The following is a 48,869-nucleotide window of genomic DNA, read 5'->3' as shown; positions in this document are numbered from 1 at the left end:
GCTCGCGAAGGCGGCGGCACAGTCAACATTGGCGTCGCCTGACACACCGCTTTCGCAAGCAAGTCGGATCGCCGCACCGCCGCTCCCACATGGATTTCGCTTAATTGACTGGCATTGGGGTCTCCCAACAGATCGATTACTTCGGTTGCGCCACCGTGCGCAGATAAGGTTTCAGCGTTTTGAAGCCATCCGGATATTTCTTCCTGGCGTCCTCATCGGAGACCGAAGTGGGAATGATCACGTCCTCGCCCGGACGCCAGTTCACCGGGGTGGCGACGGTGTGCTTGGCGTTCAATTGCAGAGAATCGAGCAGACGCAGCACCTCATCGAAGTTGCGCCCGGCACTCATCGGGTAGATCAGCATCGCCTTGACCTTTTTGTCCGGGCCGATGATGAACACTGACCGCACCGTAGCGTTGTCCACGGCAGTCCGTGCGCCGCCACTGGCATTCGGATGAATCATGTCGTAGAGCTTCGCCACCACCAGATTCTCGTCCCCGATCATCGGATAGTTGACCGCATGCCCCTGGGTCTCTTCGATGTCTTTGGCCCAGGTCTGGTGATTACTGACAGGGTCGACGCTGAGCCCGACGATCTTGGTGTTGCGTTTATCGAACTCCGGCTTGAGCCCCGCCATGTAGCCAAGCTCAGTGGTGCACACCGGGGTGAAGTCCTTGGGGTGCGAAAACAGGATCGCCCACTTGTCGCCGATCCACTCGTGGAAATGCAGCGGGCCTTCGGTGCTTTCGACGGTAAAGTCCGGTGCTTCGTCGCCAATACGGATTGCCATGTTCGTTCTCCTTACTGTTGAGTCGTAGGGAAGCCGCTGGCTGCTCCAACGGCATTCAGGATCTGCGTTGAACCTGTCAACGCGGATCAGTATAGGAGACGCCTGAACACAAGGGAGTTATCGCCGCGCCAACTCTACGGCCCTTGAACGACGGGGCCTTCAAGCCTTCGAGTTGCCTTCGACCGACATGGCAAGCCCGGTTGTCCTGGCCACCCAGTAGTAAAGAATGCCCGGCACCACCAGCCCGACGATCCAGGAAATATCGACGCCGCCGAGCTGCGCGACCATCGGTCCGGAATAGAAGTGCGTGTCGACAAAAGGCAGCTGAACCAGCACGCCGAAGACGTACACGCTGATCCCCAACACATTCCAGCGGCCATAACGCCCCGCCGGGTCGGACAACGCGGGAATGTCATAGCGCTCTTTGTTGATGAAGTAATAATCCACCAGGTTGATCGCGCTCCACGGCGTGAAGAAGGTCAACAAAAACAGGATGAAGTATTTGAACGTGGTGAGAAACGAGTGCTGCCCCAGCAATGCAAGCGCGGTGGACGCGCCGACAATCGCCAGCACAAACAGCATGCGTTTACCGGCGGATATCTCGAAGCCACGACGAAAGCCACTGATGATGGTCGCCACGCACATGAAGCTGCCATAAGCGTTGAGGGTCGACACCGTGACCTTGCCGAATACCACGCTCAAATACAGCAAGGAAGCGATCACGCCGGTACTGCCCAAACCAACGATGGTGGCGACTTCATGCCCGCGAAAACCCGTGCCCGCCAACGCCGCAGCGAACACCCCCAGCACCATGGACGCCTGGGCGCCCAGCACCGTCCCCAGGCCTACGGCGGTGAACGTCTTCCAGGACGAAGTCTTGCTCGGCAGGTAGCGTGAGTAGTCGGCCACATAAGGGCCAAACGCGATCTGCCAGGAGGCGGAAAGGGACACCGCCAGCAGGAAAGTACTCCAGCCGAAATGGCGATTTTCCAGCAACAGGCCGATGTCGTTGAGCGTCATCAACCGGGTAAACAGGTAGACGAAGGCAATGATGCCCAGCACGCTGGCCACCCGTCCGACCAAGTGGATGACCCGATAACCGAAGATCGTCAGAAACGCGATGCAGGAGGCGAAAATCAGGATGCCGGCGCTGTCGCTGACATCGATCAACTGGGCAATAGCCTGCCCCGACAGCACCGCGCCGGTGGCGCTGAAACCGAGGTACATCAGGCACACCAGCACAATCGGGATCGCCGCCCCATAGACGCCGAACTGCACACGACTGGAGATCATCTGCGGCAACCCAAGCTTCGGTCCTTGTGCCGCATGCAAGGCAACCACCGCACCGCCGAGCAACTGGCCGATCAGCAAACCAATCAGTGACCAGAACACATCGCCACCCAGCACCACGGCCAGAGCGCCGGTGACGATCGCGGTGATCTGCAGGTTGGCGCCGAGCCACAGGGTGAACTGGCTGTAGAGGCTGCCATGACGCTCGGCCTCGGGAATGTAATCGATCGAACGTGTCTCGATCAGGGGACTTCGCTGCTGACTATCACTGAGCTTGGTCATTACGGTGTTCTCTTCTGAGGGACAGACGGGTACGGATGTTCTGTGGCGAGCGAGCTTGCTCGCGCCGGGCTGCGAAGCGGCCCCAAAATCCTGACAACAATGCCGATTTTGCGACTGCTGCGCAGTCGAGCGGGAGCAAGCTCCCTCGCCACAATTGATCGCTTGACTGTTAACTGACTGACAGGGGTTTGAACGCTTAGAAGGCCTTGCTGGCACTGGCGACCACGGTGGCAGTGCACAGGTCGCCATAGCCGTACCAGCTCGCGCATTCGCTTTTCGACAGGTCGGTATCGATGTAGCTGAGGCCCCAGGTCACACCCACGAAATCACGGGTCAGTTTGGCTTCCCACTCGGTGTAGGCATCACGGCTTTCGCCGTTGGCGGACCAGAAAGCCGGGTCTTTGACATCGTTGCGACCCACGCGCAGGTCCAGGCCGATCTCGGCCGGCAATTCGATTTTGTAGCTGAGGTAGGTGTAGAGGGTGTCCTGATCCTCGCCAAAGAAGTTCGGCGTATCGTTTGAGTAGTTGGCGCCGAGCTTCACGCCATAAACGTCAAGGATGGCGTAGACCTCACTCATGTTGAATTGGCCTTCCTTTGGATAGTCGTACTTGATGTACCCCAGATCCAGACTGACTGCCTCGGTCGCCTGCCAGTAGTAGCCCGCGTAGTACTCGAGTTCCTGCCGGGTTTTGTATGGGCCGCCGAAATCGACATTCGAGGTCCAGGCGCCGATGTACAAGCCGCTGCTGTGCATCAGCGTGGCGCCAGCCTGAACCGCCGGATCCCTCAGGGTCTGCGAAATGCCACGGGAGCGATAGTCACTGAAAACGCCCAGGGTCATGTCCAGGCTGAAGTCATCGTTAAGCGTCAGTGCCTGGCTGGTCAGGGGAGCCAATACAAGGCTGGCAACGGTCAATGCTGAGCGTACGTTCATACAAGTCTCTTATTTTTATGGATCAGCGGGTGATGTCGGGCACGGCGTTGCCCTGCCCCTCGCCATGCGAGGAGCAGGAGCATTTTTTTCGGTGCTACCGGCGGGTAGTCGTCAGGACGCGGGCGCGTAAACCTGCTTGCCAGCGAAGAAAGTCTTCAGGACCTTGGTGTTGAACAGCTCGTCGTCGCTGACCTTGAACACATCGCGGTCGAGGATGATCAAGTCGGCCTGTTTGCCGGGCGCCAGCGAACCAATCTGTTGCTCCAGCCGCAGGGCTTTGGCGGCATTGAGGGTGTAGGCGTAGAACATGGTCTGGCGATCAATGCTTTCTTTGGCATTCAATACACCCAGCGGCCCTTTGCGAGTGCTGGCCTGAGCGATGGCATTCCACGGGTTGGGGCTGGACACCGGCCAGTCACTGCCACCGGCGATGACCGCACCGGCGTTATGCAGGGACCCGGCGGGATACTGATAACCGTAAGCGAACGCGCTGATATACGGTTTGACCAACTCCACCGTGTAAGACTCGCCGGTAGCCCACAGCAGCTGCATGGAAGCGATCACGCCGAGTTGCTTGAAGCGCGGAAACTCCTTCGGATTAACCAGTTGCAGGTGCGTGATGCTGTGGGCCATCGGTGTCGGGTTGAGTTTGCGCGCGTATTCAACACCATTGAGTGACTCACGTACGGCACGGTCGCCGACCGCATGCGTGTGCACAATCCAGTCACGCTTCTCCGCCGCAACGACCAATTCACCAAAGTGTGCCGGGTCGATCAGCAACTGACCGTTTTTTTGACTGTTGGTGAACGGAACGATCACTGCGGCCGTCTGCCCTGGAAACTCCAGGACGCCGTCAGCGAAGACCTTGATGCCAGGGAAGCTCAGGTTGGGCACGCCCTCGAATTTCTTCATCACCTTGGCCAGCACTTCCAGATCAGCCGGCCGACTTTTGGGGTTAGCCAGCAGCAGCGCCGCGACGTGGGCATTGAGCTCGCCCTTCTCTGCCAATTCGCGGTAAAGCGGTAGAACACCGTAACTCTGCTCGGTGGCCTGGAAATCGAGCAGCGAATCGCCACTTCCGGCATTCGCTGCCGCGTCCATCCAGGCGGTAACGCCATATTGGTTATTGACCTTCACCGCCTCGCGGGCAGCCTTGAGCATGACCTCGTTGCCGGGCGCGGGGATTTGACTGCGTATCTTGTCCCAGCGCGACTCGGCAAAATACCCATTGGGGGTGAAGTCTGCTTCGTGCCCTACGAAACTGCGATCCTGTTCCGACAGACCTTTTACCAGTGCCGCGTCGATCTTCAGGCGCTTGAGCATTGCGTTGTTGGCCCAGCCGGTATGCCCGTCAATCCCGCTGAGGACCACCGGTTGGTCCGCCCAGCGTCCCTGATTGAAGCGCTGACCGAGCTCGCGGCTTTTCTCCCAATAGGCCGAACTCACCCCGCTAATGCTGATCACGTCACCGGCCCGTGCCCGCCCCGCTTCATCCTGCTCGATCACCCATTGCTCAAGTTCCGGCAACGGCTTTACTTCATCCAGCAGGTTGGCCCCCTGGCTGTTGAAGGCCGCAACGACCGGGTGACTATGGGTATCAATCATTCCAGGCATCAGCACTTTGCCCGCCAGATCGATTCGTTGCGTCTGGGCATCGGCCAGGGCGTTGATCTCGGCATTGCTGCCCACTTTAAGAATCTTGCCGTCTTGCACCGCCACGGCCTGAACCAGTGCTTGACCGGGTTCGGCGGTAAAGACCTTGCCGTTGAACAGCACAAGATCAGCGGCGGCCATGGCCTGCGCCGAGGAAAGGGCCAGGGCTGCGGCCAACAGGTTGGGAATGAATAGTTGCATCGGAACACTCTCTTGTTTTTATTGGGCGATTCTGGATGGGGAAGCTTGTGACAATGCCTTCGGATCAAGTCCAACGAACGGCGTCTTTGCCCACACGACCTTGCCGCCGACCACCGTTAGCAGTACTTCGTTTCGGCCCAGCTCATCCTCCGGTACCTGCATGAAGTTCTTGTCCAGCACGATCAAGTCGGCGAACTTTCCAACCTCGACCGAACCGACGACAGCCTCCAGTTTCAGTTGCTCGGCGGCGTTCATGGTGATGGTGCGCAGCACGTCGGTTCGTGTCAGTGCCGGGTCGGCATTCAACCTGCCGGCATACTTGGGGCCATAGCTGTGCGGGTTCAGCGGATCGCCTGAACGGGTGACACCGATCTTCAGCGCCAAGAACTCATCGAGCGGGTCGACGGGCCAGTCGCTGCCATAAGCAACCCGGCCACCCGCGCGGCGGATGCTGCCCGATGGCTCCATGCGGGCAAAACGCGCCGGACCGAGATGTTCATTGGTGCCGTCAACCGTGGACGGCGCCTGCTGGGCCCACTGGAACGACATGTTGGCGGTCACATCCAGCGCCTTGAAGCGGGCATAGTCAGCGGGGTCCACCGACTCGGCGTGAGTAATGGCCGGACGAAAACCGTTGCCCGGCAGGTGCTGGCGCACGTATTCGATACCGTTCAACGAGTCACGCACCGCTCGGTCCCCGGTGGCGTGAAGGTGCGGGTCGAGGCCGGCCTGCACCGCTTGCAACAGCAGCGGATTGAGCACTTGCGGCGGGAAATACAACTCACCGATATTCTTGCCAGGCGTCCACTTGGGCGCGGCATCGGTGCCGGCATTGCGCAGGTACGGGGTCAACATTGCCCCGGTATCCGCTGGAGCGTTGATGATGCCGTCCATGAACAATTTGACGTGACGCATGCTTACGCCCGGCGCGACTTTGGCTTCGCCCTGGTCGTAGGTGTTGGCTAATGCCTTGGCCTCGGCAATGGTTTCCGCCGGGTCTGCAGCGGCCGCGGCAGGGTCGAGTTTGATCGCCAACAAGGCCCGAGCGGTCAGCTCGCCCGACTGTTGCAGGGTGGTAAACGCTTTGCCATTTTCAGGCCCCGACAAGGCATCGAAGAAACTGGTGATGCCTTGCTGGCGCATGGCATCGAGCGCCGCGCGGGTCTGGTTGAGTTTTTCGGCGTCGCTGGCTGGCGGCACCACGGCGGCCATGGCATCGGCGGCACCGTCTTCGCAGATACCGGTCGGGTTGCCGGCGCTGTCGCGCACGTACTTGCCATCACCCGGATTGGCCGTGTGCTTGTTGATGCCAGCCACCGCCAGGCCACGGGAGTTGGTCAGCACGGTATGGAAGTCGGTGGAACGGACCTGAATCGGGCGATTGGTCTTGAGTGCATCCAGCGTCGATTTGTCGGGATCGCCATCGAGCCCGGTCATGCCCATGCGGTCCCAACTGCCCACTTCAAGCCAGACATCGGGGCCCTTGCCCTTGTCGGCATCCAGACACGCCTGAATGGTTTCCTGGAAAACCTTGCGAGTCATCGTCTGGTATTTCAGATCGCACAACGTCATGGCGCGACCGCCGTCCCCCGGATGCATGTGCGCATCGACGAAGCCGGGCATCAACATGCGTCCCGCCAGATCGATCAGCTGGGTCTGCGTGCCGATGTACGAGGCAACGCCTTCATCGCTGCCGACATAGACGATCTTCCCGCCCGTGACGGCGATCGCCTGTTGCACCGAGTTCTTGCCATCGACGGTGTAGACATAGCCGTTGCGCATCACCATGTCAGCCGGCGTCGAACCCTGTGTCTGACACCCCACCAGCGCCATGCAGGAAAATGCCGTTGTCGATGCAACGGCGATAAACAGCCTGGAAAATTTCAACTGCCTCACCTCTATTTTTATAGTTTTGGAAGTGGCCCGAACAGACGGCCGCAAGCCTCTGATATGCAGGGCATACCCTATAGGGCGCAGGCGTCGGATGGACCTCTACAAATGAGGAGGGGTGAGGCAATTAGATGGCAGGCATCCGATCTGGTGTAGCAGCGGAACCTGTGGGAGCGGGCTTGCTCGCGAAGACGGCGGCACAGTCAACATTGATATCGACGGACACGCCGCTGAACTCGATGACGGCTTGCTCGCCATCGCGGTCTGCGTGGCGCAGGTCGTAGACACCGAGCATGGGGTTGTTGGCGGCATCTGGGAGGTAGAACGAGGCGGAGTTTTTGTAGCTGCCCTTGGCGACTTGCTCGGCGATGAGGCCTTGGGAGGCCGTGAGGGATTTGATCCAGCCGACAGCCGGGGCGTCGTGTTGCGGGCCCTTCTCGTCTGTACGAATCCCCAGAAACGAAAAAGCCCAGCGGATCGCTGGGCTTTTTGGTCAATGACACATTCGCCTTAGGCAGAAGCCTTCTCGGTTTTTCGCGCCATCTTGATAGCTTCCGCCTTATCCAGCACGTCACGCTGGGAGGCGATCGCTTTAGACATCGCCACTATAAATACGTCCCGCTTGGTCTCGGGGGAAGCCTTGCAGAAAAATTCAGCCAAAGGACTGGATTTTCCGGTCTTAGCTGCACTCATTTTTCTCTGCCTCGGTTAGGAGCTCGATAAGCTCAAGATGATCATAGGTCTCAGGCAGCCTCTTCTGTCGCTTTTTCTTCGGGGAGCATTTGAAGCTCGCAATTCGTTTGGCTCAACCTAACACTTAGATCGCCCTTAGGCCATCCGCCTGCCTGTACAACCCCCAGTGACGCCCCGCCGCCGATTCCGACGACGGCTTTGGACAAATTCTGCGAAGATCCCCCATCAGTTGCTTGCTCGTTTCAATATGTTGCTTGACCTCCACTACACCCATTTCCTCTCGGATGTCGTAATCGGCTAACGCACGCAACTTTTTCTACTTTCTCAGCAATCTACCAATGACTGCAAGACGCTTACCGATCCCGCGGGGCTTCGTGGAGTGACGGGGTGTAGGCGGCAACGGTGGCGGCCAGTTCTACGCTAGCCACCACACTTGCGATGACCCACTTCAAACATACGTCAGATGCGTCCTCGGTTTTCAAGGCTCCACCTCGTGTAGGACGCGCGCGCAAGATCATTCAACGTCGCCCGAGATCGTTTGTTTAAGCATCCTCATGGTTACGTCCTGAAAGCTACAAAACCTTGCGCCGTTGCCTACGGCTGCACCAGAATCCGCCGGCTTGTGCGGCTATGGGGTGGGCTATATCGTTTCCCTGTCACTGAAAAACAGTGATCGGGTTTGGTAGCCCGTCTGTAACAGCCGTATGGCAACACCTTATGCCGTCTCTTTTTTGGGGCTCGGCTTTATATGGTGGTCATGCGTGGGGCTCCATTGTGAGCGCCGGGTTTCCTGTTGCAGCCGGTCTACCAACCCGCGTATGGCCGCCACTCTTCGTTTGGTAGCGAGGGTGATGGCTCCTTAAAATCTGCAACAAGGAGTTTTCATCTATGTTCAAAGTCACACCCAATCCGCCAGACACCGATCCGATCTCCCCATACGAACCCGATTCAAAAAAACTCAACGAGGCCGCCGAACGCGCCCTCGACTTCCACTTCCCGTCGAATGCCGACATCAAAGCCACCGCGCGTACACCCAGCACTATGTTTTCCGTGGACCCACAGGCCACAGCCGAAACCCTGGCGGTTTTTTTGGTCGAGACGCTGGCCTCGGTCGATGTGATGGTCCATCAGTTGGTGGATCATCTGGAGGGTGAGTCGCGCTACGCCCTGCTGGGCATTTCAAACAGCATCATGGTGGCGGAGATCACCGCGAACCGGGTGCTGGATAAAATCAATACACCTTAGAAATGTGAGCTGCATTCCTTTTTTTGTAGGAGCGAGGCTTGCCCGCGAAGAACGATAACACGGTGTGCCAGACCTGACGCCTTCGCGGGCAAGCCTCGCTCCTACAGGGCGCGTGTTGTAGGCGGATTTAATCGCGGCGCGTCGCATCCGCAAGCGAGGTCGCTGAACGCAGCACCGACCCCAGTTCCACCTTGCTCTTCACGCCCAGTTGCAGGTAGCAGTTGCGCAGGTAGGTGCGCACTGTCGCAGGGCTCAACTCGAGGATTTTGGCAATTTCCTTGTAGGAATGCCCGGCGGCGAACAGCATGGCTGCCGTTCGCTCGCGTGGCGCAAGCATCGCCCCGCGCGACTGGGTTTCGAGCGACAGGATAACGTGTTCGGCGTTAGGGCTCAGTGTCAGGGCGCAGCGACCCAGGCGCATGACGCAGGGTGCCTTTTGCAGTTGCGCGATCACCTGCGCGGGAAGCATTGAACCGTTCCAGCCGGGTATCTCACGTTCAATGGCTGCACACAGCGTTGCCCCCACGTACAGCAAGCTGCCATCCATACGCGCGACACCAAAGTCAGACGCCCTGTTGCCCGTGTCGAAGCGAATCATGTCCTGCACCTGGAATCGCCACAGCTGCAACAGATGGTCGCAGAAGGCCGAAAACAGATCGGCCTCGCTGTCGTTGAAAGCCGAAGCATCAATGCCTCGATAGAGACAGACGAAGAACATCAAACCGCTTTCGGGTAACTCGAAGCTGATGCACATCAGGTAGTAGAGATCGTGGCGCCGAGCGAATGCATTCACGTCTTCGTTGGGGTCGGTGAAGCCGCTGTCGCGCACAACCTCACCGGGTCGACTCATGGTGTCATCGGAGAATTTATCGTTGCGCGCACAGGTGTGCCACTCGGCGGTAAACGACTCGGGCAGATTGATTCGTCCGTGCATCCAGTTTCTGGTCGAAACATCGACACCCGGCGCAGACATCTCGCCCCACCAGGCCGAAGCGAAGGGCACCAGTTGGCTGAACGCCTGCAGGCCGTCGGTGATGAAGCGGGATGCACCGCGATCTCGGGCAAGACGCCCCAGGTGCAATACGCAAAGATTGAACGCTTGCAGCGTTGCCATCGACGCCTTGGCGCCGACCTCATCACCCTCCTCCATCGCTCTGATCCTGTTCGCTGCATGGCGTATTTTTTTTTGACCATGCCACAGGCACAGCGAATGCGTCCAGCCCCTGGCACGCAAGCTCCCCGCCGTGGGGTTGGCGCTGTTCAGAGTTTGATTTCGCCGGCCGGCATCACGTCGATCCGCGCCACGGAGCCGGTCAGGTGCGCCAGATCCTTGTTGTGTTCGGCGATGATGTCTTCGGCGCTCATCGCGCCGTTGTCGATGGTGGAATGGGCGTCGGCCACCAGCACGACGTCGTAGCCCAATTGATGCGCCTGGCGCACGGTGGCGTTGATGCAGTAGTCGGTTTGCAGGCCGCAGATGATCAGGCGGTCGGCGTCCAGCTCTTGCAGCTGTTCATGCAAGTGGGTCTGGTAGAACGAATCCGGGGTGGTTTTGCGCACGCGCAAGTCTTGGGGTGAAGTCTTCAGACGGTCGGCCAGTTGCCAGCCTTCGCCGCCGAATTGCAGCAGGTCGCCCTCTTCTTCGTGCTGAATAAGGATGACTGGGATGTTGGCGGCCCGGGCTTTGGTGCTGAGGTCGTTGATGGTGTCGATGACGCGCTGGATGTCGAAGCATTCATACTCGCCGGTGCACAGCGCGCGTTGGACATCGATGATCAGGAGTGCGGTGCTCATGGCTTCCTTCCTTGATAAGTCGGTGGCTCGGAGACAGATTTCAACTCCCTTCTTCATGTAGCAATTGTCTAGCTGTAGCAGCTGTCGAGCTTGCGAGGCTGCGTTTGAGCGCGAAGCGGTCGCCAACCAGCAAATGCTGGCTTACCTGAATAAACGCGGTTGCCGATTTTACGACTGCTTCGCAGCCGAACGCAGCCTCGCGGGCTCGGCAGCTGCTACGGGGATCGGGGCCACCCGGGAGTTCAGGTGGCCGGTGATCGCCTGTTTCAGTAACCGAGTGACAACCCGGTATTACGCCGTGGATCGTTCGCGCCATAGAAGCGGTTCTTGCCCACTGGCTTGCCTTCCAGCGAAGGCGCACCTACCAGAATAGCTGCGATATGGTTGGGGTCCTGCGGCCCGGCAAATTTGTGCCCCCAGCTTTCAAGCATCTTCTTGGTGTCCGGGCTGGTGGCGAAGTTCTCCAGGTTGGTTTCTTCCGGCAGCCATTGCTGGTGGAAGCGCGGCGCATCCACCGCTTCCTGGATGTTCATGCCGTAGTCGATCACGTTGAGGATGGTCAGCAGGGTTGCAGTGATGATGCGGCTGCCACCGGGGGTGCCAACGACCATGACGACTTTGCCGTCCTTGGTGACGATGGTCGGGCTCATGGACGACAGCGGCGCCTTGCCGGGGGCGATCGCGTTGGCTTCGCCCTGCACCAGACCGTACATGTTCGGCACGCCGATTTTCGAGGTGAAGTCGTCCATTTCATCGTTGAGGATGACCCCGGTTTTGCTCGCCATGACGCCGGCGCCGAACCAGTCGTTGAGGGTGTAGGTCACAGACACCGCATTGCCCCATTTGTCGACGATCGAGTAATGGGTGGTATTGCTGCCTTCGTGGGGCGCTACGCCGGGTTTGATCTCGCGGGACACGCCGGCCTTCTGCGGATCGATGACTTCGCGGATTTTGGTCGCGTAGTTTTTATCCAGCAAATGGGCGATCGGATTTTTCACGAAGTCCGGGTCGCCGAGGTAGCTGTTGCGGTCCACATACGCGTGACGCATCGCTTCGATCTGGTAGTGCATCGCCTGAGCCGAGCGGAAGCCCAGGTCTTTCATCGGGTAGCCGTCGAGGATGTTCATGATCTCGCAGATCACCACACCACCGGAGCTTGGTGGTGGCGCCGAGACCACGTGATAGCCACGGTAATCGCACTCGATCGGCGCCAGTTCGCGGGTCTGGTATTTGTCGAGGTCAGCCTGGGTGATGATGCCCTTGTTGGCCTGGCTGGAAGTGACGATGGCATCGGCCACCCAGCCTTTATAGAAACCGTCGGCGCCCTTCTCGGAAATTTCCCGCAGGGTTTTGCTCAAGTCTTTTTGTACGAGTTTCTGGCCGACCTGCATCGGTTCGCCATTGCTCAGGAAGATCGAGCCCGAGTCGCGCATGTCTTTTTTGAAGACGTCGGTGGCGTACTCCAGCAAGTCGACATCGCCCTGCTCCAGCACAAAACCGTCTTCGGCAAGCTTGATGGCTGGGGCGATCACTTCCTTGCGGGGTTTGGTACCGTATTTCTTCAGGGCCAGTTCCATGCCCGAGACGGTGCCCGGCACGCCAACGGCAAGATGGCCGCGTGTGCTCAGGTCCGGGATGACGTTGCCCGCTTTGTCGAGGTACATGTCGGGGGTCGCGGCCAGCGGGGCTTTTTCACGGAAGTCGAGGAAGGTCTTGCGCCCGTCCGCCAATTGAATCGTCATGAAACCGCCGCCGCCCAGGTTGCCCGCCGCGGGGTACACCACCGCCAGCGCATAACCCACCGCAACGGCGGCATCGACGGCGTTGCCGCCATTCTTGAGCACATCGACGCCGACGTGGCTGGCCAGATGCTGGGCGGTGACGACCATGCCGTTTTCGGCCGCGACCGGGGCGACGGAGGCCGCGTGGGCGGTCAGGCAGCTCAGCGCCAATGCGGTTGCCACGAGCGATTTGGTAAAAGGTTCGAACTTCATGAGTCGGTCTCTTTTTGTTTTTAGGTTCTGTTGAAAAACAGCGGGAACGGTTCAAGAGCAGTAGGCAAGTATGGCTGGGATTGCGTATTGCGCCTCCCCGACGAGGCAGTATGCTGGGCCCCTTGTTCAGCACTTTTGCGGAGTCCGCCGGCATGTCCTACACCTTCACCACCCTGGCGTCTCCGGTCGGCGAATTGAAACTGGTGGCGAAAGGCGCACGACTGGCGGCCATCCTCTGGGAAAACGACAAACCGGGTCGGGTAAGGCTGGGGCCGATGACTGAAGCAGCGGACAATCCGATCCTGGTGCGCACCGCACAGCAGTTGCAGGAATACTTCGCCGGCACGCGTAACCGTTTCGAACTGGAACTGGATTTTGCCGGGACGGAATTTCAGCAGAAGGTATGGCAGGCGCTGCTGACCATTCCGTTTGGCGAAACGCGCAGCTACAGCGAGATTGCCCGGCAGATCGGCAATCCCAGCGCGGTTCGCGCGGTGGGTGCAGCGAATGGCAAGAATCCGATTTCGATTATCGCGCCGTGTCATCGAGTGATCGGTGCGTCGGGGAAACTGACGGGGTTTGCCGGTGGGCTTGAGGCGAAAGAGCGGTTGCTGACGCTGGAAGGTTGCGAATGGTCGGGTGCCAACAGGATGGATGATTTGTTTTGAGCTAATGAGCCCTTGTGGCGAGGGAGCTTGCTCCCGTTCCAGTGCGTAGCGCTGGCAAAATCTTCGACAAGGGGCGTTTCACGCCCAGCGCGAGCAAGCTCGCTCGCCACAAAACGCACAGTTTCAAAAAGACAGGGAACATCTCACAGCAATTGCCTAAATCGCCGCCCGCAATTCCCGTGGCGACAAGCCATAGTGTGAGCGAAAGCGCACTGCAAAACGTGAGGCCGAGGCATAACCGCTGGCACCGGCAATTTCACCGATGGGGCGTGAAGTGGTTTGCAACCATTGCAGCGCCGTCGCCAGCCGAACGTTTTCCAGAATATTCCTGAAACTGTCTCCTTCATTGGCCAGTTGGCGACGCAACGTCGACTCCCCCAGGTTCAGGTGTTGTGCCACGTGCGCAACCGTCCAGTCTCTCTCCGGGCTGCTCATTACCAACTGCTGAACCCGTTCGCACAGTGGATCGTTACGATCCATCAGCAGCGGCCCGGCCTGGCCGCCGAGGCATAGGCTCAGAAGCACCGCTTCCCCATAGTGGGTGCGTAAGGCATCCGGAGCATCCGCATTGATGGCCGCCAATAACTGATCCCATGCCTGTGTCGTATGCCTGTCCAAAGGGACACACAGGTCTGTCTTCTGGGCATGGCGATGGCTGATGATCTGCTGGCCATATCGGCTGCTGAAGTTACGCAGTGTCGAACCGGGAAAGGTCACCACATCGGCAATGTAGTGACCGTGAAGGCCAGGGAAGTTCGAGATGCCAAGCTCGCGCCCGGCCGGCATCAGAATCAGATGTTGCGGCCCTGCACGCATCTGCCGGTCATCCCATTGCAGCAGTTTTTCCCCCTGCCGCACTCGACACAAGGCGGTAGCGAATATCGGCACCCGTTGCAATGTATGGGGTTGTCGAGCCCGTATGACACACGCATCGATAATATTTTCCCGGTGCTGTATGCCGAAACAAGGGCGCATCGATCTTAACGTCCGTAAGTTGAAGTAATGGTCGCTTTGGCCAAGGCGTTGGCATTGAGCATATAGCCCACCAAGGCGCCGCTGGCCTGGTTGTCGAGGGGTAGCTTATCGACTTTCAGCGCCCATACGGTGAATTGATAGCGATGCGGCTTATCCCCTACAGGAGGGCAAGCCCCACCAAATCCCGGTTGGCCATAATCGGTTCGCCCTTGTACTGCACCGGCAGGCAGGTTCGAGCCGACCCCTCTTGGCAAACTGCTGGTTGAAGCGGGTAAGTTGACCACCGTCCAATGCCACCAGCCGCTGCCGGTCGGTGCATCGGGATCGTAGACCGTGATCGCGTAACTTTTGGTACCCGCCGGGGCGTTGCTCCAGGAAAGCTCGGGCGAAGTATTGCCCCCTTCGCAACCGAAACCCTGGAACACCTCGCGGCTGGTCAACGGGCGGTTTTCAGCAATATCCTGGCTCTTCAGCGAGAAGTCGGCAGCGTGTCCCGTGAGCACGACGCCCATGGACAATGCGGATAGGATTATTCTGATGTTCATCGTGACCTCATCTGAGTGTTGGCGTGAGGCACGAGTTTAGAGAGAGCAAAGGCTGGTTACTGTGCCGAAATGCTCGACCATTGTGCTTGAACGCTCTCTCGACTCAGAGGCCAATCCAATCCTGCTCAAACCGCTCCGAAGATGTTTTTCATCGCCGCATACTGCAGCAGCATGATGGTCTTGGCATCGCAGATCTCCCCGCGATAGAACGCCGCCAGCGCCTCGTCGAACTTCCACTCCAACACTTCCAGTTCTTCGGTTTCTTCCTCCAGCCCGCCGCCATCACTGACTTTGGAAGAGGCGTCGTACTCGGCGATGAAGAAATGCAGCTTTTCAGTCACCGAGCCGGGGCTCATGTAGGCTTCGAAAACCTTCTGCACATGGTGGACGCGATAGCCGGTTTCCTCCTCGGCCTCAGCGCGAATGCGCTCTTCAGGCGCAACGCCTTCCAGCAACCCCGCCGCCACTTCGATCAGCAAACCATCGTGGCCGTTGACGAACACCGGCAGCCTGAACTGGCGGGTCAGTACGACGGTTTTCTTCTCGCGATTGAACAGCAGAATCGCCGCGCCATTGCCCCGGTCATAGACCTCGCGAGTCTGACGCTGCCAGTCGCCGTTGTTGCGCAAGTAATCGAAAGTGATTTTCTTCAGCAGATACCAGTCGTGGGACAGCACCTGGGACTCGATGATGTTGACCCGCTCGGCTGTGTTCGACATGACAATCCCATCCTTATGTTCGTCAGAAAGCGTCCATGTTAGGCGAAAACAGAAAAGCCTGGCGACTGTGATTCAAAGTGAACAGCTTCGCGCTTCACCCTCAGGAAAGTTGCGCCTTGTATTCTTTCTGATACTGCCCGGCGAGGGTTTCTTTCTGTTGCTCGTCGAGTAACTTGCCGGCCATCTGGAAGAACTTCTGCTCCTCCTCTTTCAAGTGGTGATGGACCTTCTCCGAGAGCTTTTTCGCCGTTGCCAGCCAGGACGGACTGGACATTTCGGTCGCATCCAGCGCTTCCATCATCTCGTCCATTTCGTGATGTTCGGAGATGGCGTGGCGGCTAAGATCCACGCCGTTGTCGAACGCCATCAGCGGCACGTAGAAATGGCGTTCTTCAGCGGTTTCGTGGGCCTGAAGCTCGGATTTGAGCCGTTTGTAAGCCTCTACCCGTTCCGGGGTGTCGCCCTGGGTTTGAATCAGCGCATCGGCATAGCGGCGCTGACGGTCGTGGCTTTCGCGCAAGGCTTCGAAAATATTCACGGGCTGTCCTCAATGGCTGCGTTCAGCAATGACGTTGTTCAGGCTAGACATTCCCGGGAGTCCGGCGGTTCCTTCGGTTACAGGGGATAGAACAATCGCCACAACCGGGATAGGCTCCGTGTTCATGCCATAAGGATGTGTAGCCTATGACCCTGCGAATCGAATTGTCGAAAAATGCCACCCAGGAAGAACGCGAGGCGATCCTCACACCGCTGCGCGCCTACAACGCCTCAAAGGCCGGGACCACGGTGTCGGAGCAGATTGCTTTGCTGGTCCGCAATGACAGCGACGAGATTCTCGGCGGGCTTTATGGCCGAGTGTTTTACCAGTGGTTTTTCATTGAGTTGTTGTCAGTGCCGGAGCAGGCCCGGGGACAAGGGATGGGCTCGAAGCTGATGCAGATGGCCGAAGACCTGGCGCGGGAGAAGGAATGCGTGGGGATCTGGCTGGACACCTTCGACTTCCAGGCGCCGGAGTTTTACAAGAAGCATGGTTACAGCGAGTTGGGGCACATTGCCGATTACCCGCCGGGCCACAAGCGCTTTTTTTTCCAGAAGCGTTTGGTGGATTTGTAACCTAACCTTCGATTTTCGGGGGTGCCCCAAAAGATCGCAGCCTTCGGCAGCTCCTACATGGGATTGCGTTCACCCTGTAGGAGCTGCCGAAGGCTGCGATCTTTTGATCTTGCCTACAAGCAGGTCGCCAACGCCGCCAATCGGCGCTTGGCGACAAAATCATCATGCTGCGCGTAGTAGCTCAACGCTGTACCCGAGGCGTCGGTATTCACGTCTACGAAAGATTCAGCCGAACGGGTATACACCGTCGAGCCGCCCTTCTTGCCCGGCTGCAAATAAGCGCCCGCATCGACGCCAAACACCGCTTCGTCCTGCCAGGCAAATTGCACGCACTGGGCGACGATTTTTTCCGGTTTGTCCGAGGTTAGGGTTTTGTACGGGGTTTTGGTGCGGGCGTCATTCATCGCCGATCCGGCGCAGCCCGCCAGCAAGGTTGCGGCCAGCGCCACCATCAGAATTCGCATTGCGTTCGCTCATCAAGAAAAAGCGGACTGTATCACCGCGGCGCGGCGTATCGTTCTGCTTTACTTCATTTATACCGCGACACCGCGCAACGATTCGCGCACCCTGTCGCGCCATTAACGCCGCATCGCCCATTTTCCGGGCGCATTTTTCTGGAAAGGTCATGACCCCCAACGCCGAATACTACAAACCGACCACTGAATACGCCGACAAGCTGATCAGCCAGATCGGTCAGACGCCTTCCTGGATCGCCAAGCGAATTGGCGTCACCGACAAACGGATTCGTTACATTCTCGATGGCGAAAGAACCGTTAAAGGCGAAACCACGCCGATCCAGATGACCTACCCCGAGCAATTTGCTCTGGAGTGTCTGGCCGCGGCGGCCAAGGCGAGCAAAAAGCTGTCTTCTAAGGAGTGACCATGGCGGCAACCGAACAGCAACACGAGCAGGCGCTGAAAAAGTTTCTCGATGAGCGTCCTGAGCTGCGCATCGAACTGGACAACCTGAATCCACTGTTGGCCCAGGCCAAGGGCGAGACAGTGGCGCAGTACCGCGACGAGCGCTTGCATGAAGCGTTCGAAGCCGAGGCTGAGCGCCTGGGTTTGTTTGCCTGGGAGCTGACACTGCAACTGACTGCCACCACGCCTGAGGACTACCAGGCCCAACGTCTGGAGGTGCACAAGGAAGTCGCGGAGATGGCCGGCATGGACTGGCTGGAGTATTGCGAGTTATATGGGTTAACCAAATAATCTCGCTGCTCAAGGAAGCCTTCATCGATGCTGCCTTCGCCCTCAAGTACCCGGGCCACACCGGGCCATTTGCATACCCATAAATGGCGCGGGCGCATCGGCCTGTCGATGGTCGCCAGTTTGTCGGTGCTCGCCGGCATGACCGATGCCATCGGCTTCATGGCCAGCGGCGACTTCGTGTCCTTCATGAGCGGTAACACCACCCGTCTGGCCGTGGCGATCAGCGACGGCGACCTCGGGCTGACCCTGCGCCTGATAATTCTCGTGACCACATTTGTCGCCGGCAACGCCTTGGGCATTGTCGTCAGCCGGCTCGGTGGCCGACGGGCGCTGCCGTTGCTGCTGTGCATCGCCACCCTGCTCTGCGGCGCTGCGGCATGGCCCTATGAGACGCAATTGCCGGCGTTGCTGGCGGCGATCATCGCCATGGGCATGCTCAACGCCGCCGTGGAAGAAGTGAACGGCCTGCCGGTCGGGCTGACTTACGTCACCGGGGCGTTGTCGCGGTTTGGTCGTGGGCTGGGGCGGTGGATGCTTGGCGAGCGGCGCAATGGCTGGCGGGTGCAGTTGATCCCGTGGGCCGGGATGTTTGCCGGCGCGGTGCTGGGTGCTTTGCTGGAACATCATCTTGGGCTCAAGGCGCTGTTTGTCAGCGGGCTGCTGGCCGGGGCGCTGGGGTTGCTGTCGTTGAAGATACCGCGGCGTTGGCAGTTGGGTTATATGCCGCGCTGAGCAGATGATCAGATCCTGAATTTATGTTGCCGGGAAGTCCGTCTTCGCGAGCAAGCCCGCTCCCACACTGGATCTGCGGCGGACCACTGTTTTGTGTTCAACATAAATCCAGTGTGGGAGCGGGCTTGCTCGCGAAGGCAGCGACTCGGTCTACGAGTAAACGCCCTTCGCCGCCCCGCCGATAAAGCTTTATCATGGCCGCAGTTTCGCTGATCGAGCCCATCATGAAATTCGCCATTGCGCTGTTTTCCGCCGCCCATGCGCCCTCCTCGCGCCGTGCCCTGCTGTTCGCCCAGGCCGCGCTGGCCGGCGGGCATGAGATTGTCCGGCTGTTTTTCTATCAGGATGGCGTCTACAACGCGTCCGCCAGCGTGGTCACGCCTCAGGACGAGCAGGACTTGCCCAAGCAATGGCGCAACTTTGTCACTGAGCATCAACTCGATGGCGTGGTCTGCATCGCCGCCGCCCTGCGCCGTGGGGTGTTGAACGAGGAAGAAGCCCAGCGCTATCAGCGTGAAGCGGTAGCGGTGGGTGCGCCGTGGGAATTGTCCGGCCTCGGCCAGTTGCATGACGCAGTGCAGGACGCTGACCGTTTGATCTGTTTCGGAGGCACGTGAGATGGCTAAATCCCTGCTGATTATCAGCCGTCAGGCGCCGTGGTCCGGGCCGAATGCGCGCGAAGCGCTGGACATCGTGCTGGCCGGCGGTGCCTTCGATCTGCCGATCGGCCTGCTGTTTCTCGATGACGGCGTGTTCCAGCTCGCCAATGAACAGAACGCCAAAGCCCTGCAACAGAAAGACCTGAGTGCCAACCTGCAAGCCTTGCCGATGTTCGGCGTCGAAGAGCTGTTCGTCTGTGGTGAAAGCGCTGCGACCCGTGGTCTGGACCCCGAAAACCTGTCACTTGAAGAAGCCCAGGTGCTGACCACCCAGGACATCACCGCCCTTATTGACCGTTACGACCAGGTGATCACCCTCTGATGTCGACTTTGCATGTGTTGTCTCATTCCCCTTTCGGCGACGAGCGTCTGAGCAGTTGCCTGCGCGTGATCGGCGCCGACGATGCGCTGCTGCTCAGTGGCGACGCGGCCTATGCCTTGCAGCCAGGCACTGCGCCGTTCGGCGCGCTGCACGCCCGCCAATTGAAACTGTTCGTACTGGCCGAAGATGCTCAAGCACGGGCTCTGCAAGTCCCGGACTGGGCCAAGGCCATCGATTACCCGGCTTTCGTCGAACTGTCGATTCACTACGACAAGGTCAACAGTTGGCTATGAAATCCATGACGGTCGGCGCCCGCGCCATTGAACTGGACAAGGACGGTTTCCTGGTCGAGCTGAGCGACTGGTCTGCCGAGGTAGCCGCCGCCCTAGCCGCCGCCGAAGACATCGAGTTGAGCCCGGAACACTGGGAGATCCTCGAACTGCTGCGCAGTTTCTACGACGAATTCCAGTTGTCCCCGGCGACCCGCCCGCTGATCAAGTACACCGCATTGAAACTCGGCCCCGACAAGGGCAACAGCCTGCACCTGAACCGACTGTTCAAAGGCACCCCTGCCAAACTCGCCGCGAAACTGGCGGGCCTGCCCAAACCGACGAATTGCTTATGACCGACTATCCAGCACTGACCCTCGAAACGCCCGCCGAGCATCCGTTCGCCCAGTTCGTGCGGATTCTTGGCAAAGGTAAACGCGGTGCCCGCAACCTGACTCGTGAAGAGGCCCGCGAGGCCATGGGCCTGTTGCTCGACGACAAGGTCGAAGACACCCAACTCGGCGCCTTCCTGATGCTGTTGCGGCACAAGGAAGAAAGCGCCGAGGAAATGGCCGGGTTCACCGAAGCCTTGCGTGAACGCCTGAGTCCGCCAGCGCTGGCGGTTGATCTGGACTGGCCGACGTATGCCGGCAAGAAGCGCCACTTGCCGTGGTACCTGCTGGCGGCCAAGTGCCTGGCGCAGAACGGCGTGCGCATCTTCATGCATGGCGGCGGCGCGCACACGGCCGGTCGGCTGTACAGCGAACAACTGCTCGAGACCCTGAACATTCCACTGTGCCGCAACTGGCAGCAGGTCGACGCTGCGCTCGATCAGGGCGGCCTGGCGTTTATGCCATTGGTGGACTGGGCTCCGCAACTTCAGCGGATGATCGACTTGCGCAACACCTTGGGCCTGCGCTCGCCGATCCATTCCCTGGCGCGGATTCTCAACCCGTTGGGCGCTCACTGCGGTCTGCAAAGCATTTTCCACCCTGGCTATCAGGCCGTGCATCGCGATGCCAGCGGTTTGCTGGGCGATACCGCAATCGTCATCAAGGGCGACGGCGGTGAAATCGAGATCAACCCGGACGCCGACAGTCACCTGTATGGCACCACTGGCGGCGAAAGCTGGGATGAAGAATGGCCGCAGCGGTCGACCCAGCGCCACGTCAAACCGGCCAGCCTTGATCCCGAGCATTTGAAAGCGGTGTGGCGTGGCGACGTGGTTGATAGCTACCCGCAAATGGCGTTGATCTCGACCATGGCCCTGGCGTTGCGCGGCCTCGGTCAGACTCGTGAGCAAGCATTCGAAACCGCCCAGCAGTACTGGGATGCCCGGGATCGATCGATTTAACCGATCATAAACGCCCAACCTTTGCGCTTTTTGTTCGAACCCATGCGCATAGACTCCTCTCCAACGCTTATCGGTTGAGGAGTTTTGAACATGGGTTTGTTAGTCGAAGGCCGCTGGCAAGATCAGTGGTATGAAAGCAAGGACGGCACGTTCCAGCGCGAACAGGCGCAACGTCGCAACTGGCTGACCGCCGACGGCAAGCCAGGGCCGACCGGCGTCGGTGGTTTCGCCGCCGAGGCCGGTCGCTATCATCTCTACGTCTCCCTCGCCTGCCCGTGGGCCCATCGCACGCTGATCCTGCGCAAACTCAAAGGCCTCGAAAATCTGATCGACGTGTCGGTAGTCAGTTGGTTGATGCTGGAAAACGGCTGGACCTTTGACAAGAACCTGGGCTCGACCGGCGACAAGCTCGATCACTTCAATTTCATGCACCAGCGCTACACCACCGATGCCGCCGACTACACCGGCCGCGTCACGGTGCCGGTGCTCTGGGACAAACAGACGAATCGCATCGTCAACAATGAGTCGGCGGAAATCATCCGCATGTTCAACAGCGCGTTCGATGATTTGACCGGCAATGACCTGGATTTCTACCCGGCACCCTTGCGAAACGAAATCGACGCCATGAACGAGCGGATTTATCCGGCGGTGAACAACGGCGTGTACCGCGCCGGGTTTGCCACCTCGCAGCAGGCTTATGAAGAAGCGTTCGATGAGTTATTTGCTGAACTGGATCGGCTGGAGCAATTGCTGGGCGCAAATCGGTACCTTACGGGCGAATACCTGACGGAAGCGGATATTCGGCTGTTCACTACGCTGATTCGTTTCGATGCGGTGTACTTCGGACACTTCAAGTGCAACCTGCGACGGATTGCCGATTATCCGAACCTGTCGAACTGGCTACGGGAGATTTATCAGTGGCAGGGGATTGCCGAGACGGTGAGTTTTGAGCACATAAAGAATCACTACTACGGTAGCCACAAGACCATCAATCCGACCGGGATCGTGCCGAAGGGGCCTGCGCAGGATTTCACTGCGGCTCATGATCGGGAGCGGTTGAAGGGGAAAGGTGTTTGGCGTAAAGCTGAGGTCTGATCTGAGCATGGGGGTGGTTTTGAGGGCCTCTTCGCGAGCAAGCCCGCTCCCACATTTGATCTGTGTCTGACCATGAATCTGTGGCTGAACACGGTCTAATGTGGGAGCGGGCTTGCTCGCGAAGGGAACAACTCGGTGTTCAGACCTGCCCCTGAGCCCCCTCAAACCACGCCAGTTTCTCGCGCAGTTGCACCACTTCTCCGACGATCACCAGCGTCGGCGCATGCACTTCATGCTCCGCCACCAGCCGTGGAAGGTCGGCCAGGGTGCCGGTAAATACCCGCTGATTGACCGTGGTGCCCTGCTGGATCAACGCCGCCGGGGTATCGGCCGCGCGACCGTGCTTGATCAACTGCTCGCAGATGATCGGCAGGCCCACCAGGCCCATGTAAAACACCAGGGTTTGCGCCGGCGCGACCAGGTCGGCCCACGGCAAATCGGTGGAACCGTCCTTAAGGTGCCCGGTGACAAACCGCACCGACTGCGCGTAATCGCGGTGAGTCAGTGGAATCCCGGCATAGGCCGCGCAACCACTGGCCGCGGTGATGCCCGGGACGACCTGGAACGGAATGCCATGGGCCGCCAGTTCTTCGATCTCTTCACCGCCGCGCCCGAAGATAAACGGATCGCCGCCCTTCAACCGCACCACGCGCTTGCCGGCCTTGGCCAGATCCACCAGATGCTGGTTGATCTGTTCCTGAGGCACGGCGTGATCGGCGCGGCGCTTGCCGACGTAGACCCGCTCGGCATCGCGACGGCACAAATCCAGAATCGCCGGCGCCACCAGACGGTCATACAGCACCACATCGGCTTGCTGCATCAGACGCAAGGCGCGGAAGGTCAACAGGTCGGGATCACCCGGCCCGGCGCCCACCAGATAAACCTCGCCGGTAGCGACAGGCGCTTCGCCATTGATTTTCGCCAGCATCAAGCGCTCGGCCTCGGCGCCCTGCCCGGCCAGTTGCCGGTCGGCAATCGGGCCCTGGAATACATCCTCCCAGAACGCCCGGCGCTGTTGCACATCCGGAAACAGGCCTTTGACCTGATTGCGGAAACGCGCCGCCAGACCGGCCAGTTGCCCGTAGGTGGAAGGAATCCAGGTTTCCAGCTTGGCGCGAATCAACCGCGCCAGCACCGGCGCATCGCCGCCGCTGGACACTGCAATGATCAGCGGAGAACGATCGACGATCGCCGGGAAGATCACGCTGCACAGGGCCGGCGCGTCCACCACGTTGACCGGCACGCAACGCCGATGAGCATCGGCGGAGACTTGCGCGTTCAGCGGTTCGTCGTCGGTGGCGGCGATGATCAGCCCGCAACCGTCCAGATCCGCCTCGACGTAGCCACGCACCAGACACTCGCCACCGCTGCCGACCACCAGCTCGCGCAGTTGCGGTTCGATTTGCGGTGCAACCACCCGCAGCAGCGCACCGGCTTCGGCCAGCAGGCGGGATTTGCGCAAGGCAATCTCCCCTCCGCCGACGACCAATACACGACTGCCGCGAAGGTTATGAAACAGCGGCAGATAGTCCATTTAGCCGATGACCTCAAGGCCACCCATGTACGGCTTGAGCACCTCAGGCACACGGATCGAACCGTCGGCCTGCTGGTAGTTCTCGAGCACCGCCACCAGGGTACGCCCGACCGCCAGGCCGGAACCGTTCAGGGTGTGAACCAGCTCAGGCTTGCCGGTTTCCGGGTTGCGGAAACGCGCTTGCATGCGGCGGGCCTGGAAATCGCCGCAGTTGGAGCACGACGAAATTTCGCGGTATTTGTCCTGGCTCGGAATCCACACTTCCAGGTCGTAGGTCTTGACCGCGCTGAAGCCCATGTCGCCAGTGCACAGCGCCAGGGTGCGATACGGCAGTTCCAGCAGCTGCAGGACTTTTTCGGCGTTGGCGGTCAGGTTTTCCAGCGCTTGCATCGAGGTCGATGGTTCAACGATCTGCACCATCTCGACCTTGTCGAACTGGTGCTGACGGATCATGCCGCGAGTGTCGCGACCCGATGCACCGGCCTCGCTGCGGAAGCACGGCGTGTGCGCCACGAACTTGATCGGCAGCAGTTTCGAATCGACGATCTCGCCAGCGACGATGTTGGTCAGCGACACTTCAGCGGTCGGGATCAGGTACAGATCGGCTTCGCCATCGCGGCTGATCTTGAACAGGTCTTCTTCGAACTTCGGCAACTGACCGGTGCCCTGCAACGCAGGCGCCTGCACCAGGTACGGGGTGTAAGCCTCTTCGTAACCGTGTTCGTTAATGTGCAGGTTGATCATGAACTGTGCCAGCGCACGGTGCAGACGGGCGATCGGGCCGCGCAGCAGGGCGAAACGGGCGCCGGACAGCTTGGCGGCGGTTTCGAAGTCCAGCCAGCCGAACTTCTCGCCCAGGGCCACGTGATCCTGAACCGGGAACTCGAAAGCTTTAGGCGTGCCCCAGCGGCGCACTTCAACGTTGCCTTCTTCGTCATCGCCGACCGGCACCGATTCGTGCGGCAGGTTCGGAATACCCAACAAGATCGAATCCAGCTCGGTCTGAATCGCGTCCAGCTCGACTTTACCGGCGCTCAACTCACCCGCCATGCGCTCGACGTCCGCCATCAATGGCGCGATGTCTTCGCCGCGCTGCTTGGCCTGACCGATGGATTTGGAGCGCGCGTTACGTTCAGCCTGCAGAGCTTCGGTGCGGGTCTGGACGGTCTTGCGCTGTTCTTCCAGCGCTTCGATGCGCGCAACATCCAGGGCAAAGCCACGGGATGCCAGGCGGTCCGCTACGTCCTGAAGGTTGCTACGTAACAGTTTGGAATCGAGCATGTCGGTTTCTCGTTATCAAAGTTTGGTCAAGGACAGGCCAGCCCAGGTGGCGAGCAGCCCGCCGAATACGCTGATGACCGCATAGCCCAGGGCCAGCGGCACTTGCCCGGTTTCCAGCAGGCGCACCGTATCCAGTGAAAAGGATGAAAAAGTCGTCAGCCCCCCGAGGAAGCCGACCATCAACCCGGCGCGCACCGCAAACGGTACCTCCGGGCGAATCAAAAACAGACCGTATAGAACGCCGATCAGCAAACAGCCCACGATATTAACGGCCAGCGTCGCGGTATAGAAGTGCCGCGGCCAATTCGCGTTGATCCAGTTACCGGTGGCGAAGCGCAATAGCGTGCCGGCGACACCGCCGACAGAAACGGCAACGATCAATGGAATCACTATTTTCTCCGCTGCCGGGGGCTTAGACGATCAAGCTGCGCGAGGTGGTTAAGCTTTTCGCCGATTTTCAGTTCCAGGCCGCGGGGCACGGGCTGATAAAACCGTTGCGGTTCGAGCTCGTCCGGGAAGTAGTCTTCGCCAGCGGCGTAGGCATCCGGTTCATCGTGGGCATAACGGTATTCATCGCCATAACCCAATTGCTTCATCAACTTGGTCGGCGCATTGCGCAAGTGCAGCGGCACTTCGAGCGAACCGTGTTCGGTGGCGCTGCGTATCGCGGCTTTAAAGCCCATGTACACCGCATTGCTTTTCGGCGCGCAGGCCAGATACGTAATGGCCTGGGCCACTGCCAACTCACCTTCGGGGCTGCCGAGCCGCTCCTGCACTTCCCACGCCGCCAGGCACAGGCTCAGGGCGCGAGGATCGGCGTTGCCGATGTCTTCGCTGGCCATGCGCACCACGCGCCGGGCCAGGTACAGCGGGTCACAACCGCCGTCGATCATCCGCGCGAACCAGTACAGCGCGCCATCGGGATTGGAACCGCGCACCGACTTATGCAGCGCGGAGATCTGGTCGTAGAAGGCTTCGCCGCCCTTGTCAAAGCGCCGACGAGTGTCACCGAGCAGACTTTGCAGCAGATCGACGCCGATTTCGCTGTTGTCTTCGGCCAGGTCCGAGGCGTTTTCCAGCAGGTTGAGCAGACGCCGGCCATCGCCATCGGCGGCGGACAACAGCATCTGGAAACCTTCATCGCTGAGGGTCAGTTGCCGCTTGCCCAGCCCACGCTCTTCGGTCAAAGCGCGATGCACCAATTTGCGCAGGGCCGCTTCGTCGAGGCTTTTGAGCACATAGACACGCGCCCGGGACAAGAGCGCGTTATTGAGTTCGAATGAGGGGTTTTCGGTGGTCGCGCCGATGAAAATCAGCGTGCCGTCTTCAACGTACGGCAGGAACGCATCCTGCTGGGATTTGTTGAAGCGATGTACTTCGTCGACAAACAGGATGGTGCGTTTACCGTATTGCCCGGCCTGCTGCTTGGCGACTTCCACCGCCTGGCGGATTTCCTTCACGCCGGCCAGCACCGCCGAAACCGTTTCGAAATGCGCATCGGAGACTTCTGCGAGCAGCCGCGCCAAGGTGGTTTTACCCACCCCCGGCGGCCCCCAGAAAATCATCGAATGCAGGGCACCCTGCTCCAGGGCTTCGCGCAAAGGCTTGCCGCGAGCGAGCAGGTGTTCCTGACCGACGTACTCGTCCAGATTGGTCGCGCGCAGGCGTGCGGCCAAGGGCTGAGCAATCGGGGCGCTGCGAAACAGGTCCATCACTACTTATGAAACCTCACTGGGTCCTGATGCCGATCAGTCAAAGCACTAACACCGCAATCCCTGTGGGAGCGGGCTTGCTCGCGAATGCGGTGTATCAGTCGCCATCAATGTTGTCTGACACACCGCATTCGCGAGCAAGCCCGCTCCCACAGGTTCTGCTATTTATTCCTGGATCACGTCGGCACCCTTGGGGATGTCGAACTTGAACTTGGACGCCGGAATCGGCTCGTTGGCCTTCACGCCGGTGAACAGGATATTGGTGCGCTGACCGACGCTATCAATCAGTTGCATGTCATTGACCAGACCGTTGCGGAACGACAGACGCAGGCTGTCGAACAGGGTGTCTTTGGTTTTCGGCTTCAGGGTGAAGTCGATCACGCCGCCAGCCTCTTTGGCGCTGATGTCGAAGCTCTGGCTGATCTTGGACACGTCACCGGACAACAACAGGGCCGGAGTCTGGGTCAGGCGCTGGTCGAGGGTCTTGATGGTGACCTGCTCCAGGTCCGGGTCCCACAGGGAAACCTTCTTGCCGTCGGACACCATCAGTTGCTCTTGCGGCGCATCGGTGTGCCAGTAGAACAGGCCCGGGCGCTGCAAGGACATTTGACCGGCGGTTTCCTGCAACTGGGTGCCGCTGCCATCAAGAGTCAGCTGGGAGAAACGCGCGGTCAGGGTCTGGGATTTTTCCAGCAGTTGAGTCAGACGCGCCACGTCCTTATCATCGGCGTGGGCCGAGAGCGTGGTCAAAGCCAGTACCGGCAGCAGCAACATGCGGATAAGACGCATGGGAATCCTCATAAACATTCGTGGGAGTGCGGGCGGCGCCTCAAGACACCGCCCCTTTCAAAACCGGATCAGTCGCGCACCGGGCCAGGGGCCAGGACTTCACGCGAACCGTTGGTGTTCATGGATGTCACGACCCCGGCCATTTCCATGGCTTCGATCATGCGCGCCGCGCGGTTGTAGCCGATTTTCAGCTTGCGCTGAACCGCGGAGATGGACGCGCGCCGGCTTTCCAGTACGAACTGCACCGCTTCGTCGTAGAGCGCATCGGTTTCAGCATCATCGTCACCGCCACCGCCGCCGTTTTCAAAGCCGCTACCGGGCTCTTCGACACCAGCGAGGATGTCATCGTTGTATTCCGGCGCGCCGCGCAGTTTCCAGGCTTCAACCACCCGGTGAACCTCGTCATCGGACACGAACGCGCCGTGAACACGAATCGGCAGACTGGTGCCCGGCGGCATGTACAACATATCACCGTGGCCCAGCAATTGTTCGGCGCCGCCCTGGTCGATGATGGTCCGCGAATCGATCTTGCTCGATACCTGGAACGCCATTCGGGTCGGAATGTTCGCCTTGATCAGACCGGTGATCACGTCCACCGACGGACGCTGGGTCGCGAGAATCAAGTGGATACCCGCCGCACGGGCCTTCTGGGCGATACGGGCGATCAGCTCTTCAACCTTCTTGCCGACGATCATCATCATGTCGGCGAATTCGTCGACGACCACGACGATGGTCGGCAGTTTTTGCAGCAGGGGTGCCTCGTCGTGGATGCTTTCGCGCTTGTACAGCGGATCGCTCAACGGCTCGCCGGCGTCCTGGGCTTCCTTGACCTTGGCGTTGAAGCCCGAGAGGTTACGCACGCCCATCTTCGCCATCAGCTTGTAGCGTCGTTCCATCTCGGCGACGCTCCAGCGCAAGGCGTTGGCGGCGTCCTTCATGTCGGTGACCACCGGGCACAGCAGGTGCGGAATGCCTTCGTAGATCGACAGCTCAAGCATTTTCGGGTCAATCATGATCAGCTTGGCGTCTTCCGGGCCAGACTTGAACAGAATCGACAGGATCATCGCGTTCACGCCCACCGACTTACCGGAACCGGTCGTACCGGCCACCAGCAAGTGCGGCATTTTCGCCAGGTCGGTGATGACCGGCTTGCCGCCGATGTCATGACCCAGGGCCAGGGTGACCGGGGACTTGAAGTTATCGTACTCGGGGGTCGACAAGACCTCGGAGAACCGCACGATCTGCCGGTCTTCGTTAGGGATCTCGATACCGACCGTGGTCTTGCCCGGGATCACTTCCACGACACGCACACTGGTCACAGCCAGGGAACGGGCCAGGTCTTTCGCCAGGTTGGAGATGCGGCTGACTTTGACGCCGGCCGCTGGCTGGATTTCGTAACGGGTAATCACCGGGCCCGGGTGAATCGAATCCACCGAAACTTCGACGCCGAATTCCTTGAGCTTGATTTCCAGCAAGTGGCCGACGGCCGCCAGGGATTCGGGCGAATAATTGAGTTGTTTCTTTTCCGCCGGGTCGAGAATCGAGATCGGTGGCAAGGTGCCTTCCACGGCGCTGTCGACGAACAACGGCGCCTGTTTCTCTTTTTCCACGCGCTTGCTGGGAGCTGCCGGTTTGGGCGGAGCCGGGGCAATCACCGGAGGTACCTGCTTCTCGCGCTCGGACATGTGCTTGCTCAGGGCTTGCTCACGCTCGATCAGGCGCTCCTTGACCTTGGCCTGCTCGCGCTTGTCGGTGACAGTCGGCGCGACCACGTCATGCACGCGATCGTCGACTTCACGCAGCTGGGCGACCAGTTGCTTGCGTTCGACACGGGCCGCCCACCAGCGATTGGCCGCGCCCTGAAACAGTTCGAACAGATCAAGGGTGATCTTGCCGGTGACGTCCATCACCTTGAACCACGACAGGTCGGTGAACACCGTCAGGCCGAACAGGAACAGCGCGATGAACAACAACGTGCTGCCCTGGATGTTCAGCGCGTTCCGGGCCAGATCGCCGAGGCTTTCACCCAAAGCGCCGCCCGCGCCGGCCGGCAGACCGGTCGCCGCATGGAAATGGATGTGGGCCAGCGCTGCACCCGACAGCACCAGGAATACCAGGCCGATCAGGCGCCAGGAGAACAACCAGCCGCTCCACTGCCACGGCTCATGGCGCTGGCGGAAGATCTGATACGCCTTGATCGCCAGCAGCAACGGGAAAATGTAGGCGAAGTAACCCAGGACCATGAACAGGATGTCGGCGCTGTAAGAGCCGGCCGGCCCGCCGAAGTTCTGCACATCGTCGATCTTGCTGTTATGGCTCCAGCCCGGATCGTCTTTGCCATAAGTCAACAAAGCCATCATCAGGAACAGGCACAAGGCGCCGATGGCGATCAATGCACCTTCCTTGAGCCGGTAGTGCAATTGCTGGCGCCAGAGCGGGACGACTGTTTTAGGTGCTGCGGTGGATTTCTTCAAAACGCTTCTTTTCCTGCGCCCATGGCGCGTCCATCTGTTGAATGACTATAAAAACTGCCCAATCCAGGCAGGTAAAAAAGTTAACAGGCGCAACTGGGACTACTTTTAACACTGCGCCCCGGTTTTTCGAAATACGGCACGCACCGCTTTTTTGATACAAACACTGTTACAAGCGAGCATTGTACGGGTTTGTTCACCCGATGCCATGCTTGAGACCCTTGGGTGCAGCATAGCCAACAGCACAGTACGCGCGGTCCAATTTGAGCATGCATTCTCTTTTGTGACAAAGGCTTATGAGGTGTTTTTATGACTGAAGCGAAGCATTCCCGCCTGATCATTCTGGGTTCCGGGCCCGCCGGTTACAGCGCAGCCGTTTATGCCGCTCGCGCCAACCTCAAACCCGTTGTCATCACCGGCATACAGGCAGGTGGCCAGCTGACCACCACCGTCGAAGTCGACAACTGGCCCGGCGACGTCGAAGGCCTGACCGGCCCGGTACTGATGGAACGCATGCAAAAACACGCCGAACGCTTCGACACAGAGATCGTTTACGACCACATCCATACGGCCAAGTTGCAACAGCGCCCGTTCGAGCTCATCGGCGACAGCGGCACCTACACCTGCGATGCGCTGATTATCGCCACCGGCGCTTCGGCCCAATACCTGGGGCTGCCATCGGAAGAAGCCTTTGCCGGCAAAGGAGTTTCGGCCTGCGCCACCTGCGATGGCTTCTTTTACCGCAACCAGGTGGTCGCGGTGGTCGGCGGAGGTAACACGGCCGTGGAAGAAGCGCTGTACCTGTCGAATATCGCCAAGGAAGTTCATTTGATTCACCGTCGCGACAAATTGCGCTCGGAGAAGATCCTCCAGGACAAGCTCTTCGAAAAAGCCGCCAACGGCAATATCCGCCTGCACTGGAACCAGAATCTGGACGAAGTATTGGGCGATGCCAGCGGCGTGACCGGTGCCCGCCTGCGGCACAGCCATACGGGCGAAACCAATGACTTGCCGCTGGCCGGCGTATTCATCGCCATCGGCCACAAGCCCAATACCGACCTGTTCCAGGGCCAGCTGAAAATGCGCGACGGTTATCTGCTGATCAAGGGCGGCAGCGAAGGTGATGCCACCGCCACGGACATTGCAGGCGTGTTCGCCGCCGGTGACGTGGCCGATCATATTTACCGCCAGGCGGTGACGTCCGCCGGGGCCGGCTGCATGGCCGCGCTGGATGCCGAGAAGTATCTCGATGACATCCCCACCGTTTGACGGTTAACCTCCTTCAAGGCGGGCTCAACGGCCCGCTACCGCCCTCCCCTTCTGCAAGCCCGGATGCCATGCTGACTTGGTTACAACGCAACACCCTGACCTTCCCGCCGCTGGAAAAAGCCATGCGCGACCCCAATGGGCTGCTGGCTGCGGGCGGCGATCTGTCCGCCGATCGCCTGATTCAAGCCTATCGTCACGGGTGCTTTCCGTGGTTCTCGGAGGGCCAGCCGATTCTCTGGTGGTCGCCAGATCCGCGCACGGTTCTGTTTCCCGACGAACTGCATGTCTCCCGTAGCTTGAACAAACTGCTGCGCCAACAGCGCTACCAAGTGACCTTCGATCGGGATTTTGCCGCGGTCATCCGCGCCTGCGCCGCACCGCGCGAATACGCTGACGGCACCTGGATCACCCAAGAGATGCAGGACGCCTACGTCGAACTGCACAGGCGTGGCTATGCCCACTCGGTGGAGGTCTGGGACGATGGCGTGCTGGTCGGCGGGCTCTACGGCCTGGCTATGGGGCAATTGTTTTTCGGCGAGTCGATGTTCAGCCGCGCCGACAACGCCTCCAAATATGGCTTCGCCACCTTGGTGCGACACCTGAAAGACTCAGGTTTTGTGCTGATCGATTGCCAGATGCCTACCGATCATCTGCACAGTTTGGGTGCCCGAGCGATTCCTCGCCGCGAATTTGCTGGCTACCTTGCACGACACCTGGATCAACCGGGCCGCGCCAACTGGGTTTGCTGAGCGACTTTTGCGCGCGTGGCTTACACTTAATGCGGGGAAACGAATTGAGAGCGCCCCCTAATCAAAAGCTTATCCCGAGGGTTGATCATGACCGAGTTGGCGCGTTTGAAGTTCTATGCCACTCAGCCCCACTCTTGCAGTTATCTGCCCGAGGAGCAGGCCACCACGCTGTTCCTCGACCCTAGCCAGCCCATGGATGTGCATGTCTATGCAGACCTGTCGGAAATGGGTTTTCGTCGCAGTGGCGATCATCTCTACCGGCCCCATTGCCAGCATTGCAATGCGTGCGTACCGGCGCGCATTCCTGTGGCGCAATTTACCCCCAACCGTCAGCAGAAACGCATCGTCAAACGCAATGCCGACTTACAGGTGCGTCCGGCTAGACCAAAGTTCAGCGAAGAGTATTTCGACCTCTATCAGCGCTACATCGAACAACGTCACGCCGATGGCGATATGTATCCGCCGAGCCGCGACCAGTTTTCGACCTTCCTGGTGCGCGACCTGCCGTTCTCGCGCTTCTACGAATTCCGTCTCGAAGGCCGACTGCTGGCAGTGGCCGTCACTGACTTGCTGCCCAACGGTTTGTCGGCGGTCTACACCTTCTACGAGCCCGGCGAGGAGCGTCGCAGCCTGGGGCGTTACGCGATTCTCTGGCAAATCGGCGAAGCCCGACGCCTGGGGCTGGAAGCGGTCTATCTCGGCTACTGGATCAAAAACTGCAAAAAAATGAGCTACAAGACCCAATATCGCCCTATCGAACTGCTGATTAATCAACGTTGGGTCATCCTGAGCTAGTGCCCTGTCTCGCAAATACTGTTCCTTTTTGACGGCGTCTGTTGTCATCATGCTGCGTTGCCGCTCCTTGCCATAGCGGGCTATGACTCGTCGCGGCGCCTTGCCTGACGACAACAGCCACTCGCCAAAAGAGGAACGTATTTGTGAGACAGGACACTAACCCCTTGGCTTAAACCCCATTTTTCGGGCACAATGCACGCCGCTTTTGCCTGGCGCAGTTGCACCGGGCCATTCATTGGACACCGAGGGCTTTACTGCATGTCGAAAGAAGACAGCTTCGAAATGGAAGGCACTGTCGTCGACACCCTGCCCAACACCATGTTTCGTGTGGAGTTGGAAAATGGGCACGTCGTAACCGCGCATATCTCCGGCAAGATGCGCAAGAACTACATCCGTATTCTTACCGGCGACAAAGTGCGCGTCGAGCTGACGCCCTATGACTTGAGCAAAGGGCGCATCACCTACCGCGCTCGCTAATCAAGTCAATACAAAACGCCCGGCTATGCCGGGCGTTTTTGTTTGCCTGCGATTTAACAACCACCCTAAATCCAATGTGGGAGCGGGCTTGCTCGCGAATGCAGTTTCACATTCAACATTGATGCAAACTGACCCACCGCCTTCGCGAGCAAGCCCGCTCCCACAGGGGACTTATGTATTTCTCGAGACAGCAAAAAGGCGCCAATCGGCGCCTTTCTGCTTTGTTGCGATTTAACGTCAGGCCATTTCAGCGGTGGTCTCGAACTCGAAGGTCAGCTCGCCATCCTTGAGGTCGATGTGTACCACACCACCATGGTCGGCCAGTTCGCCAAAGAGGATCTCTTCGGCCAGTGGACGCTTGATCTTGTCCTGGATCAAACGCGCCATTGGACGAGCGCCCATTGCCGTGTCGTAGCCACTCGCTGCCAGCCAGCCGCGCGCTGCGTCCGTCACTTCCAGCTGCACGCGCTTGTCTTCCAGCTGCGCCTGAAGTTCGGTAAGGAACTTGTCCACCACGCTTTTGATGACCTCATGACTGAGGCGACCAAACTGGATAATGGTGTCCAGACGGTTACGGAATTCCGGCGTGAAGCTCTTCTTGATCACTTCCATCGCATCGGACGAGTGGTCCTGATAGGTGAAACCGATCGAAGCACGCGCTGCAGTTTCGGCACCGGCGTTGGTCGTCATGATAACGATCACGTTACGGAAGTCCGCCTTGCGCCCGTTGTTATCGGTCAGCGTCCCGTGGTCCATGACCTGCAACAGCAGGTTAAAGACTTCCGGATGCGCCTTCTCGATTTCATCGAGCAACAGCACGCAGTGAGGCTGCTTGGTGATAGCTTCGGTCAGCAGACCGCCCTGATCGAATCCGACATAGCCCGGAGGCGCACCGATCAGTCGCGATACGGTGTGGCGCTCCATGTACTCGGACATGTCGAAGCGAACCAGCTCGACCCCCAACGCCTTGGCCAATTGCCGCGCGGCCTCGGTTTTACCGACACCGGTCGGCCCTGCGAACAGGAACGAACCGACTGGCTTGTCAGGTGACTTGAGGCCGGCACGGGACAGTTTGATCGCAGTCGACAGCGAGTCGATCGCCGCATCCTGGCCAAATACCGTGAGCTTCAGGTCACGCTCAAGGTTACGCAGCAGCTCTTTGTCGGAACTGGTGACGTGTTTTGGCGGAATTCGCGCGATTTTCGCAACGATGTCCTCGACCTGAGGCACTTCGATACGTTTCACGCGTTTCTCGATCGGTTGCAGACGCTGATAGGCGCCCGCCTCGTCGATGACGTCGATGGCCTTGTCCGGCATGTGCCTGTCATTGATGTAACGCGAGGCCAGTTCAGCAGCGGCGCGCAGGGCTTCATCGCTGTATTCGATGTTGTGGTGCGCTTCAAAACGGCCTTTCAGGCCACGCAGAATGCCAATGGTGTCTTCCACCGAAGGTTCCGACACATCGACCTTCTGGAAGCGCCGAGCCAGGGCACGGTCCTTCTCGAAGATCCCGCGGAATTCCTGGAACGTGGTCGAACCGATGCAGCGAATATCGCCCGAAGACAGCAATGGCTTGAGCAGGTTCGAGGCATCCATGACGCCACCGGACGCAGCGCCCGCACCAATGATGGTGTGGATCTCGTCGATGAACAGGATCGCCTGCGGACGTTTTTTCAGCTCATTGAGCAGCGCCTTGAAGCGCTTCTCGAAATCGCCGCGGTATTTGGTCCCGGCCAGCAAAGCCCCCAGATCGAGGGAATATACCACGCTGTTGGCCAGCAGATCCGGTACCTGGTTGTCGACAATGCGTTTGGCCAGGCCTTCGGCAATCGCGGTTTTACCCACGCCTGCCTCGCCCACCAGCAGCGGGTTGTTTTTGCGACGACGCGCGAGGATCTGCGCGACGCGCTCGACTTCCAGCTCACGGCCTACCAACGGATCGATACGACCCTGACGCGCGAGTTCGTTGAGGTTGCTGGCATAAGCATCCAGAGGATTGCCTGAAGAAGAAGACTCACCGCCCTCGTCGTCCTGCATATCTTGTTCACCTTCAGAGTGATCGCCATGCCCTGGCACTTTGGAAATGCCATGGGCGATGTAGTTGACGACATCGATGCGCGCAACGCTCTGCTGTTTCAGCAGAAACACTGCCTGACTCTCTTGCTCACTGAAGATTGCGACCAGCACGTTAGCACCAGTCACCTCGCGTTTGCCCGAGCTCTGTACGTGAAAGACAGCACGCTGCAATACACGCTGGAAGCCCAGGGTTGGCTGGGTTTCACGATCCTCGTCATGAAGAGGGATCAATGGCGTGGTGGAGTCGATGAACTCCTGCAGATCATGCTTGAGTTTGTCGAGGTTTGCGCCGCAGGCACGCAAAACGGTAGCGGCAGCCTCATTATCCAATAGGGCCAACAGCAGGTGTTCGACGGTCATGAATTCATGACGCTTCGAACGAGCCTCCTTGAAGGCAAGATTGAGGGTGACTTCGAGCTCGCGGTTTAACATAGCTTCACCTCATACCCAAGTGGTCGGCGATTAACCGTCCTTCTCGATTTCACAGAGTAGCGGATGCTGGCTTTCCCTGGCGTACTGGTTGACCTGCATGGCCTTGGTCTCGGCGATGTCGCGGGTAAACACTCCACATACTGCCCGTCCTTCTGTGTGGACGGCCAGCATGACCTTGGTCGCCAGCTCGCGATTCAGGTTAAAAAACACCTCGAGCACTTCGACGACGAAATCCATCGGTGTGTAGTCATCGTTGAACAAAACCACCTTGTACATCGGTGGCGCCTGTAGAGCAGGCTTAGCCTCCTGAACAGCAATGCCTGCGGAATCGTCGTCGTGTAAATCAGGGCGATCCTGATTGAATGTTAGTCGAATCTGGCTGATTGCATGCATGGAAAGAAAGGTTCGTCAGTTGTGCAAATACAGTGGTGGGGGCGGTTATGAACGTTTTCAACTCCGACTGCCCGGTCACCTTGACTATCGGAAAATCGGTGTTACAAACAATAGAGCCCACAGTGGGTAAAAAAGGTCCGCGGAGTCAATCTATTTGCAAGATTAGACTGCGGATTAACTGGATGATACTCCAGTGATGGAGTCTGTTGCAGAGGGATATGGGTATGGCTGTCGGTAAGGTGAAATGGTTCAACAATGCCAAGGGGTTCGGTTTCATTAACACCGACGCCACAGTAGGTCGTGACGAGGATGGAAAGGAAATCGATTTCTTCGCCCACTATTCGGCCATTGTGATGGACGGATACAAGACCCTCAAGGCCGGACAAATCGTTAGCTTTGAGATCATTCAGGGCCCCAAAGGGCTGCATGCAGTAAAGATCGCGGCTGCCACCCCCTCGAACGAACAGAGCACCCCTGCCACCCGGCAAGAAACAGTGTCGAGCTGACGCAGCTCGTCATCCAGTCATAAAAAAAACCGCCCGAAGGCGGTTTTTTTTGTCAGCTGGTTTACATGTGCGAGATCAACGCATCACCAAACGCGGAAGACGACAGCAGTTTCGCGCCCTCCATCAGACGTTCGAAGTCATAGGTCACGGTTTTCGCGGAAATCGCGCCGTTGGTGCCTTTGATGATCAGGTCGGCCGCTTCGGTCCAGCCCATGTGACGCAGCATCATCTCAGCGGACAGGATCAACGAACCCGGGTTGACCTGGTCCTTGCCGGCGTACTTCGGCGCAGTACCGTGGGTGGCTTCGAACATGGCCACGGTGTCGGACAGGTTGGCACCCGGCGCGATACCGATACCGCCCACTTCGGCCGCCAGGGCGTCGGAGAGGTAGTCGCCGTTGAGGTTCAGGGTCGCGATGACATCGTATTCGGCCGGGCGCAGCAGGATCTGCTGGAGCATGGCGTCGGCGATGGCGTCCTTGACGATGACGTTCTTGCCGGTTTTCGGGTTCTTGAACTGCATCCACGGACCGCCGTCGAGCAGGGTCGCGCCGAATTCTTCAGCGGCCACTTCGTAGGCCCATTCCTTGAAGGCACCTTCGGTGAACTTCATGATGTTGCCTTTGTGCACGATGGTCAGCGAGTCGCGGTCGTTGTCGACCACATACTGCAGGGCCTTGCGCGCCAGACGCTTGGTGCCTTCCAGGGACACCGGCTTGACGCCGATACCGCAGTTTTCGTCGAAACGGATCTTGGTGACGCCCATTTCTTCTTTAAGGAACTTGATGACCTTGGTCGCTTCCGGCGAGCCGGCTTTCCATTCGATACCGGCATAAATGTCTTCCGAGTTTTCACGGAAGATGGTCATGTCGACATCGCCTGGCTTCTTGACCGGGCTCGGTACGCCTTCGAACCAGCGCACTGGGCGCAGGCACACATACAGGTCGAGTTGCTGACGCAGGGCCACGTTCAGCGAACGGATGCCACCGCCGACCGGGGTGGTCAGAGGGCCTTTGATGGAAACTACATAATCCTTGACCGCGTCCAGGGTTTCCTGAGGCAGCCAGGTGTCCTGATCGTAAACCTGAGTCGCTTTCTCCCCGGCGTAGACTTCCATCCAGGAAATTTTGCGCTCGCCGCCGTAAGCTTTCTTAACAGCAGCATCGACAACCTTGATCATGACCGGGCTGATATCAACGCCAATACCATCGCCTTCGATGAAGGGGATGATCGGGTTGTTAGGAACATTGAGAGAATGGTCTGCGTTGACGGTGATTTTGTCGCCGACGGCTGGAACCTGAATCTTCTTGTATCCCATGCTGTACTCCATTGTTTGGATTGAACATCTGGCTGCGTTCGAGCGTACCCCAGTTAAATCGGCGCGCAAACCCTATGTTCCACCCATCTGCCGCAAAGCTGCACAGTTCGCGACGTACAAGCCTGAAAGCAAAGGGAAAAGCGCCAAACTCAAGCACGGCGAACGACTCTACGCGCCGCACTCACCTGCGACCTTTAGACCAATGGACGAAAAACGTTGCATATGAACCATCGGCAGATTGCCAGCTACCTATGTATAATGCCGCCGCTGACCACAGAGTCACGACGGCCGACCGCTCTATCACACGACGTTGGGCCCGAATAAGCCGGATTGTTACCGCAGTCCACCCGCTTGACGCTCGACTGATGCACCCAACATCACCGCGAAGAAACCTCGACATTCGGTTCACGGATGACTTTGAACGAACGCGCTTACCCGGCGCCCCTCGAGTTTCTGCGCACGCTTTAGCAAAGAAGAGAGAGTTAATCCGAATATGCCCACCCGCTCGAAGATCATCTATACCTTCACCGACGAAGCCCCAGCCCTCGCCACCTATTCACTGTTGCCTATCGTAGAGGCTTTCACCGCCTCGGCTGATATCGCCGTTGAAACCCGCGATATCTCTCTTGCAGGGCGCATTCTGGCCAGCTTCCCCGAGCAATTGGGTGACAAAGCCGTAGCCGACCACCTCGCCGAACTGGGCGACCTGGCCGTTACACCTGAAGCCAACATCATCAAGCTGCCGAACATCAGCGCTTCGGTTCCGCAACTGCAGGCCGCGATCAAAGAGCTGCAAGCCCAGGGCTTCGCACTGCCGGACTACCCGGAAACCGTGACCAGCGACGCCGACAAGCTCGCCAAGTCGCGTTACGACAAGATCAAGGGCAGCGCCGTGAACCCGGTTCTGCGCGAAGGCAACTCCGATCGTCGTGCACCGCTGTCGGTCAAGAACTACGCGCGCAAGCACCCGCACAAAATGGGCGCCTGGGCTGCAGACTCCAAGTCCCACGTCGCACACATGAGCACCGGCGATTTCTACGGCAGCGAGAAAGCTGCCCTGATCGACGCCGCTGACGCCGTCAAAATCGAACTGATCGCTCAAGACGGCACCACCACCGTCCTGAAAGAAAAAACCACCGTGCAAGCCGGTGAGATCCTCGATTGCGCAGTCATGAGCAAAAACGCGCTGCGCAGCTTCATCGCAGCCGAGATCGAAGACGCCAAAGCCAAAGGCGTGTTGCTGTCGGTCCACCTGAAAGCCACCATGATGAAGGTCTCCGACCCGATCATGTTCGGCCAGATCGTTGCCGAGTTCTATAAAGACGCCCTGGCCAAGCACGCTGACGTGCTGGCCCAGATCGGCTTCAACCTGAACAACGGCATCGGCGACCTGTACGCTCGTATCAAGGCCTTGCCTGCCGAGCAACAAGCGCAGATCGAAGCGGACATCCAGGCGGTCTACGCCGTTCGTCCGTCGTTGGCCATGGTCAACTCCGACAAAGGCATCACCAACCTGCACGTGCCGAGCGACGTCATCGTCGACGCCTCGATGCCAGCGATGATTCGTGACTCCGGCAAGATGTGGGGCACTGATGGCCAGCTGCACGACACCAAGGCTGTGATCCCGGATCGCTGCTACGCCACCATCTACCAGGCGGTGATCGAAGACTGCAAGGCTAACGGCGCTTTTGATCCAACCACCATGGGCAGCGTGCCAAACGTTGGCCTGATGGCGAAGAAAGCCGAAGAGTACGGCTCCCACGACAAGACCTTCCAGATCAAGGCAAACGGCGTGGTTCGGGTTTCCGACAGCGCTGGCCGCACCCTGCTGGAACAGTCGGTTGAAGCCGGCGACATCTTCCGCATGTGCCAGACCAAAGACGCGCCGATCCAGGACTGGGTCAAACTGGCCGTCAACCGTGCCCGTGCAAGCGCAACTCCGGCGATTTTCTGGCTGGACCCAATGCGCGCCCACGACGGCGTAGTGATCGAGAAAGTTCAGGCGTACCTGAAGGATCACGATACTTCTGGCCTGGACATCCGCATCATGTCGCCTGTCGACGCGATGAAGTTCACCCTGGACCGCACCCGTGAAGGCAAGGACACCATTTCGGTGACCGGCAACGTATTGCGCGACTACCTGACCGACCTGTTCCCGATCATGGAACTGGGCACCAGCGCCAAGATGCTGTCGATCGTTCCGCTGATGAACGGCGGTGGCCTGTTCGAAACCGGCGCCGGCGGCTCGGCACCGAAGCACGTTCAACAGCTGCTGGAAGAAAACTTCCTGCGCTGGGATTCCCTGGGCGAGTTCCTGGCCCTGGCTGCTTCCCTCGAGCATCTGGGTGTTACCTACAACAACCCTAAAGCGCTGGTGCTGGCCAAGACCCTGGATCAGGCCACCGGCCAGTTCCTGGACAACAACAAGTCGCCATCGCGCAAAGTCGGCAACATCGACAACCGCGGCAGCCACTTCTACCTGGCGCTGTACTGGGCACAAGCCCTGGCCGCCCAGACCGAAGACGCTGCACTGCAAGCGCAGTTCGGCGAACTGGCCAAGACCCTGACCGAGAACGAAGCGACCATCGTTGCCGAGCTCAACGCCGTGCAGGGCAAGCCAGTGGACATCGGCGGTTACTACCACGCCAATGCCGAGCTGATCAGCAAGGCCATGCGCCCGAGCAACACCTTCAACGCCGCGATCGCTGCGCTGGTTTAAGGTTGTAAGGGAACATCACAAACCCCGGCCTCGCGCCGGGGTTTCTGTTTCTGACTTTTACACGCTTCCAATGTGAACACTGGACCAATGTGGGAGCGGGCTTGCTCGCGAATGCGGTTTATCATTCAACATCTTTATTGACTGACCCACCGCTTTCGCGAGCAAGCCCGCCCCCACAGGGGCCGCGTTTCACTATTCAAAAATCAAGGAAGTCTTATGGACTGGCTACCCCACATCACCGTCGCCACCATCGTCGAAGACAACGGTCGCTTCCTGATGGTCGAAGAACTCAAGCACGGACAAACGGTACTCAACCAACCGGCCGGCCATCTGGACCCGGACGAAACCCTGATCGAGGCCGCCGTGCGTGAAACCCTCGAGGAAACCGGCTGGGACGTCGAGCCGACAGGCGTGGTGGGTATTTATCTCTACACCGCCCCGAGCAATGGCGTGACTTACCAGCGGGTCTGCTTCACCGCAAAACCGCTCAAACACCACTCGGATTATCAGCTGGACGACGGTATCGTCGGTGCAAAATGGCTGACGCGTGACGAACTGCTGCAACAGCGCGCAAACTGGCGCAGTGAGCTGATCATCCGCTGTATCGATGATTATCTGGACGGTAAACACTTCAGCCTCGAGCTGATCCGCCCTTCTCTTTAGCCTTGCAGGCTTGAGCCTGCTAGAATCGCGTCCTTTTTCAAGACACTCATTGAATCCCTATGCGTGATCCAGCCCCTTCTGACACACAAAAGAAGCGCGTCATTGTCGGCATGTCCGGCGGCGTGGACTCTTCCGTTTCCGCTCTCCTGCTGATCGAGCAGGGTTATGAGGTGGAAGGCCTGTTCATGAAGAACTGGGAAGAAGACGATGGAACCGAATACTGCACCGCCATGGATGACCTGGCGGACGCTCAGGCCGTGTGCGACAAGATTGGCATCAAGCTGCATACCGCCAACTTCGCCGCCGAATACTGGGACAACGTGTTCGAACATTTCCTGGCCGAGTACAAGGCCGGTCGCACGCCGAACCCGGACATCCTCTGCAACCGCGAAATCAAGTTCAAGGCGTTCCTCGATTACGCCATGATGCTCGGCGCCGATCTGATCGCCACCGGCCACTACGTGCGCCGCCGCGACATCGATGGCCGCACCGAATTGCTCAAGGGCCTGGATCCGAACAAGGACCAGAGCTACTTCCTGCATGCCGTGGGCGGTGAACAGATTGCCAAGACCCTGTTCCCGGTCGGAGAGCTGGAAAAACCCGAAGTGCGCGCGATTGCCGAGAAACACGACCTGGCCACCGCGAAGAAAAAGGATTCCACCGGAATCTGCTTTATCGGCGAACGCCGCTTCAGCGACTTCCTCAAGCAATACCTGCCGGCCCAGCCAGGCGAGATCAAGACCACCGAAGGCGAAGTCATCGGCCGTCACCATGGCTTGATGTACCACACCATCGGCCAGCGTCAGGGCCTGGGCATCGGCGGCTTGAAAGACGCCGGTGACGAGCCGTGGTATGTGCTGATCAAAGACCTGGAACACAACGAGCTGATCGTGGGCCAGGGCAATGATCACCCTTATCTGTTCTCCCGCGCCCTGCTCGCTTCGGACATCTATTGGGTCAACCCGATCGATTTGACCGAGCCACGCAAGCTGACCGCCAAGGTGCGTTATCGCCAGAGCGACCAGCCTTGCACGCTGGAAAAGACCGCCAGCGGCTACCGCGCGACCTTCGATGACCCGCAACGCGCAGTCACCCCAGGCCAATCCGTGGTGTTCTACGACGGTGAAATCTGCCTCGGCGGCGGCGTGATCGAAGTGGCCGAACCCTGGACCAGCAAGGGTCAGCGTTCATGAGCCCGACTCAGGAGCAACTGACGGCCCTGGGCGGTGTGTTTCTCGCCGCCGTACTGGTCGACAAGATCGCCAAGAGCGGCCAGACCAACGAAGCCGGCCTGACCTGCATGCTCGGCAGCCTGTTGATTCGCGACCCCAAGGACACGCTGGAAGTCTATGGTGGTGACGACATCAATCTGCGTGAAGGTTACCGCGCATTGATTGGCGCTCTGGAACGCGACCCCAGCACCCTTCAGCGCGAACCGCTGCGCTATGCGCTGGCGATGCTCGGCCTGGAGCGTCAGCTGGCCAAGCGCGACGACATGCTGGAAGTGATCGGCAAGCGTTTGCCGCAGATTCAGTCTCAGGTCGAACACTTTGGCCCGGCTCACGAAAACGTGATCGCCGCCTGCGGTGCGTTGTATCAGGACACCCTGAGCACCCTGCGCCAACGGATTCAAGTGCATGGTGACATGCGCAACCTGCAGCAACCGAGCAATGCCTCGAAGATCCGCGCGCTGTTACTGGCCGGAATTCGATCGGCGCGCCTGTGGCGGCAGTTGGGCGGTCATCGCTGGCAGTTGGTGATCAGCCGGCGCAAATTGCTTAAAGAGCTTTATCCGCTGATGCGCAGCAGCTGAACCGCGCCCGCAATACCGTTTTGTAGTCAGTAACGCGTAATACGCCGGTCAGTTGGCAACGGACCGGCGGATTTTTTCATGTATGATACGCGCCCCATTTCGTTGCCCGACTGTCCGAGAACACCCCATGCAGCTCTCTTCGCTCACTGCGGTTTCCCCTGTTGACGGCCGCTACGCCGGCAAAACCCAGGCCCTGCGCCCGATTTTCAGCGAATACGGCCTGATCCGTGCTCGCGTTCTGGTTGAAGTGCGCTGGCTCCAGCGCCTGGCCGCTCACCCCGCCATCAGCGAAGTGCCGGCGTTCTCCGCCGAAGCCAACGCGGTGCTGAACACCCTGGCGGAAAACTTCTCCCTGGAGCACGCCGAGCGTGTCAAAGAGATCGAGCGCACCACCAACCACGACGTCAAAGCCATTGAGTACCTGCTCAAAGAGCAAGCGGCCAAGTTGCCGGAACTGGCTGCCGTCAGCGAGTTCATCCACTTTGCCTGCACCAGCGAGGACATCAACAACCTGTCCCACGCCCTGATGCTGCGCGAAGGCCGTGATGACGTGATGCTGCCGCTGATGCGCCAGACCGCCGAAGCCATCCGTGAACTGGCGATCCGTTTCGCCGACGTACCGATGCTGTCACGCACCCACGGTCAACCGGCCTCGCCGACCACCCTGGGAAAAGAGCTGGCGAACGTGGTTTACCGTCTGGAGCGTCAGATCGCCCAGGTCGCCGCCGTTCCGCTGCTGGGCAAGATCAACGGCGCTGTCGGCAACTACAACGCTCACCTGTCGGCCTACCCTGAGATCGACTGGGAAGCCAACGCCCGCGCCTTCATCGAAGACGAGCTGGGCCTGGGCTTCAACCCGTACACCACGCAGATCGAACCGCACGACTACATCGCCGAGCTGTTCGACGCGATCGCGCGCTTCAACACCATCCTGATCGACTTCGACCGCGACATCTGGGGCTACATCTCCCTGGGTTATTTCAAACAGCGCACCATCGCTGGCGAAATCGGTTCCTCGACCATGCCGCACAAGGTCAACCCGATCGACTTCGAAAACTCCGAAGGCAACCTGGGTATCGCCAACGCACTGTTCCAGCACCTGGCGAGCAAGCTGCCGATCTCCCGCTGGCAGCGTGACCTGACCGACTCCACCGTACTGCGCAACCTCGGCGTCGGCTTCGCCCACAGCGTGATCGCGTACGAAGCAAGCCTTAAAGGCATCAGCAAATTGGAGCTCAACGAGCAAAAGATTGCTGCTGACCTGGACGCCTGCTGGGAAGTATTGGCCGAGCCGATCCAGACTGTGATGCGCCGCTACAACATCGAAAACCCGTACGAGAAATTGAAAGAGCTGACTCGCGGCAAGGGCATCAGCCCTGAAGCGCTGCAGACCTTCATCGATGGCCTGGACATGCCTGCGCAAGCCAAGGCCGAGCTGAAACTGCTCACCCCGGCCAACTACATCGGCAACGCTGTAGCGCAAGCCAAACGCATCTGATCGACCGCTTTACCCGTTTGAGACGCCCGGCAGCGCCGGGCGTTTTTATTCCCGTCTGAAAAGTGCTTTTTTTCAATAGGTTACACATGAATCCTGACATTCCTCTTCAACTTCTGGGCGGCATCACGGCGCGCGAATTCCTGCGTGACTACTGGCAGAAAAAACCCCTGCTGATCCGTCAGGCGATCCCTGATTTCGAAAGCCCGATCGACGCCGACGAACTGGCCGGCCTTGCGCTGGAAGAAGAAGTCGAATCGCGCCTGGTGATCGAGAACGGTGAGCGTCCTTGGGAATTGCGCCGTGGTCCGTTTGCCGAAGACGAATTCAGCAAACTGCCGGAACGTGACTGGACCCTGCTGGTTCAAGCGGTCGACCAGTTCGTGCCGGAAGTCGCTGAGCTGCTGGAGAACTTCCGCTTCCTGCCGAGCTGGCGCGTCGACGATGTGATGATCAGCTTCGCCGCCCCGGGTGGCAGTGTTGGCCCACACTTCGACAACTACGATGTGTTCCTGCTGCAGGGTCACGGCAAGCGCAACTGGAAAATCGGCCAGATGTGCGATTCCGAGAGCAAGCTGCTGCAACACGCCGACTTGCGCATCCTCGCTGATTTCGACGCCACCGACGAATGGGTGCTGGAACCAGGCGACATGCTCTACTTGCCGCCGCGTCTGGCTCACTGCGGTGTGGCCGTTGACGACTGCATGACTTACTCGGTCGGTTTCCGTGCACCGAGCGCCGCTGAAGTGCTGACCCACTTCACCGATTTCCTCAGCCAGTTCCTGTCGGACGAAGAGCGTTACACCGACGCCGACGCCCTGCCGGCGGTCGATCCTCATCAGATCCAGCACGACGCCCTTGATCGCCTGAAAAGCCTGCTGGCCGAGCACATGAGCGACGAGCGCTTGCTGCTGACCTGGTTCGGCCAGTTCATGACCGAGCCGCGTTACCCGGAGCTGGTGGTGGGCCCGGAAGAGGTCGAAGAAGACGACCTGCTCGCCAGCCTCGAACAAGGCGCGGTGCTGATCCGCAACCCGAGCGCGCGCCTGGCCTGGTCTGAAGTCGATGATGACCTGCTGCTGTTCGCCAGCGGCCAGAGCCGTTACCTGCCGGGCAAACTGCGCGAGCTGCTGAAGATGATCTGCGCCGCCGATGCGCTGCACGTCGACAACCTTGGCGAGTGGCTGAACGACGAAGACGGCCGCGGCCTGTTGTGTGAGTTGGTCAAGCAAGGCAGCCTGGGGTTTGCTGATGAATAAAATTCACGTTCGTGTCGCAGACTGGCAAAAGGATAACGCCGAGATCCGGCGCATTCGTGAGACGGTGTTCATCGCCGAGCAATCCGTTCCGCCTGAGCTGGAATGGGATGCTGATGACGCAACGGCAGTCCACTTCCTGGCCTTTGAAGGCGACTTCCCGATCGGCACCGCTCGGCTGCTGCCAGATGGTCACATCGGTCGGGTATCGGTGCTGAAGGACTGGCGCGGCTTGAAAGTCGGCGATGCGCTGATGCAAGCAGTGATCGGTGAAGCCGAGGAGCGCGGACTGAAGCAGCAGATGCTGAGCGCACAAGTGCAGGCCACGGCGTTCTATGAGCGCTTGGGCTTCAGCATGGTCAGTGAGGAATTCCTGGAAGCCGGGATTCCGCACGTGGACATGGTGCGCCACTCCGCCTGAACCCCTGTGGCGAGGGAGCTTGCTCCCGCTGAGTCGCGAAGCGGCCCCAAATTTTCAGGGCCGCTACGCAGCCCAACGGGAGCAAGCTCCCTCGCCACAAAAGCCTTCAGGAACACCCCAAAACGCCCCGCCATCCTCGGATGCCGGGGCGTTTTGCTGTCTACGATTCAACTTGCCCCACCGCGGGCCGACAAACTGGCAATATCAAGACTTTAAAGGCCGGAGATAACGGATATGTCCCTACGCACCCTGCTCACCACGCTGCTGCTGACCTGCAGTTTTTCGGTCATGGCCGCCACCGAGATCGTGCCCCTGAACTATCGCACCAGTGCCGACCTGCTGCCGGTGGCGCAGAATTTCATCGGCAAGGACGGCCAGGTCAGCGCCTATGGCAATCAGCTGATCGTCAACGCAGAACAGCGCAAGATCGACGAACTTAAGGCCTTGATCAGCCAACTCGATGTGGCCGCCAAGCGCTTGCTGATCACCGTCGATACCAACGAAAACAACTTCCAGAGTGATCAGGGTTATTCGGTAAACGGTGCCAAGCCGAGCCAGACTCGCATCATCAACCGCAGCACCGACAGCCGCGACGGCGGTATCCAGCAGGTTCAGGCCAGCGAAGGCACACCGGCACTGATCCAGGTCGGCCAGAGCGTACCGTTGACCAGCACGCAGACCGATTCCTATGGCGACCTGCGCAGCCAGACCGAATACCGCAATGTCACTCAAGGTTTCTACGTCACCGCCAGCGTTACCGGCGACATCGTTCATCTGGCAATCAGTACCAATCGTGACCGGATGAGCCAGGAACGTCCTGATGTAGTGAATGTGCAAAGTACCGACACAACTGTCACGGGTCGACTGGGTGAATGGATCACCCTGGCCGGCGTGAACCGCCAGACTCAGGCCGACAAACAGGGCCAGACCCGCAGCTACTCGACTCAGGGCCGGGACGACATGACCCTGCGGGTGAAAGTCGATACTTTGGACTAAACCACCGAAAACTGACTGATTAGTCGTATTAGACCAAAGATGTAGTGCTTGAAAAAACGCACTACAAAACGTTTGACGAGCCAAAAAAGCAAAGGCATGATGGCCTCGCTCCCGCTAATCAGAGGCCCTGGCAAGGGCTTTCGAGTCGCTGTTCGCACCTACCCCGCGAGCCGATTCGTGTCTGTACCGCCCACAAGGTGTGTTTGACGAGGTTGCCGACTGGAACGAAGTTGTCCCGAGGGACGGAAGCGTAATTAGGTAACCCGGCTCCACACTGAAGTTCGCACCAAGGCCCACGACGCCTGAATGCGCTCACCAGTTCGCCCTTACCTGCTCACTTCCCCTCGAGCCCATCGTTCATCCCGTCGCCATCCCCGCCGAACCCGACTTGACCACCTAAGCTTCTGGTCAGCGAGCAGCCTTTTACGCCCCTTTGAATTGCGTACCTGGCAGGAGCATGAATATCCAATCAAGACCTATGCGACGAGGTTTATCTCCATGGCACTGACACGCGAACAGCAAATTGCAGCCCTCGAAAAAGATTGGGCTGAAAACCCGCGCTGGAAAGGCGTGACACGCAATTACTCCGCTGCTGACGTCGTCCGTCTGCGTGGCTCGGTTCAACCTGAGCACACCTTTGCAAAAATGGGCGCCGACAAGCTTTGGAACCTGGTAACCCAGGGTGCCAAGCCGTCCTTCCGTCCTGAGAAAGATTTCGTCAACTGCATGGGCGCCCTGACCGGCGGCCAGGCTGTGCAACAAGTCAAGGCCGGTATCCAGGCGATCTACCTGTCGGGCTGGCAAGTAGCCGCGGACAACAACTCCGCCGAATCGATGTACCCGGATCAGTCGCTGTACCCGGTGGATTCGGTTCCGACCGTGGTCAAGCGCATCAACAACTCGTTCCGTCGCGCTGACCAGATCCAGTGGAAAGCCGGCAAGAACCCGGGCGACGAAGGTTACATCGACTACTTCGCACCGATCGTAGCTGACGCTGAAGCCGGTTTCGGTGGCGTACTGAACGCCTACGAACTGATGAAGAGCATGATCGAAGCAGGCGCCGCCGGCGTTCACTTCGAAGACCAACTGGCTTCCGTGAAAAAATGCGGCCACATGGGCGGCAAGGTACTGGTTCCGACCCAGGAAGCTGTGCAGAAGCTGACCGCTGCTCGTCTGGCAGCTGACGTTGCCGGTACACCGACCATCATCCTGGCCCGTACCGACGCCAACGCAGCCGACTTGCTGACTTCCGATTGCGACCCGTATGACCAG

General features: G+C 59.1%; 49 protein-coding genes (1 of these 49 only partly in view). 26 read left to right on the top strand and 23 right to left on the bottom strand.

The genetic code is table 11. The annotated features are described in order from the left end of the window. Window positions 1–136: 136 nt before the first annotated feature. The 6 genes from PMI36_RS24855 to PMI36_RS24880 form a co-directional block, all read right to left on the bottom strand. Complete coding sequence (locus tag PMI36_RS24855) at window positions 137–790, bottom strand: peroxiredoxin (protein ID WP_007904854.1); 654 nt, start codon at window positions 788–790, stop codon at window positions 137–139. A gap of 159 nt (window positions 791–949) precedes the next feature. Then, complete coding sequence (locus PMI36_RS24860; protein ID WP_008068381.1) at window positions 950–2,362, bottom strand: purine-cytosine permease family protein; 1,413 nt, start codon at window positions 2,360–2,362, stop codon at window positions 950–952. Window positions 2,363–2,558: 196 nt separating this feature from the next. Next, the gene (locus PMI36_RS24865) at window positions 2,559–3,299 is read right to left on the bottom strand and encodes a TorF family putative porin (protein WP_008068380.1); all 741 of its coding nucleotides are present in this window, start codon (window positions 3,297–3,299) and stop codon (window positions 2,559–2,561) included. A 111-nt stretch (window positions 3,300–3,410) separates the two neighbouring features. Beyond that, window positions 3,411–5,153, bottom strand: a complete 1,743-nt coding sequence (locus tag PMI36_RS24870; RefSeq protein ID WP_008068379.1) for an amidohydrolase — start codon at window positions 5,151–5,153, stop codon at window positions 3,411–3,413. Window positions 5,154–5,171: 18 nt separating this feature from the next. Then, the gene (locus PMI36_RS24875; protein WP_008068378.1) at window positions 5,172–7,040 is read right to left on the bottom strand and encodes an amidohydrolase; all 1,869 of its coding nucleotides are present in this window, start codon (window positions 7,038–7,040) and stop codon (window positions 5,172–5,174) included. Between the two features lie 513 nt (window positions 7,041–7,553). Further along, on the bottom strand, window positions 7,554–7,736 hold the full coding sequence (locus PMI36_RS24880) for a hypothetical protein (protein WP_008068377.1): 183 nt from the start codon (window positions 7,734–7,736) through the stop codon (window positions 7,554–7,556). 888 nt (window positions 7,737–8,624) lie between these two features. Here PMI36_RS24880 and PMI36_RS24885 point away from each other — a divergent pair. After that, window positions 8,625–8,981 (top strand): DUF6124 family protein, encoded by a 357-nt coding sequence (locus PMI36_RS24885; RefSeq protein WP_008068376.1) that lies wholly within the window; start codon window positions 8,625–8,627, stop codon window positions 8,979–8,981. A gap of 127 nt (window positions 8,982–9,108) precedes the next feature. On the opposite strand, the gene PMI36_RS24890 is transcribed toward PMI36_RS24885, so the two are convergent. From PMI36_RS24890 to ggt, 3 genes are all read right to left on the bottom strand, one after another. Then, window positions 9,109–10,131 carry a helix-turn-helix transcriptional regulator gene (locus tag PMI36_RS24890; RefSeq protein ID WP_008068374.1) on the bottom strand — a complete coding sequence of 341 codons (1,023 nt, stop codon included), beginning with the start codon at window positions 10,129–10,131 and terminating at the stop codon, window positions 9,109–9,111. A gap of 110 nt (window positions 10,132–10,241) precedes the next feature. Beyond that, window positions 10,242–10,775: a cysteine hydrolase family protein gene (locus PMI36_RS24895; protein ID WP_008068371.1), complete on the bottom strand. Its 534-nt coding sequence runs from the start codon at window positions 10,773–10,775 to the stop codon at window positions 10,242–10,244. A 266-nt stretch (window positions 10,776–11,041) separates the two neighbouring features. Further along, window positions 11,042–12,769 (bottom strand): gamma-glutamyltransferase, encoded by a 1,728-nt coding sequence (gene ggt, locus PMI36_RS24900; protein WP_008068370.1) that lies wholly within the window; start codon window positions 12,767–12,769, stop codon window positions 11,042–11,044. A gap of 152 nt (window positions 12,770–12,921) precedes the next feature. Here ggt and PMI36_RS24905 point away from each other — a divergent pair, with 152 nt between their 5' ends. Beyond that, complete coding sequence (locus PMI36_RS24905; RefSeq protein ID WP_032830118.1) at window positions 12,922–13,437, top strand: methylated-DNA--[protein]-cysteine S-methyltransferase; 516 nt, start codon at window positions 12,922–12,924, stop codon at window positions 13,435–13,437. Between the two features lie 156 nt (window positions 13,438–13,593). Here PMI36_RS24905 and PMI36_RS24910 read toward each other — a convergent pair whose 3' ends face one another. From PMI36_RS24910 to PMI36_RS24925, 4 genes are all read right to left on the bottom strand, one after another. Then, the gene (locus PMI36_RS24910; RefSeq protein ID WP_008068366.1) at window positions 13,594–14,412 is read right to left on the bottom strand and encodes a helix-turn-helix transcriptional regulator; all 819 of its coding nucleotides are present in this window, start codon (window positions 14,410–14,412) and stop codon (window positions 13,594–13,596) included. 5 nt (window positions 14,413–14,417) lie between these two features. Next, window positions 14,418–14,957, bottom strand: a complete 540-nt coding sequence (locus PMI36_RS24915; protein ID WP_008008535.1) for a kinase inhibitor — start codon at window positions 14,955–14,957, stop codon at window positions 14,418–14,420. A gap of 125 nt (window positions 14,958–15,082) precedes the next feature. After that, entirely contained in the window at window positions 15,083–15,676 is a 594-nt protein-coding gene (locus PMI36_RS24920) for an NUDIX domain-containing protein (RefSeq protein ID WP_008068363.1), read from the bottom strand. 100 nt (window positions 15,677–15,776) lie between these two features. Continuing rightward, window positions 15,777–16,214: a hemerythrin domain-containing protein gene (locus tag PMI36_RS24925; protein ID WP_008068361.1), complete on the bottom strand. Its 438-nt coding sequence runs from the start codon at window positions 16,212–16,214 to the stop codon at window positions 15,777–15,779. Between the two features lie 146 nt (window positions 16,215–16,360). Here PMI36_RS24925 and PMI36_RS24930 point away from each other — a divergent pair, with 146 nt between their 5' ends. Further along, window positions 16,361–16,789: a GNAT family N-acetyltransferase gene (locus tag PMI36_RS24930; protein ID WP_008068359.1), complete on the top strand. Its 429-nt coding sequence runs from the start codon at window positions 16,361–16,363 to the stop codon at window positions 16,787–16,789. A 113-nt stretch (window positions 16,790–16,902) separates the two neighbouring features. Here the strand turns inward: PMI36_RS24930 and PMI36_RS24935 are convergent, their stop codons facing one another. Beyond that, entirely contained in the window at window positions 16,903–17,253 is a 351-nt protein-coding gene (locus PMI36_RS24935; protein ID WP_008068357.1) for a hypothetical protein, read from the bottom strand. A 161-nt stretch (window positions 17,254–17,414) separates the two neighbouring features. Here PMI36_RS24935 and PMI36_RS24940 point away from each other — a divergent pair, with 161 nt between their 5' ends. From PMI36_RS24940 to PMI36_RS24980, 9 genes are all read left to right on the top strand, one after another. After that, entirely contained in the window at window positions 17,415–17,669 is a 255-nt protein-coding gene (locus PMI36_RS24940) for a hypothetical protein (RefSeq protein ID WP_008068356.1), read from the top strand. A gap of 2 nt (window positions 17,670–17,671) precedes the next feature. Next, on the top strand, window positions 17,672–18,001 hold the full coding sequence (locus PMI36_RS24945; protein ID WP_008068354.1) for a DUF6388 family protein: 330 nt from the start codon (window positions 17,672–17,674) through the stop codon (window positions 17,999–18,001). 27 nt (window positions 18,002–18,028) lie between these two features. Further along, window positions 18,029–18,733 (top strand): YoaK family protein, encoded by a 705-nt coding sequence (locus PMI36_RS24950; RefSeq protein ID WP_008068352.1) that lies wholly within the window; start codon window positions 18,029–18,031, stop codon window positions 18,731–18,733. Between the two features lie 224 nt (window positions 18,734–18,957). Then, complete coding sequence (gene tusD, locus PMI36_RS24955; RefSeq protein ID WP_008068350.1) at window positions 18,958–19,350, top strand: sulfurtransferase complex subunit TusD; 393 nt, start codon at window positions 18,958–18,960, stop codon at window positions 19,348–19,350. A 1-nt stretch (window position 19,351) separates the two neighbouring features. Continuing rightward, the gene (gene tusC, locus PMI36_RS24960; protein ID WP_008068348.1) at window positions 19,352–19,714 is read left to right on the top strand and encodes a sulfurtransferase complex subunit TusC; all 363 of its coding nucleotides are present in this window, start codon (window positions 19,352–19,354) and stop codon (window positions 19,712–19,714) included. Further along, window positions 19,714–20,007 (top strand): sulfurtransferase complex subunit TusB, encoded by a 294-nt coding sequence (gene tusB, locus PMI36_RS24965; RefSeq protein WP_008068346.1) that lies wholly within the window; start codon window positions 19,714–19,716, stop codon window positions 20,005–20,007. Before tusC ends, tusB begins: the two co-directional genes overlap by 1 nt. Further along, a complete protein-coding gene (locus tag PMI36_RS24970; protein ID WP_007904907.1) occupies window positions 20,004–20,339 on the top strand; it encodes a TusE/DsrC/DsvC family sulfur relay protein in 336 nt (111 codons plus the stop codon). The genes tusB and PMI36_RS24970 overlap by 4 nt, the downstream gene beginning before the upstream one ends. Then, complete coding sequence (locus tag PMI36_RS24975; RefSeq protein WP_008068344.1) at window positions 20,336–21,337, top strand: glycosyl transferase family protein; 1,002 nt, start codon at window positions 20,336–20,338, stop codon at window positions 21,335–21,337. The genes PMI36_RS24970 and PMI36_RS24975 overlap by 4 nt, the downstream gene beginning before the upstream one ends. A gap of 90 nt (window positions 21,338–21,427) precedes the next feature. After that, on the top strand, window positions 21,428–22,432 hold the full coding sequence (locus PMI36_RS24980) for a glutathione S-transferase family protein (protein ID WP_008068341.1): 1,005 nt from the start codon (window positions 21,428–21,430) through the stop codon (window positions 22,430–22,432). A gap of 139 nt (window positions 22,433–22,571) precedes the next feature. On the opposite strand, the gene cysG is transcribed toward PMI36_RS24980, so the two are convergent. From cysG to PMI36_RS25010, 6 genes are all read right to left on the bottom strand, one after another. Then, on the bottom strand, window positions 22,572–23,966 hold the full coding sequence (cysG, locus tag PMI36_RS24985; protein WP_008068339.1) for a siroheme synthase CysG: 1,395 nt from the start codon (window positions 23,964–23,966) through the stop codon (window positions 22,572–22,574). Then, window positions 23,967–25,247, bottom strand: coding sequence for a serine--tRNA ligase (gene serS, locus PMI36_RS24990; protein WP_008068337.1), 1,281 nt, complete (start codon window positions 25,245–25,247; stop codon window positions 23,967–23,969). 15 nt (window positions 25,248–25,262) lie between these two features. After that, window positions 25,263–25,637 carry a fluoride efflux transporter CrcB gene (gene crcB, locus PMI36_RS24995; RefSeq protein WP_008008558.1) on the bottom strand — a complete coding sequence of 125 codons (375 nt, stop codon included), beginning with the start codon at window positions 25,635–25,637 and terminating at the stop codon, window positions 25,263–25,265. Further along, a complete protein-coding gene (locus PMI36_RS25000) occupies window positions 25,637–26,959 on the bottom strand; it encodes a replication-associated recombination protein A (RefSeq protein ID WP_008068335.1) in 1,323 nt (440 codons plus the stop codon). Before PMI36_RS25000 ends, crcB begins: the two co-directional genes overlap by 1 nt. A gap of 165 nt (window positions 26,960–27,124) precedes the next feature. Further along, window positions 27,125–27,748 (bottom strand): outer membrane lipoprotein chaperone LolA, encoded by a 624-nt coding sequence (gene lolA, locus PMI36_RS25005; protein ID WP_007904916.1) that lies wholly within the window; start codon window positions 27,746–27,748, stop codon window positions 27,125–27,127. A gap of 68 nt (window positions 27,749–27,816) precedes the next feature. Then, a complete protein-coding gene (locus tag PMI36_RS25010; RefSeq protein ID WP_032830114.1) occupies window positions 27,817–30,222 on the bottom strand; it encodes a DNA translocase FtsK in 2,406 nt (801 codons plus the stop codon). A 306-nt stretch (window positions 30,223–30,528) separates the two neighbouring features. Here PMI36_RS25010 and trxB point away from each other — a divergent pair, with 306 nt between their 5' ends. The 4 genes from trxB to infA all read left to right on the top strand — a co-directional run bounded on the left by trxB (window position 30,529) and on the right by infA (window position 33,509). Further along, complete coding sequence (gene trxB, locus PMI36_RS25015; protein WP_008068332.1) at window positions 30,529–31,488, top strand: thioredoxin-disulfide reductase; 960 nt, start codon at window positions 30,529–30,531, stop codon at window positions 31,486–31,488. A 68-nt stretch (window positions 31,489–31,556) separates the two neighbouring features. Beyond that, window positions 31,557–32,237: a leucyl/phenylalanyl-tRNA--protein transferase gene (aat, locus tag PMI36_RS25020; protein WP_008068331.1), complete on the top strand. Its 681-nt coding sequence runs from the start codon at window positions 31,557–31,559 to the stop codon at window positions 32,235–32,237. Between the two features lie 87 nt (window positions 32,238–32,324). Further along, window positions 32,325–33,032, top strand: coding sequence for an arginyltransferase (locus tag PMI36_RS25025; RefSeq protein ID WP_008068329.1), 708 nt, complete (start codon window positions 32,325–32,327; stop codon window positions 33,030–33,032). A 258-nt stretch (window positions 33,033–33,290) separates the two neighbouring features. After that, on the top strand, window positions 33,291–33,509 hold the full coding sequence (gene infA / locus PMI36_RS25030; protein ID WP_002553999.1) for a translation initiation factor IF-1: 219 nt from the start codon (window positions 33,291–33,293) through the stop codon (window positions 33,507–33,509). Between the two features lie 237 nt (window positions 33,510–33,746). Here the strand turns inward: infA and clpA are convergent, their stop codons facing one another. Next, the gene (gene clpA / locus PMI36_RS25035; protein WP_007905018.1) at window positions 33,747–36,017 is read right to left on the bottom strand and encodes an ATP-dependent Clp protease ATP-binding subunit ClpA; all 2,271 of its coding nucleotides are present in this window, start codon (window positions 36,015–36,017) and stop codon (window positions 33,747–33,749) included. A gap of 30 nt (window positions 36,018–36,047) precedes the next feature. After that, window positions 36,048–36,410 (bottom strand): ATP-dependent Clp protease adapter ClpS, encoded by a 363-nt coding sequence (clpS, locus tag PMI36_RS0129370; RefSeq protein ID WP_015094394.1) that lies wholly within the window; start codon window positions 36,408–36,410, stop codon window positions 36,048–36,050. Between the two features lie 224 nt (window positions 36,411–36,634). Here clpS and PMI36_RS25040 point away from each other — a divergent pair, with 224 nt between their 5' ends. After that, on the top strand, window positions 36,635–36,916 hold the full coding sequence (locus PMI36_RS25040) for a cold shock domain-containing protein (protein ID WP_008068327.1): 282 nt from the start codon (window positions 36,635–36,637) through the stop codon (window positions 36,914–36,916). 61 nt (window positions 36,917–36,977) lie between these two features. Here PMI36_RS25040 and icd read toward each other — a convergent pair whose 3' ends face one another. Beyond that, window positions 36,978–38,234, bottom strand: coding sequence for an NADP-dependent isocitrate dehydrogenase (gene icd / locus PMI36_RS25045; protein WP_007905029.1), 1,257 nt, complete (start codon window positions 38,232–38,234; stop codon window positions 36,978–36,980). A 493-nt stretch (window positions 38,235–38,727) separates the two neighbouring features. On the opposite strand from icd, the gene PMI36_RS25050 reads away from it, so the two are divergent. The 9 genes from PMI36_RS25050 to aceA all read left to right on the top strand — a co-directional run. Further along, window positions 38,728–40,953: an NADP-dependent isocitrate dehydrogenase gene (locus tag PMI36_RS25050; RefSeq protein ID WP_008068324.1), complete on the top strand. Its 2,226-nt coding sequence runs from the start codon at window positions 38,728–38,730 to the stop codon at window positions 40,951–40,953. Window positions 40,954–41,169: 216 nt separating this feature from the next. Then, entirely contained in the window at window positions 41,170–41,616 is a 447-nt protein-coding gene (locus PMI36_RS25055; RefSeq protein WP_008068316.1) for an NUDIX hydrolase, read from the top strand. Window positions 41,617–41,675: 59 nt separating this feature from the next. Next, window positions 41,676–42,809, top strand: a complete 1,134-nt coding sequence (gene mnmA, locus PMI36_RS25060) for a tRNA 2-thiouridine(34) synthase MnmA (protein WP_007905035.1) — start codon at window positions 41,676–41,678, stop codon at window positions 42,807–42,809. Further along, a complete protein-coding gene (gene hflD, locus PMI36_RS25065; protein WP_008068314.1) occupies window positions 42,806–43,429 on the top strand; it encodes a high frequency lysogenization protein HflD in 624 nt (207 codons plus the stop codon). Before mnmA ends, hflD begins: the two co-directional genes overlap by 4 nt. Window positions 43,430–43,556: 127 nt before the next feature. Further along, entirely contained in the window at window positions 43,557–44,927 is a 1,371-nt protein-coding gene (gene purB / locus PMI36_RS25070; RefSeq protein ID WP_008068312.1) for an adenylosuccinate lyase, read from the top strand. A gap of 86 nt (window positions 44,928–45,013) precedes the next feature. Next, window positions 45,014–46,183, top strand: a complete 1,170-nt coding sequence (locus PMI36_RS25075; RefSeq protein ID WP_008068307.1) for a ribosomal protein uL16 3-hydroxylase — start codon at window positions 45,014–45,016, stop codon at window positions 46,181–46,183. Continuing rightward, window positions 46,176–46,601 carry a GNAT family N-acetyltransferase gene (locus tag PMI36_RS25080; RefSeq protein WP_007905044.1) on the top strand — a complete coding sequence of 142 codons (426 nt, stop codon included), beginning with the start codon at window positions 46,176–46,178 and terminating at the stop codon, window positions 46,599–46,601. The genes PMI36_RS25075 and PMI36_RS25080 overlap by 8 nt, the downstream gene beginning before the upstream one ends. Before the next feature lie 234 nt (window positions 46,602–46,835). Then, complete coding sequence (locus PMI36_RS25085) at window positions 46,836–47,597, top strand: secretin N-terminal domain-containing protein (protein ID WP_008068300.1); 762 nt, start codon at window positions 46,836–46,838, stop codon at window positions 47,595–47,597. A gap of 498 nt (window positions 47,598–48,095) precedes the next feature. Continuing rightward, window positions 48,096–48,869, top strand: partial view of an isocitrate lyase gene (aceA, locus tag PMI36_RS25090; RefSeq protein WP_007905048.1) — the 5' portion only. Its footprint extends 552 nt past the window's final position; only the first 774 of its 1,326 coding nucleotides appear in the window; its start codon is at window positions 48,096–48,098; the stop codon falls past the right edge of the window.

The organism is Pseudomonas sp. GM79 (genome assembly GCF_000282495.1).
Lineage (GTDB): Bacteria > Pseudomonadota > Gammaproteobacteria > Pseudomonadales > Pseudomonadaceae > Aquipseudomonas.
The sequence above is the reverse complement of the archived record's forward strand: the minus strand, read 5'-3'. Positions and strand labels throughout refer to the sequence as shown.

Coding starts and splice junctions, on each gene's coding strand:
- PMI36_RS24870 (WP_008068379.1), bottom strand. CDS start 5,153: ATGCAACTATTCATTCCCAACCTGTTGGCCGCAGCCCTGGCCCTTTCC.
- cysG (WP_008068339.1), bottom strand. CDS start 23,966: ATGGACTATCTGCCGCTGTTTCATAACCTTCGCGGCAGTCGTGTATTG.
- trxB (WP_008068332.1), top strand. CDS start 30,529: ATGACTGAAGCGAAGCATTCCCGCCTGATCATTCTGGGTTCCGGGCCC.
- PMI36_RS24950 (WP_008068352.1), top strand. CDS start 18,029: ATGCTGCCTTCGCCCTCAAGTACCCGGGCCACACCGGGCCATTTGCAT.
- hflD (WP_008068314.1), top strand. CDS start 42,806: ATGAGCCCGACTCAGGAGCAACTGACGGCCCTGGGCGGTGTGTTTCTC.
- clpS (WP_015094394.1), bottom strand. CDS start 36,410: ATGCATGCAATCAGCCAGATTCGACTAACATTCAATCAGGATCGCCCT.
- purB (WP_008068312.1), top strand. CDS start 43,557: ATGCAGCTCTCTTCGCTCACTGCGGTTTCCCCTGTTGACGGCCGCTAC.
- serS (WP_008068337.1), bottom strand. CDS start 25,247: ATGCTCGATTCCAAACTGTTACGTAGCAACCTTCAGGACGTAGCGGAC.
- PMI36_RS24970 (WP_007904907.1), top strand. CDS start 20,004: ATGAAATCCATGACGGTCGGCGCCCGCGCCATTGAACTGGACAAGGAC.
- clpA (WP_007905018.1), bottom strand. CDS start 36,017: ATGTTAAACCGCGAGCTCGAAGTCACCCTCAATCTTGCCTTCAAGGAG.
- icd (WP_007905029.1), bottom strand. CDS start 38,234: ATGGGATACAAGAAGATTCAGGTTCCAGCCGTCGGCGACAAAATCACC.
- PMI36_RS24895 (WP_008068371.1), bottom strand. CDS start 10,775: ATGAGCACCGCACTCCTGATCATCGATGTCCAACGCGCGCTGTGCACC.
- PMI36_RS25000 (WP_008068335.1), bottom strand. CDS start 26,959: ATGGACCTGTTTCGCAGCGCCCCGATTGCTCAGCCCTTGGCCGCACGC.
- PMI36_RS24910 (WP_008068366.1), bottom strand. CDS start 14,412: ATGCGCCCTTGTTTCGGCATACAGCACCGGGAAAATATTATCGATGCG.
- PMI36_RS24905 (WP_032830118.1), top strand. CDS start 12,922: ATGTCCTACACCTTCACCACCCTGGCGTCTCCGGTCGGCGAATTGAAA.
- PMI36_RS24915 (WP_008008535.1), bottom strand. CDS start 14,957: ATGAACATCAGAATAATCCTATCCGCATTGTCCATGGGCGTCGTGCTC.
- PMI36_RS25025 (WP_008068329.1), top strand. CDS start 32,325: ATGACCGAGTTGGCGCGTTTGAAGTTCTATGCCACTCAGCCCCACTCT.
- PMI36_RS25055 (WP_008068316.1), top strand. CDS start 41,170: ATGGACTGGCTACCCCACATCACCGTCGCCACCATCGTCGAAGACAAC.
- PMI36_RS24930 (WP_008068359.1), top strand. CDS start 16,361: ATGACCCTGCGAATCGAATTGTCGAAAAATGCCACCCAGGAAGAACGC.
- aat (WP_008068331.1), top strand. CDS start 31,557: ATGCTGACTTGGTTACAACGCAACACCCTGACCTTCCCGCCGCTGGAA.
- infA (WP_002553999.1), top strand. CDS start 33,291: ATGTCGAAAGAAGACAGCTTCGAAATGGAAGGCACTGTCGTCGACACC.
- PMI36_RS24975 (WP_008068344.1), top strand. CDS start 20,336: ATGACCGACTATCCAGCACTGACCCTCGAAACGCCCGCCGAGCATCCG.
- PMI36_RS25050 (WP_008068324.1), top strand. CDS start 38,728: ATGCCCACCCGCTCGAAGATCATCTATACCTTCACCGACGAAGCCCCA.
- PMI36_RS24980 (WP_008068341.1), top strand. CDS start 21,428: ATGGGTTTGTTAGTCGAAGGCCGCTGGCAAGATCAGTGGTATGAAAGC.
- ggt (WP_008068370.1), bottom strand. CDS start 12,769: ATGAAGTTCGAACCTTTTACCAAATCGCTCGTGGCAACCGCATTGGCG.
- PMI36_RS24940 (WP_008068356.1), top strand. CDS start 17,415: ATGACCCCCAACGCCGAATACTACAAACCGACCACTGAATACGCCGAC.
- PMI36_RS24890 (WP_008068374.1), bottom strand. CDS start 10,131: ATGGAGGAGGGTGATGAGGTCGGCGCCAAGGCGTCGATGGCAACGCTG.
- PMI36_RS24880 (WP_008068377.1), bottom strand. CDS start 7,736: ATGAGTGCAGCTAAGACCGGAAAATCCAGTCCTTTGGCTGAATTTTTC.
- PMI36_RS25085 (WP_008068300.1), top strand. CDS start 46,836: ATGTCCCTACGCACCCTGCTCACCACGCTGCTGCTGACCTGCAGTTTT.
- PMI36_RS24865 (WP_008068380.1), bottom strand. CDS start 3,299: ATGAACGTACGCTCAGCATTGACCGTTGCCAGCCTTGTATTGGCTCCC.
- PMI36_RS24935 (WP_008068357.1), bottom strand. CDS start 17,253: ATGCGAATTCTGATGGTGGCGCTGGCCGCAACCTTGCTGGCGGGCTGC.
- PMI36_RS24860 (WP_008068381.1), bottom strand. CDS start 2,362: ATGACCAAGCTCAGTGATAGTCAGCAGCGAAGTCCCCTGATCGAGACA.
- PMI36_RS24920 (WP_008068363.1), bottom strand. CDS start 15,676: ATGTCGAACACAGCCGAGCGGGTCAACATCATCGAGTCCCAGGTGCTG.
- mnmA (WP_007905035.1), top strand. CDS start 41,676: ATGCGTGATCCAGCCCCTTCTGACACACAAAAGAAGCGCGTCATTGTC.
- PMI36_RS25080 (WP_007905044.1), top strand. CDS start 46,176: ATGAATAAAATTCACGTTCGTGTCGCAGACTGGCAAAAGGATAACGCC.
- tusD (WP_008068350.1), top strand. CDS start 18,958: ATGAAATTCGCCATTGCGCTGTTTTCCGCCGCCCATGCGCCCTCCTCG.
- PMI36_RS25040 (WP_008068327.1), top strand. CDS start 36,635: ATGGCTGTCGGTAAGGTGAAATGGTTCAACAATGCCAAGGGGTTCGGT.
- PMI36_RS24945 (WP_008068354.1), top strand. CDS start 17,672: ATGGCGGCAACCGAACAGCAACACGAGCAGGCGCTGAAAAAGTTTCTC.
- lolA (WP_007904916.1), bottom strand. CDS start 27,748: ATGCGTCTTATCCGCATGTTGCTGCTGCCGGTACTGGCTTTGACCACG.
- PMI36_RS24885 (WP_008068376.1), top strand. CDS start 8,625: ATGTTCAAAGTCACACCCAATCCGCCAGACACCGATCCGATCTCCCCA.
- tusC (WP_008068348.1), top strand. CDS start 19,352: ATGGCTAAATCCCTGCTGATTATCAGCCGTCAGGCGCCGTGGTCCGGG.
- tusB (WP_008068346.1), top strand. CDS start 19,714: ATGTCGACTTTGCATGTGTTGTCTCATTCCCCTTTCGGCGACGAGCGT.
- PMI36_RS25075 (WP_008068307.1), top strand. CDS start 45,014: ATGAATCCTGACATTCCTCTTCAACTTCTGGGCGGCATCACGGCGCGC.
- PMI36_RS24855 (WP_007904854.1), bottom strand. CDS start 790: ATGGCAATCCGTATTGGCGACGAAGCACCGGACTTTACCGTCGAAAGC.